This is a genomic window from Neisseria sp. P0017.S009 (genome assembly GCF_051957375.1).
Lineage (GTDB): Bacteria > Pseudomonadota > Gammaproteobacteria > Burkholderiales > Neisseriaceae > Neisseria > Neisseria perflava.
The window spans coordinates 56485-114155 of record NZ_JBQCWL010000002.1 but is presented as its reverse complement, the minus strand read 5'-3'; the positions used below and the strand labels follow the sequence as shown (position 1 = coordinate 114155).

The following is a 57671-nucleotide window of genomic DNA, read 5'->3' as shown; positions in this document are numbered from 1 at the left end:
TCTGAAAACATGAGCCTGCAGTTGACGCTGCTTGCTATTGCTCTGATTTACCTCGTTATCCGCCGTTTCGACTTCAAACAATTGCCGATTCGTTTTAACTTAGGCGTGTTGTTTTGGACGCCTGTGATTTTTATCCTGATGGGTCTGACCGCCGATGCGGTAACTTCGTTAAGCGGCGGCTACAATTACTTCACCACTGAAATCTTCCAATACATCAAACCATTATCCATTTTTGACAAATTCGCCGCCCTTGCGCCGATGGCCATCCTCTACGGCCTTTTAAACGGCTTTTATGAGGAATTCTGTTTCCTCGGCCTCTTGACCTGCGTGGAAGACAAATACAAATGGCAGGCATTGGCCTATTCGACCTTGGTGCGCATCTCCTTCCATACTTATCAAGGCATGCTTTGGGCGACCGTTATCGGCGTTGTTTTCGGCTTGATGTACTACTTCTTCTATAAATACAAAGTCAAAAACCTGCTGCCGTTTTTCCTGATTCACGCCTTGGCAGATATCTTCGGCTCCGGCTTCATCTATTTGATTTGCGCTTAATGGCAATGGTTGACTGAATAAACAAGGCCGTCTGAAACATCATCTTCAGACGGCCTTTTATCATCTATCGGCTTACTTAATCAACGTAATTGCCACATTCGCATCTTCAGTTGCAACGGCCTCAATCACGACATCTCCGCCAAATCGCAGCACCGAGCCTGCGCCAACCGTATGTTTTTCCTTCTGATTCAAGGTTACGTCAAAGCTTCCTTTTCCAACGGCAAAAATCAACGTTTTAAAACCCGGATGATCGTGCGGCTTAATCTGCTCCCCTTTCTTCATGTCTTTCTTAACGACCATGTAATTTTCGCCGCTGAAAATCTTACCGTTTTCTGAAGAAACCTCTCCCAAAGGCGCGGCAGAAACAGCAACGGAAAACAAAGCAGACAGCAATACGGCAGAAATATTGGCAACTTTCATGACAAGCCTTTCTTGAAAATAGGGCTTTCATTCTACAAAAAACCACTATATTGTTCAATAATAATTCTCATTTCTTAATCTAAAGGCCGTCTGAAACCCAACGATATTTTTCAGACGGCCTGATTGATCTGTATAATATTTTCTTATTAATAAAATCGCTTTATATACCCATCAAATGGAAACCGTCAGAAAAGATCCGCTCGGCTCGGCATGGATGGTTATTGCCGCGCTCGGCTTTACCGTCATGAACCTCTCCATCAAAGCCGCCTCAACGCAATTCGGCTTTTCCAGCGGCGAGCTGGTCTTTTGGCGCATGCTGGTCTCCACCCTGTTCTTAGGCATCATGGCCAAAGCGCAAGGCAACACGTTTTCCACGCCGCATTGGAAAACCCATCTCAACCGCAGCGTCATCGGCACGCTTGCCATGATGTGCACGTTTTATTCCGTCATGCACCTGCCGCTGGCAACAGGCGTCACGCTCAACTACACGTCCTCCATCTGGCTGGCCATCTTTTCATTTTTCATTTTAAAAGAAAGAATTACGCTTTATACCCAAGCCATTTTGGTTATGGGCTTTATCGGCGTTATCCTCTTGCTCAACCCATCTTTTCAAGGCGGACAAGAATTTGCCGCGCTGGTCAGTTTGGCAGGTGGCGCCATGTCGGGCTGGGCGTATTTGCAGGTGCGCGAACTCTCTCTTTTGGGCGAGCCGGGCTGGCGCGTGGTGTTTTACCTCTCGCTTACCGGCCTGATTATGGGCGCAGTCTGGAGCACCATCACAGGCTGGCATCCGCTGACCATCTCTTCCCTGCCCTATCTGGCCGGCAACGGCATCTCCGCCATGATTGCACAATTGGCCATGACCCGCGCCTATAAGGTCGGCAAGAAATTTACCGTTGCCTCGCTTTCCTACCTGACCGTCGTTTTCTCCGCCCTATCCGGCGTATTGCTTTTCGGCGATAAAATCACTTGGCAGGAAGCTGTCGGCATGGTTATCATTGTTGCAGGCGGCGTGTTCAGCAGTTTTACTCCGGCCTCAATCAAAAAATTTCTGATGAAGCAATAATTTAACAAGGAGAACACCATGATTTCCATCCGCGAACAATCTTACGGCTTAAACGTAGCGCTGTACAACGAGTTCACTTTGGACGATTTCCGCCAATTGGAAGAAGCCTTGTTGGCCGCGAAACAAAAAGTCCATCTGCCCGACATCCTGTTGGACTTGTCCATGCTGAAAGACTTCACCATCGATATGGCGGTTGAGCAAATCAAATTCCTCAACCAACACGAAACCGACTTCGGCCGCGTTGCCGTCATTACCGACGACATTTGGATCAAACTCGGCGCGCGCCTTTCCAGCCTCTTGACCAACCAACATCCCAAATATTTCAGCGATGCTGCCGAAGCACAGGCTTGGTTGTTGGCAAGCAATTTGAAATAAAGATAAGGCCGTCTAAACGCATTACCTGAGCAAATTCAAAACCGCTTAGGCTCAAAATCAACGGTATCACAATATTTTTCAAAGCATAAAAAAAGGCCGTCTGAAACCTTGCAACCCGCAAAGTTTCAGACGGCCTTTCATCGTTTTTATTCAAAAACTTACATCACATCCAATACATCAATACCCAGCAATTCCAAGCCTTGTTTCAGCGTGTCGCCGGTCAGCTTCGCCAGTTGCAGGCGGCTGTTGCGGGTTGCGCCTTCTGATTTCAAAATCGGGCAGGCTTCGTAGAAGCGGCTGAACAGAGTGGCAATTTGATAGAGGTAGGCGGCGAGGTAGTGCGGATACGCAGTATCTGCCACACTTTGCAGTACGTCTTCAAATTTCAACAGCTCGGCGGCCAGTTGTTTTTCCAAAGGTTCGGTCAAAACGGTTGGCGCGGTTGCATCCCATTCGCCTGCTTTGCGGAACACGCTTTGCACGCGTGTGTAGGCGTATTGCAGGTAGGGGGCGGTGTTGCCTTCAAACGAAAGCATGGCATCCCAGTCGAACACATAATCGCTGGTGCGGTTTTTACTCAAATCGGCATATTTGACTGCGCCGATGCCGACAACTCGGGCAATTTTCTCTGCATCACTTAATGCTGTATCAGTATATTCCTCTGCTCCTCTGACAATCTTGTCAATCTTATCGATAGGAAGATGATACACAACATCGTTTTCCAAAGTAATTTCCAACTTTTTATTTTCTAAGTTGTACTTTAATTTATTTTTTAAATTATCAGAATTAGTTAAAGAAGAAATCTTTTTTAATCCATCTTCTAATTCTGTTGTTAATTGCCATTTTGGATTTTTCTCTTTTACGACTTGTTCGGCTCGATTGATCGCTTCATCAAGTAAATCAACCAGTTTCACGGTGTCGCCACTGCGCGTTTTGAACGGTTTGCCGTCTTTGCCCATCATGGTGCCGAAGCCGATAAACTCGGCTTTTACATCTTCCGGCAGATAGCCTGCTTTGCGGGAAGTTGTAAAGAGTTGCTCAAAGTGCAGGGCTTGGCGGTGGTCGACGACATACAACAGGCGGTCGGCATGAAGCGTACCGACGCGGTAGCGCAAACACGCCAAGTCGGTGGAAGCATAAAGGAAGCCGCCGCCTTGTTTTTGCACGATAAATGCGGCAGGTTCGCCTTCTTTGTTTTTGAACTCGTCCAAAAACACGACTTTCGCGCCGTCGTCTTCGACTGCCAAACCTTTCTGAGCCAAATCATCGACCACGGGCTGCAAATCGTTGTTGTATGTCGATTCGCCCGCCACGTCTTCTGGACGCAGTTTCAGGCCCAACGTGTCATAAACGGCTTGGGCGTGCGAGAGCGAAATATCGACAAACTGTTTCCACAACGCCAAAACGGTTTCATCGCCGCCTTGTAGCTTCACAACGTATTCGCGTGCAGTGTCAGCGAAGGCAGGATCTTCGTCAAAGCGTACTTTGGCGGCACGGTAAAACTGTTCCAAATCAGCCAGCTCAAACGCGGCATTGTCTTTTTGCTGCTCAACCAAATAAGCGACCAACATGCCAAACTGCGTACCCCAGTCGCCGACGTGGTTTTGACGGATAACGGTGTTGCCCATAAATTCCAACACGCGCGAAATGCTGTCGCCGATGATGCTGGAACGCAGGTGGCCGACGTGCATTTCTTTGGCAAGATTAGGCGAAGAATAGTCGATAACGACGGTTTGAGGTTTGTCGGTTTTTGCTACGCCGAAACGCGCGTCGTTTAAGGCCGTCTGAATGTTTTGGGCGAGGAACTCAGGACGCAGGCGCAGGTTGATAAAGCCCGGGCCGGCTACTTCCGCACTTTCAATCACAGCGTTGTCCGCCAATACTTCGGCCACTTTTTGCGCCAACTCGCGCGGATTTTGTTTGGCTTTTTTCGCCGCACCCATCACGCCGTTGATTTGGAAATCGCCGTGTTCGGCATTCTTGGTCGGCTGCAAAACAACGGGGCTGTCGGCAATGCCTGCGGCGGCAAAGGCTGCTTGGGCTTCACGTTCGACGGTTTGGTATAAATTCATGTTGTCGGTCTCTATCAATTCAAATCAGGCGGTATTTTAAAAGAATTTCGGGCTTTAAAACAGGGCAAGCTGCAATACTTTTCCAGCGGCTTGTTATATGATTGCATTCTGATTCAACGATTTTGCTGTAAAGGCCGTCTGAAAGGAAAAGCCATGAACCCGAAAAATACGCTTTGTCTGATTGTCGATATTCAAGAACGCCTGCTGCCCGCCCTTTCCGGCGCGGATGAAATGTTGGAACGCTGCCGCCTGCTGATTCAAGGTTTGACGGCTTTGGACATCCCCTTTGCCGTAACCGAACAATATCCGAAAGGTTTGGGCAGCACCGTATCCGCCGTATCGCTGCTGTTGCCCGAAGGCACGCCGATTGTCGAGAAAACCCAATTTTCGGCGTTTTTGCCCGAAATTCAGGAAATCTTACGCAAAAACGACATTAAAAACGTTATTTTGATGGGTGCTGAAGCGCATATCTGTATGCTTCAGACGGCCTTGGATTTGAAGGCGCAAGGTTACGCCGTATTCCTGCCTTTCGAATGCACCGCCTCGCGCACAACGGCCAACCGCGACAATGGTTTGGCGCAAATGAGCCGTCAAGGCATTATCGTTTCCAATGTCGAAAGTATTTTGTTCCAACTGCTCGGCGATGCCAAACATCCGGCCTTTAAGACTATCTCCAAACTAATTCAATAACAGGCCGTCTGAAATGCAATACACCATCCGTCCTGCCCTGCGCCAAGACTTGCCCGCCATCGTCGATATTTACAACAGCACCGTGGCCACGCGCCAATCCACGGCCGATTTGTCGCCGACCACGGTTGCCGAGCGTGAAATGTGGTTTGCCGCGCACACGGACAAACGCCCGATCTACGCCCTTTACGATGCCGACGGCACCGTATTGGCATGGGGCAGTTTCAGTGACTACCATCCGCGCTACGCCTACCACATCAGCGCGGAAGTCAGCATTTATGTCCGCCACGATATGCGCGGCGCAGGCGTGGGCAAAATCCTGTTGCGGCACATGCTCGAACGCGCACCGTCCTTAGACATCCACAACGTCATCGCGCTTGTGTTCGGCCACAACTATCCGAGCCTGAACCTGTTTCACCGTTTCGGTTTTGAAGAATGGGGGCGGCTGCCACAAGTCTGCGACTTGGAAACCATGTTGGCAGACGTGGTGATTTTGGGCAAAAGGATTGTGGATTGATTACGGCAAAGGCCGTCTGAAAACTGAATTCAGACGGCCTTTTGACGGCAAAACCTTTATTCCGGTTTCTTCGCCAGCATGGTAACGAATTTAAACTGAATCGGATTGCCGAATTCGTCTTTCGCGTGCATCGAACCCAGCTCTTCCTTGTATTCCACCAATTCCCAATCCTTATAGTATTCGCGCAGCTCGCCCTCACTAAACTTGAACGGGAACGGCATCGGGCAAGGGAAATCTTCCGTATCCATCGCAGACACGATCAGGTTGTAGCCGCCGGGGTTGGTGTGTTCCTTTATATTGGCAATCACGTCAGGAACGTAACGCGGCATCAGGAACATAAACACCACGGTCGCCACCATATAATCGAAGTTTTCCTGAATATTGGCGGCGTTGAGGTCGTATTCAAACGCGCGGACATTCAACTCTTCGATACGCGCCAGCTCTTCCACGTTTTGAACCGCATGGGGATTATTATCGACAGCGGTAACGTCAAAACCTTTCAAACCCAGATACAGCGCATTGCGGCCCTGACCGCAGCCCATATCCAAAACCTTGCCGACAGGTACGATGCCTTCGGCAGCACGGACGGCCGAATGTGTCGCGCTCATGCCGTATTTCTTATTGAAATAGTCTGCCGCCTCGCAGTAAAACGACAGTTGGATTTCCGTGTCTTGCGTTTGCGGCGCGATAAAGTGCCATGCTTGCGGATGGATAATCCAATCATCGCTTTCAGGCGTCAGCTCGTGCGTGGACGTAACATTGCCCGCCTCGTCCACTTCATTGAAGTTCAGACGGCCTTGGAGGACATTGAGGCAGCCCCAAGTACCGGCGGCAGTATTGTGTTTGGACAACAAGGCTTCGGGAATCTCGTCCGCCGTCCACACCGGCATCTGCTTGTAACAAAACAATTCTTGCTGTTCGCTCATCATGTTTCCTTTCTATTTTGACGGTTTCAACACAGCTTCTGCCAAGGCTTTTTGAATGGCAATCACGCTCTTGTCGCTTTTAAATTGCAAGGTTTCGGTTGGCACCTCGCCGGAAGAAACCCAAATCTTCAGCTCGGCATCCAAATCAAAATGACCCGAGGTTTCCACCGAAAAGCGCGATACTGAACGGTATGGAATCGAACGGTAAGACACTTTCTTGCCGGTCAACCCCTGCTTGTCCACCAACACCAGCCGATATTCGGTAAACACAATCAAATCGCGCACCAGGCTGAATGCCATTTTTACCTGTTCGCCATCAATCAGGATATTCGCCAAATCGCGTTCCACCGCATCGGCGTCTTTTTGCGAAGCATTGCCCAAAAGGCCGCTGAACAATCCCATATCTGCCTTCTTTCTATACGAGTGATAAAGCGCAGGGTATTTTACACGCGTAAACCGTATTTGCCGATATTTCAGACGGCCTTATGTTATGATAATGATACCGCCTTATTCGACAAAGACATGCCCATGGATAAACCCGTTTACCTCTACACAGACGGCGCATGCAAAGGCAACCCCGGCGCAGGCGGCTGGGGTGTATTTATGCGCTACGGCACACACGAAAAAGAACTGTTCGGCGGCGAAGCCGAAACCACCAACAACCGTATGGAACTGACTGCCGTCATCGAAGGCCTGAAATCCCTAAAACGCCGCTGCCAAGTCGTCATCTGCACCGACTCGCAATACGTCAAAAACGGCATGGAAAGCTGGATACGCGGTTGGAAAAAAAACGGCTGGAAAACCGCCGCCAAAAAACCGGTTAAAAACGACGATTTATGGAAAGAGCTGGATAGTCTGGTTCAACAGCACGATGTCCGCTGGACGTGGGTCAAAGGCCACGCCGGACACCCTGAAAACGAAAAAGCCGACGAGCTCGCCAACCGCGGTGCAGCAAAATTTGCATAACACTTCGTCCATGACTGCACTCAAACATCTCAAACCATTCTTTTGGATTGCTATCATTGCATTGATTTGTGTGACACCAAAAGCACTTATGTTCGCCTATTCGCCCTTTCATGATGTCAATGATTATTTTAACTTTGGATTGTGCGATCACATTGAGAGTGCCGAAGAATGTGACGACTTAATCACGCCTTCCTATTTATTTTGGTGGTTTATACCCAAACCGTGGCTGTTCACATTCATCACGCTGACTGCTATTTACCTCATTCTAAAAATCCTGATGGCAATCATCCGATTCCTATTCAGACTGAGAAAGAAAAACCCATGACCTGCCCCATCTGCACTGCCGACAACGAAGACATTTTACTGCAAACGCCAAACCTGCGCGTGATCGCCGTCCACAACGAAGCCGGCGCACCGGCATTCTGCCGCGTCATTTGGAATGACCATGTTTCCGAGATGACCGACCTTTCACCTGCCGAACGCAACAAAATCATGGAAATGGTGTATCAGGTTGAAGCCGCAATGCGCCAAGTCTTCCGCCCGGCCAAAATCAATTTGGCCAGCCTCGGCAATGTTGTGCCCCATCTGCATTGGCACGTCATCGCCCGTTTTGAAAACGACGCCAACTTCCCCGCGCCGATTTGGGCCGCGCCCGTCCGCGAACACGGCATGACCTTGCCCGAAAACTGGCCGCAACAAATCAAAAACTTAATCGCTTAAACTTTCAGACAGCCTACAAGGTCCGACACGCCCAGTTCAGGCCGTCTGAACATATAACGAAAGGAAAACCTCAATGAACTCCACCACGCGCCGCCATTTCCTGCGTACCTGCTCTGCCGCGGCAGGCGCAGGTTTGTTGCAAGCCTGCGGCACAGGCACGACCACCACGCCGCAAACCAAAACCACTTCTACCACCGCGAAAGCCAAAACCGTGCAACCTAAGCAACCCCATCCGCCACGTTCCGGCGACAACCTCCTGCGCGTTGTTGCGCCGTCAGGCTTCGCCGAAGACCCCAACCGCGTGACCACCGGCCTGACCCGCCTCTACAACGCAGGCTTTACCGTAACCAACCAACAGGCAGGCAGCCGCCGTTACCAACGCTTTGCCGGCAGCGACGCCCAACGCGCTGCCGACTTCCAAGACGTTGCCAGCGGCCGTGTCGAAACGCCCAAAGTCTTGATGGGCCTGCGCGGCGGCTACGGCGCGGCACGCATCCTGCCGCAAATCGACTTTGCCTCACTCGGCGCCAGAATGCGCGAACGCGGCACATTATTCTTCGGTTTCAGCGACGTGTGCGCCGTCCAACTCGCCCTGTTGGCCAAAGGCAATATGATGAGCTTTGCAGGCCCGATGGTGTACAGCGAATTCGGCAAAGCTGACCCCAGCGTCTTTACCATGGATTCGTTCATCCGCGGCACGACCAACAACGTCAACATCGTTGATGTTCCGACCATCCAACGCGCCGATGTCAACGTCGAAGGCACATTGTGGGGCGGCAACCTCAGCGTTCTCGCCTCCCTCGCCGGTACGCCTTACATGCCTGATATTCAAGGCGGCATCCTCTTTATCGAAGACGTCAGCGAGCAACCCTACCGCATCGAGCGCATGCTCAACACGCTTTATCTGTCAGGTGTTTTGCAAAAACAACGCGCCATCATCTTCGGCGATTTCCGCATGGGCACCATCCGCGACGTGTACGACTCCAGCTACGATTTCTCCGCTGTAGTCAACCACATTTCGCGCACCGCCAAGATTCCTGTGTTGACCGGCTTCCCATTCGGCCACATCACCAACAAAACCACTTTCCCTTTGGGCGCGCATACCAAAGTCCGCAGTACCGGCAACGGCGGTTATTCCGTAACCTTCAGCGGCTATCCTACGCTGAACCCGTCCGCGCTGACACTCGACAGCCTGCTGCCGCCTCCTGTTCCGACTTACGACAGCACCATCTACCGCGACAGCATCACTGAAGAAGTGACCGAATAAGGCTTGTTCAAATCAAAAGGCCGTCTGAAACCCAGTTTCAGACGGCCTTTTTATATCTTCATCTTAACCGTAACGTCGTTGGAAATCTTTCATAAAGTCGGCCAACGCGTTCACACCTTCAAGCGGCATCGCATTGTAAATGCTGGCACGCATACCGCCGACGGTTTTATAACCCTTGAGCAGGCACAAGCCCTGCAACTCGGCTTCCAACACAAAACGGCGGTCCAAGTCTTCGCTTGCGGTTTTGAAGACCACGTTCATTTTGGAGCGCGCATCAGGATGAATATCGTTGATGTAAAAACCTCCGCTGCCGTCTATCGTCTCATACAAGGTTTGCGCCTTTATTCGATTGACTGCTTCAATTTTTTTCACACCGCCCTGCGTTTGCAGCCAGCGGAACACCAAACCCGACATATAAATCGCATAAGTGGAAGGCGTGTTGTACATACCGTCGCGGTTGATGTGCGAACGGTAGTTGAACACATCGGGAATATCGTTTGGACAACGCTCCAGCAAATCCTCGCGGATAATGACCACGGTTGCACCGGCAGGACCGATATTTTTTTGCGCGCCGGCATAAATCAAGCCGTAATCGGACACATTAAACTCACGAGACAAAATCTCGCTTGACATATCGCACACCAACGGCGGCAGGCCGTCTGAAAGTTTGGGGACGTTTTGATACTGCAAGCCGTTTACGGTTTCATTAATCGCAAAATGAACAAACGCAGAATTCGGGTTGACATCCCAATCCTCAACCGCAGGCAGGTTTTTATAGGCATATTGCTCGCCGCCATGCGCGGACAAACGGATTTCGGCATTGCTCAAACGGCTCATCTGTTCATAGGCAATACGGCTCCAGTTGCCCGTTACCACCGCGTCGGCAGTCGCAAAACCGTGCGCCAAATTCATGGCCACCATATTAAATTGCGTGGTCGCACCGCCCTGTAAAAACAAGATTTTATAGTTGGACGGAATATTCAAAAGCTGGCGCAAGTCTTGTTCGGCATGATGCAGAATACTCAAAAACATATCCGAACGGTGGCTCATCGCCATCACGGGGAATCCCGTACCGTTGTAGTCGAGCATCTCCTGTTGTGCGGTACGCAATACCGCTTCCGGCAATACGGCAGGACCGGCGGAAAAATTGTAAATCGGATGTGCAGACATGGCGGCCTTCTTTCTTATTCGGTGGGTATGAAGAAATTGTAGAACCGCCTTGCACATTGTGCAAGCACGAAAAATCCGGAAATTCAAGACCGTCTGAAAACAAAGCAATACCAATTCTTTGTTTTCCAAAATAATTTCAAAACTATCATATCAAAACTTGTCAACAATTCCCTTTTCAGACGGCCTCAACCCTACCCTTTACATTTAAGCAATCACTTCAAAAAATCCACGCCAAATCAACACTTTTCTTTTATCTTGAAAACAGTTATAATAGGCCAATTTTTCAAATCACACGAAAAATGGCCGCGCGGCCATTTTTTTGTTTATGTACTTCAGGAGAAGCATGGATATTCAAAGCATTCTTGATAAAACCCTGCCCGGCTTGGGCTACGAGCTGGTCGATTTCGAACTGACCGCACAAGGCGATTTGCGCGTTTTCATCGATAAAGAAGGCGGTATCACCGTCGAAGACTGCGCCACTGTCAGCAACCATCTGAGCCGCGTGTTTATGGTTGAAGACATCGACTACAAACGTTTGGAAATCTCCAGCCCTGGCCTTGACCGTCCGTTGAAAAAAGCCGCCGACTTCGTGCGCTTTGCCGGCCAGAACGCCAAAATCAAAACACGCCTGCCGATTGATGGTCAGAAAAACTTCATCGGCCGCATCGAATCTTGCGAAAACGACATCGTTACCGTCTCTTTCGACGGCAAAACTGCCCAAATCGAATTGAGCAACATCGACAAAGCCCGTTTGCGCCCCGAATTTAAATTTTAAAAACCGATTACTTGGAGATTCTAGAAAATGAGTCGCGAAATGTTACAGCTGGCCGAAGCGCTGGCAAGTGAAAAAAACGTTGAAACGGAAGTCGTATTCAAAGCCCTTGAATTCGCCCTCTCTACTGCTGCCAAGAAAAAAGCCGACCGTGAGCACATGGACGTGCGCGTCGAAATCGACCGCGATACCGGCGAATACCAAACCTTCCGCCGCTGGCTGATTGTTGCCGATGAAGACTACACCTACCCTGACGTAGAAAAAACCATCGAGGAAATCCAAGAAGAAATTCCCGGCACAACCATCCAAATCGGCGAATACTACGAAGAGCAGCTGCCAAACGAAGGCTTCGGCCGCCAAGCAGCTCAAACTGCCAAACAAATCATTCTGCAACGCATCCGCGATGCGGAGCGCGAGCAAAACCTGAACGAGTTCCTCGCTTCTAAAGAAGACATCGTTTCCGGTACGGTAAAACGTGTCGAGCGCCACGGCATCATCGTTGAAGTCGTCGCGGGCAAACTCGACGCACTGATTCCGCGCGAAGAAATGATTCCGCGCGAAAACTTCCGCAGCGGCGACCGCATCCGCGCCCTCTTCCTGCGTGTGGACGAAATCGGCAATACCGGCCGCAAACAAGTCATTTTGAGCCGTACCAGCGGCGACTTCTTGGCCAAACTCTACGCCAACGAAGTACCTGAAATTGCAGACGGCCTGTTGGAAATCCGCGAAGTAGCACGCGACCCCGGCCAACGCGCCAAAGTTGCCGTTAAAGCCAACGACCAACGCATCGACCCGCAAGGTACTTGTATCGGCGTGCGCGGTTCCCGTGTTAACGCCGTGAGCAACGAATTGTCCGGCGAACGCATTGACATCGTATTGTGGTCTCCTGAGACAGCCCAATTCGTGATGAACGCGCTGTCTCCTGCCGAAGTGAGCCGCATCGTGATTGACGAAGACAAACACGCCGTTGACGTGATTGTTGATGAAAACCAACTGGCGCTGGCCATCGGCCGCGGCGGTCAAAACGTCCGCCTGGCTTCCATCCTGACCGGCTGGCAGCTGAACATCATGACCGTTGAAGAAGCCGACGAGCGCAATGCCGCCGAAGACGCCGTTATCCGCAACCTCTTCACCACCCACTTGAACATCGACGACGAAACCGCCGATATCTTGGTGGAAGAAGGCTTTGCCACTTTGGAAGAAGTTGCTTACGTTCCAGCGGCAGAATTGCTCGCCATTGACGGCTTTGACGAAGAAATCGTTGAAACCCTGCGCAACCGCGCACGCGACGCGATCCTGACCATTACCATCGCAGCAGAAGAAAAACTGGGTGAGGTGTCTGAAGACATGCGCAATTTAGACGGCGTAGATTCCGACATGTTGCGCAAACTGGCCGAAGCCGGCGTTACCCAACGCGATGATCTGGCCGAATTGTCTGTTGACGAATTGGTCGAAATTACCGGTGTTGACGAAGAAGAAGCCAAAAAAGTGATTTTGGCTGCACGCGAACACTGGTTTACTGAAGAAAACAACTAAGGGGGTACTGAATGAGTAATACAACCGTAGCGCAATTTGCCGCCGAACTAAACCGCCCCGTCGATGATTTGCTTAAACAATTGAAAGAAGCCGGGGTCAATAAAAACAGCGGTAATGACAGCATAACCACTGACGACAAACAATTGCTGACCGCTTACCTGCAAAAGAAAAACGGCAGCAACAGCGGCACCATCAGCATCCGCCGCAAAAAAACCGAAGTCAGCACCGTTGATGGCGTAAAAGTGGAAACACGCCGCCGCAGCCGTGCCGTTACCATTCCTTCTTCCGAAGAATTGGCAGCGGAAGCCAAAGCCAAAGTAGCAGCGGAAAACCAAAAAGCCGAAGCAGAAAAAGCAGCCGCCCAAGCTGCCGAAGAAAAAGCCAAAGCTGAAGCAGAAGCTGCCGCCAAAGCCGAAGCCCGTGCCAAAGCAGAGGCTGAAGCAGCCAGACTGAAAGCAGCCAAAGCCGCACCAAAAGCAGAAGGTAAACCTGCCGAAGCCCAAAAAGAAGAAGCCAAACCGGTTGAAGCCGTAGAAGCCAAGGCCGAAGCAAAAGTTGAAGCTCAAGCAGACAACAAGCCGTCTGAAAAATCCGTTGAAGCTGAAAAACCAGCCGAAGCCAAAAAACCTGCCAAAGCCAAACAAGACAAAGGTGGCAAAGGCAAAGAAGCGAAAAAGGCAGCCAAACCTGCCGCTCCTGCCGTACCGCAACCTGTCGTCAGCGTGGAAGAACAGGCTCAACGCGATGAAGAGGCTCGTCGTGCCGCCGCCCTGCGTGCGCATCAAGAAGCCTTGTTGAAAGAAAAACAAGAGCGTCAAGCACGCCGTGAAGCCATGAAACAACAGGCCGATCAAGACTCAAAACCTACTAAAGAAGCCAAATCAGGCGAACGCAGCAAACCTGCCGAGAAAGCAAAAGCGGCATCCGGCGAAGGCAAATCCGAACATAACGCGCGCGGTAAAAAAGAAGACCGTCGTGAGCGTGACGAAGAAAACCAAGGCCGTAATGCCAAAGGCAAAGGCGGAAAAGGCGGCCGTGACCGCAACAATGCGCGCAATGGCGACGACGAGCGCGTACGCGGCGGTAAAAAAGGCAAAAAACTCAAACTTGAGCCAAACCAACATGCCTTCCAAGCGCCGACCGAACCTGTCGTACACGAAGTTTTGGTACCTGAAACCATTACCGTTGCTGACTTGGCACACAAAATGGCCGTTAAAGGCGTCGAAGTGGTGAAAGCCCTGATGAAAATGGGCATGATGGTAACCATCAACCAATCTATCGACCAAGACACTGCTCTGATTGTGGTGGAAGAACTCGGCCACATCGGTAAACCTGCAGCCGCCGACGATCCTGAAGCATTCTTGGATGAAGGCGTTGAAGCAGTAGAAGCCGAAGCATTGCCGCGTCCGCCGGTTGTTACCGTGATGGGTCACGTTGACCACGGTAAAACTTCCCTGCTGGACTACATCCGCCGCGCCAAAGTGGTACAAGGCGAAGCAGGCGGCATTACCCAACACATCGGTGCATACCACGTTGAAACCCCACGCGGCGTGATTACCTTCTTGGATACTCCGGGTCACGAAGCGTTTACTGCCATGCGTGCGCGCGGTGCGAAAGCAACCGATATCGTGATTCTTGTGGTTGCAGCCGACGACGGCGTGATGCCGCAAACCATCGAGGCAATTGCCCACGCTAAAGCCGCGGGTGTACCGATGGTGGTTGCCGTCAACAAAATCGATAAAGAAGCCGCCAACCCAGAGCGTATCCGCCAAGAGCTAACTGCACACGAAGTTGTGCCTGACGAATGGGGCGGCGATGTACAGTTTATCGACGTTTCCGCTAAAAAAGGCCTGAACATCGATGCATTGCTCGAAGCCGTCTTGCTCGAAGCTGAAGTTTTGGAACTGACTGCCCCAGTCGATGCACCTGCCAAAGGTATCATTGTTGAGGCACGTTTGGACAAAGGCCGCGGCGCGGTTGCCACATTACTGGTTCAAAGCGGTACGCTGAAAAAAGGCGATATGCTGCTGGCCGGTACTGCATTCGGTAAAATCCGTGCAATGGTTGACGAAAACGGCAAAGCCATCAATGAAGCCGGCCCGTCTATCCCTGTCGAAATCCTCGGCTTGTCCGACGTTCCGAACGCAGGCGAAGATGCAATGGTATTGGCCGACGAGAAAAAAGCGCGCGAAATCGCCCTCTTCCGTCAAGGCAAATATCGCGATGTACGCTTGGCCAAACAACAGGCCGCAAAACTGGAAAACATGTTCAACAACATGGGCGAAAACCAAGCCCAATCCTTGTCTGTCATCATCAAAGCAGACGTACAAGGTTCTTACGAAGCTTTGGCGGGCAGCCTGAAAAAACTGTCCACAGACGAAGTGAAAGTGAACGTGTTGCACAGCGGCGTTGGCGGCATTACCGAATCTGATGTCAACTTGGCCATCGCTTCCGGCGCATTCATCATCGGCTTTAACGTCCGTGCAGATGCTTCCGCACGCAAACTGGCTGAGAATGAAAACGTGGAAATCCGTTACTACAACATCATTTACGATGCCATCGACGACGTGAAAGCCGCCATGAGCGGTATGCTCTCTCCGGAAGAGAAAGAGCAAGTAACCGGCACGGTCGAAATCCGTCAGGTTATCTCCGTTTCCAAAGTCGGCAATATTGCAGGCTGTATGGTTACCGACGGTGTGGTCAAACGCGATTCCCATGTCCGCCTCATCCGCAACAACGTGGTTATCCATACCGGCGAGCTGTCTTCTTTGAAGCGCTACAAAGACGACGTCAAAGAAGTCCGTATGGGCTTCGAGTGTGGTCTGATGCTCAAAGGCTACAACGAGATTATGGAAGGCGACCAACTCGAATGTTTCGACATCGTCGAAGTTGCCCGTACTCTGTAATCAGACAGGCCGTCTGAAAAATCAGAAGCAGGTTTTGCAATGCGAAACCTGCTTCTTTTTTTCAGACGGCCTTTTTACAACCATTCATAGTTTGAAACTATGGAAATTGATGTGTGGTATGTAAGAAACAAAACAGCCGCACAAGGCAAAGCCATTTGGCAAAAGAATAGACGGCAAACTAAGCCTGATAAGGCTCTCTATATATTGTCATATCTTAACGTTTCTGTTGTTTTTCTCAAATTTCGGCACTAGTATATACAGCCTAAACACAATACAAATTAAGCAATACCGGCCATATGCCGGATACGTTTACTTCCTTGTTACTCTCATCAATATCTAAAGAAAATATCATGACAATCGAAAAAGCAATGCGCATCCGCAATGCGCAATTTGAATTACGACATTTAGAGCAATTGCAGCCATCTCCCCTTGCACAAGCAACAACAGGTACTTCGAGAGATGACGTTTATTATGTAACCCGCAGCGACGATAAAATCATTGAAGACCCAAACGGCGGTGATGATACGGTTTACAGCAACGTCAGCTATACCCTCCCCAACTACGTTGAAAACCTTGTTTTGACCGGTACGGCCAACATCTTCGGCGCAGGCAACAACAGCAACAACATCCTCATCGGCAATGAAGGCCGCAACCGCCTCAACAGCGGGCGCGGTGACGACATCGTTTACGGCGGCGGCGGCAGCGATTTCATCAACGGCGGCGAAGGCAACGACCGTCTTTTCGGCGAAACAGGCAATGACACCCTCAACGGTGAAGCAGGCAACGATGTGCTTGAAGGTGGCGAAGGCGACGATACCTACCTTTTCTCTGCCAAAAGCGAGCAAGACACCATCATCGACGACCAAGGCCACAACAGCATCCGCTTCCATACCGACCTGAGCCTTAACGATTTAACCGTCGAAGTCCGAAACAACGAAACCGGTGGTCAAGACTGGCTGATTGCCGTGAAAAACAGCAATGCCGTTTTAACCATCCAAAACCAATACACGCAAAACGGTACAACGCCGGCAGTCTCCCAATTCATCATCGGCACACAAAAACTGGATGTAAACAGCTTTGCCAAATATTTTGATATTTCCCTGACAGAGCATACCGAAAGCGGTAAGACCATCGATGGCAGCGACGACAATGACCACCTGATCGGCACATCCGGCGACGATATTATCGACGGCAAAGCCGGTGCCGACATCATGGAAGGCAGGGACGGCAATGACACTTACTATGTTGATAACGCAAAAGACGTAGTTATCGAACAAGCTGGCGGCGGCGAAGACACCGTATTCAGCAGCATTTCATATACTGCCGCCACCCACGTTGAAAATGTTACCTTGACCGGCTCGGCCAATATTTTTGCCGCCGGCAACAACAGCAATAACATCCTGACCGGCAACGAAGGTCGCAACCGCCTCAACAGCGGACGCGGTGATGATACCGTTTACGGCATGGGCGGCAACGACAACCTCAATGGCGGCGACGGCAACGATTATCTGGATGGCGGCGATGGTAACGATGCCATCAATGGCGATGCTGGCGACGATGTTTTGGTGGGCGGCAACGGCAAAGACATCCTGAAAGGCGGCGCCGGAAACGATACCTATATCTACGGCGACAACGATACCATTATCGACAACCAAGGCATCAATACCCTCAAATTTTCAGACGGCCTGGACAATGCCAAGCTCAACCTGAAGACCATTCATAACGACGACGGCAGCCAAAGCTGGGAAATTACTTCGGAGCAAGGTTCAGCCTTGATTCAAAACCAAATCGGTGCTGATGGCAGCATTTCCATCGACCGTTTCCAGTTCAGCGACCAAACTTACACTGCCGCACAGTTCCAACAAGCCTTCCAAGCGCTGAAAGCCAAAAACATTAACTTTGTCGGCACAAACGGCGACGACACTTTGCATGGCAATGCAGGCAACAATGAAATCGACGGCGGCAACGACGGCCGCGACATCCTCTATGGCCACGACGGCGATGACATCTTGCGCGAACACAGCGAAACCTATTACGGCAACGAACCCGCTTCCGACGATAAACTCTACGGCGGCAACGGTAACGACAAACTCTATGCCCATGTAGGCACCGACTTACTCGACGGCGGCGCAGGCAATGATTATCTGGAAGGCGGAGAACACAACGACACCTATGTTTTCGGAAAAGGTTACGGCCACGACACCATTTTCGACTACAACTTCGGTTTTGATAGCGAGGCAAGCCTACACAGACTCAACGCTAATGTCGTTAAATTTACCGGCGGCATTACCCTTGACGACCTCGAAATTACCGTTGAAAAAGGTTACGACAAAACCGGGATTGCCGACATACCCGACAGCAACCAATTTGTATCCCCCCCCCTGTTGGATGGCGATACTTGGCATATCCGCATTAAAGGCACGGACGATGTTTTAACCATCAAAAACCAAAGCGGTATTTATGGTGCGATTTCCGAGTTTCAGTTTGACGGCAATACCTCATACAGCACAGGCGAGCTGATCAACCACTTCAAACTGTCTATCCCGCACATGATCGGCAACAAAAACATCGTCCAATACACAGGCCAACCCGTTGAAGAACTCAACCGTGATGTGTACAACAACTTCAATCACACCATCCACGCCGATAGCGACAACAGCGATTTAGATTTGTCGCATTACACTTCTGTTGTCGAATACAGGGGCAACCGAAGCGATGAAACCATTACTTTGGGCCGAGGCATCAACATCGTTGATACGGCCGGCGGCAACGATACCATTACCGACCCGGGTGCCGACAACACCGTTATCATGTTTGGCAGAAACAGCGGCAACGACACCTTTAATCCGTATGGTGGCAGCGATACCCAAGTCCTTTTCAAAGAAGGGCTGACGCTGAAAGATTTACAGTTGAAAACCGGCGATGATTGGGTCTTAACCATCAAAGATACAGGCGACACCCTGACCATCCATGACATTGCCAACAATAATGTCGACAGCTTTGTATTCGGAAACGGTAAGAGCTACACCGCCGATGAAATCAGCAAAGCACTGATTACTGAAAATACACAAAACAACGGTATCCTGTAAAACTCAAAGGCCGTCTGAAACCTTAATTCAGACGGCCTTAGTCCTTTGCTGATTTATTTATCGTTCTGCTATATAATTATTCTCATTCGAATTCACAAGAAAGAATAAAAATGGATGCCTTAAATCTCCTCACCACTCGTCGCTCTTCCAAAAAACTGACTGCTCCTGCACCCAATGCCGAGCAACTGGAACAAATGCTGCAAGCGGCAACACAAGTACCTGATCACGGCAATATGCGCCCTTACCGCTTTACTGTAATTCAAAGCGAGGCCGGCTTACAACGTTTCCGCGAGCTTTTGGGCAAGACCGTTACCGAACTCAACTTCGGTGATGATGCCATGAAAAAGGCCGAACGCGTCGGCAACATGGCGCCTATGATTATTGGCGTTACATTTGCGCCAAACCGTGAAGTGGCGAAACCCAAACCTGAATGGGAGCAAATGCTGACTGCAGGCTGCGCCGCCTATGCTTTACAACTGGCTGCTTCTGCTCAAGGCTTCGACAATGTTTGGATTACGGGCATGTGGGTCAACAGCCCATTGTTGCGCGAAGCATTTGAGTGTGCCGACAAAGACAAAATCATCGGCCTGATGATGATTGGTTCGCCGACCGAAGAAGGAAGCGGCCCGAAAAATACCAACTTAGAATGTTTTACAACTTATTGGTAAAGCCTGAAAATACTAAGGCCGTCTGAAAAACCTGATTTAATGGTTTTCAGACGGCCTTTTTATGTCTCTTGTCAAAATATCAAGCAGGATTCATAAACGCTTCAACTTCTTCCAAAGAAATATCCGCCGTCGCGCCATGACGTGAAGCCACCAATGCACCCAGCGCACAAGCAAAAGCAATGGCTTCTTGAGGAGGCGCATTATTGAGCAGCTTGTAAGTCAAACCACCAAGAAAGCTGTCGCCGGAGCCGACAGTATCCACCACTTTGACGCGGAAACCGCAATGACGGTACAACTCGCCGTCCTTATACAAAACCGCGCCATGACTACCCAAAGTCACACACAAGATTTTGACGCCGGTCAGCTCAACGAGGTAGCCGATATTTTGTTCGATACTGTGATAAGGAGAACCGTAAGCCGCAGCCAACTCATACAGCTCATCATCATTGAGTTTGACCATATCGGACTGTTTCATGGTCTCAAGCAAGCGGTCAATATCGTAATGAGGCTTACGCAGATTAACGTCAAAAATTTTGAATTTGGCTTCTTTCAGCAAAACCGCCAAGCTTTTACGCGAAACTTCATCGCGGGTTGCCAAGCTGCCAAAAACGAAAGCATCTGATTCTGCCACACGTTTGATTGCCGCATCATCAACCGCAATCCTGTCCCACGCGCAAGGATAAACAATCTCATAAGACGCACTGCCAGACTTGTCCAAGTGTACTTTCACCAAGCTGGTCGCACATTCGTGACAAACCTGCAAATAATCAGTATTGACGTTTTTACTTTGAATTTGACGTAGCAATTCCTCGCCATCGGCATCATCGCCGCGACGACTGATGATGACAGCATCGATACCCAAAGACTGCAAACGGACAGCAACATTTAGGGGTGCACCACCCAATACCTTTCCGTTTGGAAAATCGTCCCACAGCACTTCGCCGAAACTGGTTACTTTCATTCTTGGCCTTCCTTTTTTGAGGTTGATTGGCAGGGTCTGCACACCCGACAGATTTTTGCAAATCATGTACTTGTAGTAAAACTCCAGCATCGGGGGCAAAAGTATTATGTTTTAAAATATTGGGACTGACAAGCAATTAAGGGAATATCAGACAATAAACTTGATTCATCACAAAATTATATTGTTCCTATTTTTTCTTTTTCTTTCACATTTATCCCCTCCTGTTTCATTAAAACAAAATATTCTGAAATTTAAATACAAAAGGCCGTCTGAAAACTGATTCAATCAATTTTCAGACGGCCTTTATCGCAGCATTGCAGCGATTAAACTACAACTTCTTCTTTTTTCTTCACTTCTTTGGCAATGTTCTCACGACTCAAGCCAAACATCAGCAAGAGCGGGCTGGCAACCAATACGGAAGAGTAAATACCGAACACGATACCGATAGTCAGCGCCATAGAGAAACCGTGCAAGGCTGCACCGCCAAACACCAGCATAGAAACAACCATTGCCTCGGTCGAACCGTGGGTAATGATGGTACGGCTCATGGTTGCAGTAATCGCGTTGTCGATGACTTCCGGCACAGTGTGGCCGCGCATATGCGGCTTGCGGAAGTTTTCGCGAATACGGTCAAATACCACCACAGATTCGTTTACGGAATAACCCAAAACAGCCAAGATACCTGCCAAGACAGTCAATGAGAATTCCCATTGGAAGAAGGCGAAACAGCCGAGAATAATCACGATATCGTGCATATTCGCAATAATCGCGGATACTGCAAAACGCCACTCAAAACGCATGGACAAGTAAATAATAATACCTGCCACCACGAAGCCCAATGCCATCAAACCATTGGTAACCAATTCTTCACCAACCTGAGGGCCGATGAATTCGACTTGGCGCAAGGTAACGTCAGGGTTGTCTTTTTTCAGCAAATCCATCACTTGGTTGGACAGCTGTGCAGACGTTACGCCTTCTTTGTTCGGCAGGCGAATCATAATGTGTTTATTCGTACCCAAGGCCTGAACCTGTACATCACCCATTTTCAGCGTATCGAGGCGTTCGCGCGTTTTATTCACATCCACGCCCTGCTGATATTGGACTTCCATCACCGTACCGCCTGTAAATTCGACGGAGAAATTCAGGCCTTTGGTTACCAAAAAGAACACGGCGGCGATAAACGTAACCAACGAAATAAAAGTCGTCAGTTTGCCGTAGCTCATAAACGGAATATCACGTTTGATTTTAAATAATTCCATGTTTTACTCCTTGCCTTCTGCCATTTCAGCTTTCGGCTTCCATACCGAACCGATGGAAATATTTTGCAATTTGCGGCGACGGCCGTACCACAGGTTGACCAAAGCACGGAACACGACCACGGATGAATACATCGAAGTCAGAATACCGATACAGTGTACAACCGCAAAACCGCGTACCGGGCCGGAACCGAATACCAACAAAGCGATACCGGCAATCAGGGAGGTCAAGTTGGAATCGACAATGGTTGCCCAAGCGTGTTGGAAACCGAGGTTGATGGCCTGCTGTGGTACGACACCGGCACGCAGTTCCTCACGGATACGTTCATTAATCAACACGTTGGAGTCAATCGCCATACCCAAGGTCAAAGCCAAGGCGGCAATACCCGGCAAGGTCAGCGTTGCCTGCATGGCAGACAAAATACCCACCAAAAACAAGATATTGGTACTCAAGGCAATGGTAGAGAAGAAACCCATCAAGCGATAGTAAATCACCATGAATGCAGCAACAGCGGCAAAGCCCCACAAGGTAGAGTGGAAACCTTTTTCAATGTTTTCTTTACCCAAAGACGGGCCGATGGTACGTTCTTCGACAATCTGCATCGGCGCGGCCAGCGAACCGGCGCGCAGCAACAATGAAGTATCGTTGGCTTCGGCTGTCGTCATGCTGCCGGAAATCTCCACGCGGCCACCGGTAATGGCGGCTCGGATGACAGGCGCGGTCACGACTTCGGATTTACCTTGGTCGATCAACACCATAGCCATACGTTTACCCACATTGGCCGAAGTCAATTCGCCAAAAATGCTGCCGCCCGCACTATCCAGGCTCAGGCTCACGGCAGGCGCGCCCATTTGGTCAAAGCTAGGTTGCGCATCGTTGATGTTGTCGCCGGTTAGTTCAACTTGTTTGTTGACCAAGATAGTTTCCGGATGATCGCCACCGCTTGACAGCAATTCGTAACCGGTCGGCACATTGCCGTTCAAAGCTTCTTGCAGTTTGATCGGATCGTCTTCCACCATACGCACTTCCAAAGTCGCAGTACGACCGATAATATCTTTTGCTTTGGCAGTATCTTGCACGCCCGGCAGCTGTACGACAATGCGGTCAAGGCCGGATTGTTGGATAACCGGTTCGGCTACGCCCAATTCGTTCACACGGTTGTGCAACGTATTGATATTTTGTTTAACTGCATCAGAACGTACTTTATTGATTGCCTCTTCAGACAAAGTCAGCACGATATTGTTACCGTCCGGCAGCAGCGTGGCTTCAGGGAACAATTTTTGCAACTGAGGCAAGGCTTTTTGTACATCGGCAGCATCTTGCAAAGGCACGGTCAGACCGTTTTCAGTCTGATGCACCGTGCCGGTACGGATTTTTTCGCGGCGCAATTCGCGGCGGATATCGCCGGAATAACGTTCAAACGTTTTCTGCATCGCGGCTTTCATGTCCACCTGCATGGTGAAATGCACGCCGCCGCGCAAGTCCAGACCCAGGAACATCGGATTGGCTTTGATTTTCGCCATCCACTCAGGGCTGTCTGCCAACAGGTTGAGCGCGGTAATATAGCCCTCGCCCAAAGTATTTTCGATGACGTCGCGCGCTTTCAGTTGCGTTTCGGTATCTTTGAAACGCACTTTCAGCGAGTTGTCGACGATGAACATACCATCAGTCTGAATACCTGCCTGTTTCAGCGCGGCATCCACTTTAGACTGGGTTTGCTCATTGATAACGATGGCTTGTCGGTTGGTCGATACCTGTACGGCAGGCGTTTCACCGAAAAGGTTGGGCAGCGAGTAAACAGCCGCAACCACAATCGTGAACGCAATCAGCAGGTATTTCCATAAAGGATAACGGTTCATGGTAAACCTTTGCTTTATTTATAAAGGCAAACAGCCGCGCTCGGAAAATGAGGCGGCTTTTTGCAAAAAAACGGATTATTCGGCTTTCGCGGCAATCGCGTTGCGCTCAACTTCCACTTCGATTTTCGCACCTTGACCGATGTCGACAGTGTAGAATTGCTCGCCGACTTTGGTCACGCGGCCTTTGAAGCCTGCCGCCAAAACGACTTTATCGCCGACTTTCAAAGCGGCCAACATCGCTTGGTGCGCTTTGAATTTCTTTTGTTGAGGACGCATAATCAGGAAGTAGAACACCACCATGATCAGCACTAAAGGGGCAAATTGAGCCACTGCTTGATTCATAATATATCCGTTCTTTCAAGTTTTAGATTAAGTAAAAAACTGCACACTGCAATCAAATACATTGGTTGGACTGTAAAATTGAGCTATTCTAAAGGTCGTCTGAAAAATTTCCAAGTATTTCCGTATTTATTAACCATATTTAGCAGTCTTTACGACTTGTCCGACACATACTGTTCCATGTTCAAAAAAATCCTTTGGCGCATCAGCACCCGCCTACGCCGTTTGTTTGGCAAAAACGCCCGCACCGTATGGATTTCGCATCCGATATTCCTACAGCACCAGCCGGGGCCTAACCATCCCGACAGGCCCGAACGCATCAGCTCCATTCAAACTGCCTTAAAACAAGAAGGCATTTGGCGTCGCCTGCAAACCACCGAAGCACCGGAAATCAAAGATGCGCAGCTGGCATTGGTCCACTCGCGCAACTATCTGCACGAGTTGGAAGCCGCCCAGCCGCTCCCCGGCAAAATCCACCGCATCGATGACGATACGGTCATCTGCCACGACTCCCTTCAAGCCGCCCGTTTTGCGGCCGGAGCCGTTGTCAAGGCAGTCGATATGGTGATGAATAAAAAAGCCTGGCATGCTTTTTGCGCCATCCGCCCGCCAGGCCACCATGCCCACAGCAACAGCGCCGGCGGATTTTGCCTGATCAACAACACCGCCACCGGCGTGATGCACGCCATTGCCCAATACCGCTTGCAACGCATCGCCGTCATCGATTTCGACGTCCACTTCGGCGATGGAACGGCGGAGATTCTCCAAGACGATCCGCGCGTGATGTTTTTCAACCTGTTTGAAACCGATATCTTTCCCTTCCCTCAGGCGGAACAATACGCCGGCAATAAAAATATGCTGCATACGCCCCTCAAACCAGGCACAGGCAGCCGTATCTTCCGCACGACCATCCGCGAACAATGGCTGCCCAAGCTCACGGCCTTCCGCCCCGAGTTGGTGTTGCTTTCGGCAGGTTTTGACGGGCATAAACAAGACGAAACAGGCCGTCTGAACCTGCATGAAGCCGATTTTGCCTGGCTGACGCACAAAATCGTCCAAGCAACGGCAAGCTGCCAAGGACGTGTTGTTTCCGTGCTGGAAGGCGGCTATACCTTGGAATCCATGTCCAAATCCGCCGCCGCCCACATCCGCGTATTGGCGGGCTTAAGCAAGGCCGATTACGTCATCGCCTACCAAAAGCATCTGAAGCGCGGCAAAAGTAACAATCCTACACCATAACGCATTCAAACTATTGCCCAGGCCGTCTGAAAACAGATTATCCATTTCAGAAGGCCTTTTTTTTCATTTACAAACTTTAATTTGAGCAAAGACAAACCATTTCCATATTATCAGTAGTAAAATAACAAACATAAAACATATCAATAAAAACATTTCACACGCCACACTGCTTCCCTTTCCCCAATTGACCGTCTTTTTCAGACGGCCTCCACTTTAAAAAAGGAGCGTTACAATGAAAGCAGCACGTTTTTATAACAAAGGCGACATCCGCATCGAAGACATTCCCGAGCCAACCGTAGCTCCGGGTACTGTCGGCATCAATGTTGCTTGGTGCGGTATCTGCGGTACAGACCTGCATGAATTCATGGAAGGCCCGATTTTCATTCCGCCTTGCGGCCATCCGCACCCAATCTCCGGCGAGTCTGCGCCAGTCACCATGGGTCACGAGTTCTCCGGCGTGGTTTATGCCGTAGGCGAAGGCGTGGACGACATCAAAGTCGGTCAACACGTTGTTGTCGAACCCTACATCATCCGCGACGACGTACCGACCGGCGAAGGCAGCAACTACCACCTCTCCAAAGACATGAACTTCATCGGCTTGGGCGGCTGCGGTGGCGGCTTGTCTGAAAAAATTGCCGTTAAACGCCGTTGGGTACACCCTATTTCCGACAAAATCCCATTGGACCAAGCTGCTTTGATTGAGCCTCTGTCTGTCGGCCACCATGCTTATGTACGCAGTGGCGCGAAAGAAGGCGACGTCGCATTGGTCGGCGGCGCAGGCCCAATCGGTTTGCTGTTGGCTGCCGTACTGAAAGCCAAAGGCATCAAAGTCATCATCACCGAATTGAGCAAAGCGCGTAAAGACAAAGCACGCGAAGCCGGCGTGGCCGACTACATCCTCGACCCATCCGAAGTCGATGTCGTTGAAGAAGTGAAAAAACTGACCAACGGCGAAGGCGTAGACGTTGCATTCGAATGCACCAGCGTCAACAAAGTGCTGGACACCATGGTCGAAGCATGCCGTCCGACTGCGAAAGTCGTCATCGTATCCATTTGGAGCCACCCCGCTACCATCAACGTCCACAGCGTTGTGATGAAAGAGCTGGACGTGCGCGGCACCATCGCCTACTGCAACGACCACGCCGAAACCATCAAATTGGTTGAAGAAGGCAAAATCAACCTTGAGCCTTTCATCACCCAACGCATCAAACTGGACGAATTGATTTCCGAAGGCTTCGAGCGCTTGATCCACAACAATGAATCCGCAGTAAAAATCATTGTTAATCCTAATCTTTAATCCTAAGGCTTAAAGAATAAACAGGCCGTCTGAAACTTTTCAGACGGCCTGTTTACTTGATAAATTCCCGAATGGCCCAATCCTCTGCCAACCATTCACTTATCAAGAGCAAAATCTCATGAATCCAAAATACGCCCCACTCTTTCAAACATACACCCTCAATAACGGCGTAACCATCAAAAACCGCCTTGCCGTCGCCCCCATGACCCATTTCGGTTCACAAACCGACGGTTTAATCAGCGACCAAGAGCGTACCTTCCTCAGCAACCGCGCAGGCGATATGGGCCTGTTTATCACGGCCGCCACTTTGGTTCAAAAAGACGGCAAAGCCTTTCACGGCCAACCTGAAGCCACAGGCGAACACTGCCTCGACAGCCTGAAAGAAACCGCACAAATCCTGCGACAACAAGGCACAAAAGCGATTTTGCAAATCCATCACGGCGGTTCCAAAGCCATTGATGACCTTTTGGACGGTCTCGACAAAATCAGCGCTTCCGCCAACGAAGCCGAACACGCACGCGAAGCGACCGCAGAAGAAGTCGAAGCACTCATCGCCTCTTATGCGCAAGCCGCCGATTTGGCGCTTCGTGCCGGTTTTGACGGCGTGGAAATCCACGGTGCGAACGGCTATTTAATCCAACAGTTTTACTCTGCCCAAAGCAACCGCCGCAACGACCAATGGGGCGGCAGCTTGGAAAACAGAATGCGCTTCCCGCTGGCCGTTGTCGATGCCGTGGTTGCCGTCCGAGAAAAACACCAGCGCGACGATTTCATTATCGGCTACCGCTTCTCCCCCGAAGAGCCGGGCGAAGACGGCTTAACCATGACCGAAACCGGCGCACTGATTGACGCATTGGTACAAAAACCGCTGCAATATCTGCACGTTTCCCTGTGGGAATTTGATAAAAAAATCCGTCGCGGCGGCGATACCGCCCAAACCCGTATGCAGTTTATCCACGAACGCATCAACGGCAAACTGCCGCTTATCGGCGTGGGCAACCTGTTTACCGCCGACCAAATTTTGGCCGCCTATGAAACCGGCTGGGCAGAATTTATCGCCTTGGGCAAAACCGTGATGATTAATCCGCACATCGCCACGCAAATCCGCGAAGGCCGCGAAGCTGAAATCGAAACGCAACTCGACCCGACACGCGCCGACCATTACGGCCTCCCCGACACCTTGTGGGGATTTGCCTCCAGCGGTACGCAATCATGGCTGCCGCCGGTAAAAGGCGCGGAATGGAAACCGATGGATATTTAATCATCGATTCATAGCACAAGGCCGTCTGAAACTTTTCAGACGGCCTTTGGTTTGGTGCAAACATTGAATTATCAAGCATTTTTTTGTACAATTCCGCATCTTTCAATCTATTGCAGGGCGTGTCGCACACGCCCTTATTTTAGCCTGTTTTCCAACACCCATACCCTTCAGGCCGTCTGAAAAAGCGGCCTGAAACTTTTTGCAAAGAAAACCATGTCCCAAGAAATCCTCGACCAAGTGCGCCGCCGCCGCACGTTTGCCATCATCTCCCACCCTGACGCGGGTAAAACCACGCTGACCGAAAAACTGTTGCTGTTTTCAGGCGCGATTCAGAGCGCGGGTACGGTAAAAGGCAAGAAAACCGGCAAATTCGCCACCTCCGACTGGATGGAAATCGAGAAGCAGCGTGGCATTTCCGTGGCATCAAGCGTGATGCAGTTCGACTACAAAGACCATACCGTCAACCTCTTGGACACGCCGGGACACCAAGATTTCTCCGAAGATACCTACCGCGTATTGACCGCCGTCGACAGCGCCTTGATGGTCATCGACGCGGCAAAAGGCGTGGAAGCGCAAACCATCAAACTCTTGAACGTCTGCCGCCTGCGCAATACGCCGATTGTTACGTTCATGAACAAATACGACCGCGAAGTGCGCGATTCGCTGGAACTCTTGGACGAAGTAGAAAACATCCTGCAAATCCGCTGCGCGCCCGTAACTTGGCCAATCGGCATGGGCAAAAACTTCAAAGGCGTGTACCACATCCTGAACGACGAAATCTATCTCTTTGAAGCGGGCGGTGAACGCCTGCCGCACGAGTTCGACATCATCAAAGGCATCGACAATCCCGAATTGGAACAACGCTTTCCGTTGGAAATCCAACAGTTGCGCGACGAAATCGAATTGGTGCAGGCGGCTTCCAACGAGTTCAATCTCGACGAATTCCTCGCCGGCGAACTCACGCCCGTGTTCTTCGGTTCGGCAATTAACAACTTCGGTATTCAGGAAATCCTCAATTCATTGATTGAATGGGCGCCTGCGCCGAAACCGCGCGATGCGACCGTACGCATGGTCGAGCCAGATGAGCCGAAGTTTTCCGGATTTATCTTTAAAATCCAAGCCAATATGGACCCGAAACACCGCGACCGCATCGCCTTCTTGCGCGTCTGCTCCGGTAAATTCGAGCGCGGCATGAAGATGAAACATCTGCGCATCAACCGCGAAATCGCCGCCTCCAGCGTGGTAACCTTCATGTCGCACGACCGCGAGCTGGTGGAAGAAGCCTACGCCGGCGACATCATCGGCATCCCGAACCACGGCAACATCCAAATCGGCGACAGCTTCTCCGAAGGCGAACAACTGGCATTTACCGGCATTCCCTTCTTCGCACCCGAACTGTTCCGCAGCGTCCGCATCAAAAATCCGCTGAAAATCAAGCAACTGCAAAAAGGTTTGCAGCAACTCGGCGAAGAAGGCGCGGTACAAGTCTTCAAACCGATGAGCGGCGCAGATTTGATTTTGGGCGCGGTCGGCGTGTTGCAGTTTGAAGTCGTTACCTCGCGGCTGGCCAACGAATACGGCGTAGAAGCCGTGTTCGACAGCGCATCCATCTGGTCGGCGCGCTGGGTATCGTGCGAAGACAAGAAAAAGCTGGCGGAATTTGAAAAAGCTAACGCAGGCAATCTGGCGATAGACGCAGGCGGCAACCTCGCCTACCTTGCGCCTAACCGCGTCAACTTAAACCTGACGCAGGAACGCTGGCCGGACATCGTGTTCCACGAAACGCGCGAGCATTCGGTTAAACTGTAAAACGCAAAGGCCGTCTGAAACTTTCAGACGGCCTTTTTTTCATTCGATATCAACCCAATAAATCCCAAGCAAACTTTCCGATGGTCAGGCACAGCAGCAACATAAACCCATAACGCAGCAGCCTGGTTCCGCCGCGCATTGCCAAGCGCGCGCCGACCACGCCGCCGCACAAATTCGCCACCGCCAACGGTATCGCCCATGCCCACACAACATGGCCTTGCGGAATAAAAAACGTCAGCGCAGCAAGATTGGTGGTCGAATTGATGACCTTTGCCGAGGCGTTAGCCGCTAAAAAATCATAGCCGTAAAAGCGGACGAACACAAAAGCCAGCAGGCTGCCCGTTCCCGGCCCGAACACGCCGTCGTAAAACCCGATTAACGCGCCGAAAAATAAGCCCCATAAAGTTTCGCGGCGCGTCAGCTTTTCAGTGCGCACCGTCTGTCCCAAGTCTTTTTTCAAAAAAGTGTACAGACACATGGCAATCATGATGACCAACATCGTCGGTTTCATGTATTGCACGGGGAAATACACCACCGTTTTCGCGCCCAAATATGAAGCGACAAATGCCAACACCGCGGCAGGCAGCAGCATTTTCCACGGCACGGGGATTCGGCGCAGGTATTGCCCCGTCGCAGTCAGCGTGCCGCAGCAGGAAGCAAATTTATTGACACCCATTACCGAGGCCACAGGTGTAGCGTTTGGCAATAGGTTGAATAATCCGGGAATCTGCAATAGCCCGCCTCCGCCAACCGCCGCATCCATCAGCCCTGCGGCAAAGCCGACCAACACCAGATAATAAAAAAACGAATCTGCAAGCATAATGTCCATCTCTAAAAAGCAAAGCGATTTTGCGCGTATTTGCCTGTCCTGACAACCTACAAGGCCGTCTGAAAAACAAGGAACGATATCCTGTTTTCAGACGGCCTTTCTTTTTAAATTCAACCGCTCAAATTGCGGCTTAAAAATTTTTCCATTAAAATGCCGCCCCTTATCTTTCCTACACACAACACATTTTATGGAACATTCCACCCCGACCAAACGCACAGCCCACGACCGAATGGGCATCTTCGCGCATTTCATTTTTGCCAGCCGCTGGCTGCAACTGCCGATTTATATAGGCTTGATTATCGCCCAAGTCATTTATGCCTGTAAGTTCCTCAAATCCTTGTGGCACTTGGTATCCAATTTCAGCATCATGGATGAAAACACCATCATGATCGCCGTATTGAACCTGATTGATGTTGTGATGATTGCCAACCTGCTGACCATGGTCATTGTCGGCGGCTACGAGACCTTCGTCTCCCGCCTTCACGTTGACGAACATCCCGACCAGCCCGAATGGCTCAGCCATGTCAATGCTTCGGTTTTGAAGGTTAAGCTGTCGATGTCCATCATCAGCATTTCCTCCATCCATCTGCTGCAAACCTTCCTCAACGCCGCCAATCTGTCGGAAAAACAAATCATGTGGCAATGTATTACCCACATCTGCTTCCTGATTTCCGCCCTCGCCATGGCTTTAACGGACAAAATCGTGTACAGCACGACGCATAAAGCGCATTGATAATAAAAGGCAATCAAAAGGCCGTCTGAAATATTTCAGACGGCCTTTTGCTATCTGGCAATGTTTACAGCTTATTGCTTACGCTTGTCCCACCAGGCAAACAAATTGCCCAAAACCGTTCCTGACACAGAGTGCCAAACGCAGGCAACGGCGGCGGCAACGGCAGATTCGGCATTACCGGGGAAAAATTTAGCACTCAAACCGGTGGCAAGTCCGGCATTTTGTACGCCGACTTCGATGGCAAGAGTGCGTTTTTTGGCGGTGTTCATGCCGGTCAGTGCGCCGCTGTAATAGCCGAGGATGTAGCCACCGATGTTGTGGGCAGCGATGGCGAGTACCATAACGAAGGCGGATTCAGCAAAGCGGTGGCCGTGAACGGCAGCAACGCCGCCGACGATGCAGGCAAACGCGACAACGGCAACAGCAGGCATAATCGCGCGCACGTCTTCAAACCAGTGTTTTTTATGCAGCAATATATTGGCGGCAGAACCGATAACCACAGGCAACAAGGTAACGAGCAACATAAATTTGAACATACCCCAGCCGTCCATTTCGACGGTTTGTCCGACCAAATAAGTCATCCACAGCGGCGTCATCACAGGCGCAAGGACGGTGGAGACGGTGGTCATACCGACTGAAAAGGCGACATCGCCTTTAGCCAAAAAACTCATGATATTGGACGAAACACCGCCCGGGCAGGTGCCGACCAAAACCAGACCCAGCGTTAATCCAGGCGAGAGGTCAAAGGCTCTGGCAATACCGATAGCGAGCAGGGGCATAATCGTGTATTGGGCGATGGCGCCGATAAAAATATCGAGCGGACGTTGCGCCAGAATTTGATAATCTTCTTTGCCTAAAGTCATGCCCATACCGAGCATGATGATACCGAGTACAACGACTTGAGTATCGCCTTTTACCCATGAAAACGTAGCAGGTTCGATAAAGGCGATAATGGAGGCAAGGACGATAATCAAGGCGGTGAAGCGGGTCATTTGCCGACTGATAGCGGTCAGAAAGTTCATATTTTACTCCTTTGTATGTTTTTATCATGACAATAATTGCCATAATTTAACACATATTAACTCTTGTGCGCAATGACAGTAACGAAACAGGAAATCCATCATCCAATAATGTTTAAAAACAAACCACACTAACTCCACCCAATATCAACACAAAGGCCATCTGAAACCTTTTCAGACGGCCTTGTTTTATCCGTTCATTATCGATTTATTCGATATTTTGAACCTGTTCGCGCATTTGTTCGATTAAGACTTTCAGTTCAACCGACGCTTGCGTGCATTCGGCGGCGATGGCTTTGCTGCCCAAAGTGTTGGCTTCGCGGTTCAACTCCTGCATCAGGAAATCCAAACGTTTGCCTACGCTGCCCTTGCCTTCGGTAACGATACGGCGTACTTCGGCGATATGGGTGCGCAAACGGCTGAATTCCTCATCCACATCGGATTTTTGGATGAATAAAGCAAATTCCTGTTGCAAGCGGTCGTTGTCGATATTGCCGACGGCTTCTGCCAAACGGGTTTTGACTTTATCCATATGCGCTTGCAGAAGGCTGGGGAACAATTCGTTCAAAGCGTCCACAATCTCTTCCATGCCATCCAGGCGTTGCAGCAGGTGCTCACCCAGTTTTTTGCCTTCGCGTTTGCGGGCGGCTGTAAACTCTTTCAAAGCGCCGGTCAATAAATCTTTAACGCCTTTGGCCAAAGCCTCGGCATCTTCGCCCTGGCCTGCCAAAACGCCGGGGAAACGCAAAACGTCTGCCACGCTCAGCTTGCCGAAATTGTGTTCCTTGCGCCATTCTTTGTTCAAATGCGCCAGTTGGGCAACCAAATCCTGATTGACCTCCAAAGTCTGTCCGCCCGAGGAGGCATCCTGCAGCTGGATGCGGCATTCCAATTTACCGCGCGCCACAGCCGCGGCAATCTGCTCGCGCAACGCGCCTTCCAAATAACGCAATTCTTCCGGCATACGGAATTGAACATCCAAATAACGATGGTTGACCGCGCGGATTTCCAAATTAATCCGCTTGCCTCCGCATTCGCCTGCGGCATTGGCAAAGCCGGTCATGCTGTGGATTTGAATAGTTCGTCTTGTAGCCATGGTTTTACTCCGTTTCCAAATACGAGTGAAAGTATGGACACTATAACACACCCGACCGACGATTTTCAGACGGCCTTTGGTGCCAAATTCCTCTATAATTCAAGGCAACCTATTTTTTATTCCCCCCAAAGGTTCATCATGAGTAACTACACCCGCACCGGCCGCGCCGCCGACAGCCTGCGCGACATCAAAATTACCCCCAATTTCCTCCCCCATGCCGATGGCTCCTGCCTTATTGAGTGCGGCAACACCAAAGTGATTTGCACTGCCTCCATCGACGAAAATGTCCCACCGTTCCTGCGCGGTAAAGAACAAGGCTGGGTAACGGCCGAATACGGTATGTTGCCGGCTTCCACCGCCTCCCGTATGCGCCGCGAGGCCGCCGCGGGCAAACAATCCGGACGCACACAAGAAATCCAACGCTTGATTGGCCGCTCTCTACGCGCCGTCGTCGATATGGAAAAACTCGGCGAACGCCAAATCCTGATTGACTGCGACGTCATCCAAGCCGACGGCGGCACGCGTACCGCCTCCATTACCGGTGCCTACGTTGCCCTGCAAATCGCCGTAGACAAACTCCTTTCAAACGGCCTTATCAGCGAAAACCCCATCCGTGAAGCCGTTGCCGCCGTTTCCGCCGGCGTGGTGGGCGGTGTACCGCTTTTGGACTTGGACTATCCAGAAGATTCAGGCTGCGACAGCGACGTTAACATCATCATGACCGCATCCGGCAAAATCATCGAAATCCAAGGCACAGCCGAAGGCGCACCCTTCAGCATCGAAGAATTAGGCAAACTCATTGCCCTCGCGCATAAAGGCATTGCTGAATTGGTTCAACACCAGCAGGCCGCTCTTTTGGCCCGATAATCAGCAAGGCCGTCTGAAAACTTTCAGACGGCCTTTTTTAACCAAACCCCTTTATGCGTATTTACTCAAAAAAGCGCGTTCTATCCTTGAATTCCATGTAAAAAATAGTAATAATAACCCTTTTTCCAGCAAACCAAGCTGCCCGACAACCCCCACAAGAAAGCACGAAACATGGCGTTAATCGTACATAAATACGGCGGCACATCAGTAGGCTCGCCCGAACGCATCAAAAACGTAGCCAAACGTGTCGCCAAAGCCCGCGCCGAAGGACACGACATCGTAGTCGTCGTATCCGCCATGAGCGGCGAAACCAACCGACTGGTCGCACTGGCGCACGAAATGCAAGAGCATCCCGATCCGCGCGAACTCGACGTCGTTCTCGCTACCGGCGAACAAGTGACCATCGGCCTGCTGGCCATGGCCCTGAAAGACATCGGCGTTGACGCCAAGAGCTACACCGGCTGGCAAGTCGCCCTCCAAACCGACACTTCCCACACCAAAGCCCGCATCGAAAACATCGACGACGAAAGAATGCGTGCCGATTTGGCTGCCGGTAAAGTCGTTATCGTAGCCGGTTTCCAAGGCATCAGCAGCGAAGGCAATATCTCAACCCTCGGCCGTGGCGGTTCGGATACCTCCGCCGTTGCCATCGCCGCAGCCCTCAAAGCCGACGAATGCCAAATTTATACCGACGTAGACGGCGTTTACACCACCGACCCGCGCGTCGTACCCGAAGCACGCCGCATGGACACGATCACATTCGAAGAAATGATCGAATTGGCCAGCCTCGGCTCAAAAGTTTTACAAATCCGCTCCGTAGAATTCGCCGGAAAATACAAAGTGCGCCTGCGCGTACTCAGCAGCCTGCAAGATGGCGGCAACGGCACCCTGATTACCTTTGAAGAGGACGACAACATGGAAAGAGCAGCCGTAACCGGTATCGCATTCGACAAAAACCAAGCACGCATCAACGTACGCGGCGTACCTGACAAACCCGGCGTTGCCTACCAAATCCTCGGCGCAGTTGCCGATGCCAACATCGAAGTCGACATGATCATCCAAAATGTTGGCAGCGAAGGCACAACAGACTTCTCCTTCACCGTTCCACGCGGAGACTACAAACAAACCATCGAACTCCTGCAACAACGCCAAGACAGCATCGGCGCCGCCTACATCGACGGCGACGACACCGTATGCAAAGTCTCCGCAGTCGGCTTGGGCATGCGTTCACACGTCGGCGTAGCCGCCAAAATCTTCCGCACCCTCGCAGAAGAAGGCATCAACATCCAAATGATTTCAACTTCCGAAATCAAAGTATCCGTCCTGATTGACGAAAAATACATGGAACTGGCTACCCGCGTTCTGCACAAAGCATTCGACTTAGGCAACTAATTCCAACCAGTCAAAAAGGCCTTCTGAAACTTTATTGTTTCAGAAGGCCTTTTTTATTTCCATTACATAAATCAACAACATCTTAATAAAAAAAATCAACTTTAGCTCAAAACAGTGTAGCCTGGCTTATTATTACCCTTGTTAATTTCATTATATATTCAATATTTTACAACCATCCACCTTCGCCGTTTAATTCCAAAAACATACCACTTAACCTAATTTGAGAAAAATAAACAAATCTGTGATAAAATAGGACAAAAGTACAAACAATTATCTACGCTCATCAATAAAAACAAATTTCCCCCAATTTTCTCCTAACTTAAGAAGGAATCCTAATATGAACGTATTAAACAAATTCGGTATGCTGATCTTGACCGCTTCCCTGCTGGCAGCCTGCGGCGACTCCGGTAATAAAGGCAGCAGCGACAAACCGGCAGAACAAGTTGCTCAAAGCGAATCTAGCTCTGCCAACAAATACGAAAAAGCTCTGAGCGAATTCCCGGAAGCAGATCCTAAACTGGCCGAACCTATCGTCATTTCCGATAAAAAATCTCCAGACGGTCTTGCCGAATTGCAAAAATTCATTCACTTCACCACCGGTGAAGAAGCTCAAAAAATTACTCAGCTAGGCCTAGAATTGCAAAACTTGGCTAACCAAAATAAAGAAAAAGAAGCTTTGGAGCAGATGAACAAACTGACTGCCGCACTGGAACAATTCCATCAGAGCGCAGCTGCCCTCGACATCAAAGATCCTGAAATCAAAGCAGTTCTGGATCGTGCATTACAAGTCAGCAGTGCTGCCAACAACATGATGATTTATGCAGGCAAACATGCTTCTGAGCTGACTATCAACGGCAAAGATAAAGATTCGCTCAAATTTGCCAATGATTTCCAAGAAAAATCTCAAAAATTGCAAGAAACCCTACGTGCAGCCAATCAAGAAGTACAAAAAGCTGCCGAAGCTTTAGGCAAAAAATACTCCCAATAAGCCTATTGTTTCCGATAAATATCGGTGGTATCGGCAACATCGATACCACCTTTCCAAACCCTAAGTCAGGTTGAACACAATGAATAATCTAAACCCTTCACTCCCCTGCCCACACTGCCATGCCCCGATCCAAGGCGGATTGGTTAAAGGTTTGGCCGCAGTCAAAGAATGTCCTTCCTGCCATAAAAAAGTCAAATTCAAAAAACCGCCTGTTGGCGAATATTTCAAAGCTTTGCTGAAACCTTTCGCTATTTTTGTAGTAGTTGTCTGCATCGTAGCGGCAATACTGATCAGCCTGTTTGGTACATTCCCCCAATATATCAGTATGGCATTAGTTATCGGCTTTTTCGTCTACTACATTATCCCGATTCAAAACAAACTTTCATCTTTTGAAAAAGACGAATAAACATATACTTTGCCCATCCAACCCACTTTTCCGGATGGGCAATACTTTATACGGCCCAATAAAAAATAATGAAATCGTCCCCATTTTTTTGTCCGCATTGCTCCAATCCGATTCGAGGTAGTGCATTCAAAGGACTGAAAAGCATTAAAGAATGCCCGACCTGCCACAAAAAAGTCCGCTATAAGCAGCCAACTGCAAAAGAAATCCGCCAAGCGACATGGAAAAAGAGCATTATTTTCCTTGCCCTGCTGACCTTATACCTTGCCTTTCTGATTGCACTATTTCGCGCAGATATTCCTTTTACGTATCTCATCCTTCTTATCATGCTCTATTTGGTTGCAGTCTTCCAGCCTGCCATTATCAAGCATTCTTCATTTGAGAAAGACGAATAGCCTGCTTTCAGACGGCCATCGCCTTCGATAACAAGGTTTGGCCAATACCGATTTTAATCCTTATCCCCGATATCCCCTCCAAGGCTTTTATTACATGAAACGTCCAGTCCCTGTTACCATCGCCACCGTTCTCTATTTCATCATAACTGCCCTTACTTGCTTTACTACGGTTGCTCTTGCGATTTATTCGGGCGATTTACTGATAGAGGTTGCAGCCTTGGCATTCCCTTTCCTGCCTTGGTGGCTGTCTATGCCCCTATACTTCATCCTCCTTTCCTTACCGGTATTTATTGCTGTCGGCCTGCTTTCAGGCAACCGTTCTGCCCGTTGGCTGGCTATTGTGCTAGCGGCCTCTTCGCTAATCATGGTGTATAGCGATATGGCGAGCTATAGTTCTCAACAAATCATTATTCAATCCATTCTCCACCCTGTTTTGCTGCTCCTCATCTTCAATCCGGTATCCAACCGCTATTTCGCCAATGCGGCCTCAAAAACCGAATCCTAAACCATCGGATTTTGACTTCAAAAAAACTTAAGGCCGTCTGAAACCCTTGCCCTTACGCAAATCTTTTTCAGACGGCCTAAAATAGAATGGCCTTTTCAGACTGTCTTTTCCTAAGGCAGCCCTTCATACAAGCAATAATGCGTTTCCCTTAGCAGCTTTAAATACCAAACTGTAAGCAAACAAACCCATGAAATCAGTTTTTCCTATTTTCTTTATCCTGCTCAACTTATTCTTCATCCTCTATTTGCGACGCAAGCTATCTATATGGATTCGTTTGGCACTTTACTTGTCTATCGGTGGACTGTTTTATTTATGGATGTCCAACAAATCTGCCCTAACCTCCCTATTTGCACACACCCTGTCATTACAGCCATTCGACGTATTTCATGAGACAATCGGTTTTTCATTATCGGTTACAGTCTTCCTCAATCTGTTTGACTTGCTTGCCGTACCTTCGATTGTCCGTTTCCCCAACTTAATCCTCAAAAATCCCCAACACCACCATCAGTCTGTTCAATGGTATCTTGCCAATACTTCCCTTTTTGAACGCTTTTTCCACTATTTCTACTCTTTCTGCTGTTGCCTCATGTTTTATGGTATATGGCACGAAGCCTTCCGATAATCAATCTAAAAAACAAAGGGACATCATCAAAATGTCCCTTTGTTTATATTCAGACGGCCTTGAATATCTCCAACACTCAATCCTTCCCTCCTCTCGAAAAATGCTCAATCTCAAATCCGCTCTGACGATAAGCTCGAAAACGGTCTCGGGCTTCGGCCAAATCTTCTAAGCTGTTGCCCACAATTTCAAGGATACGGTTTGGAATGGCCGGGGCTTGGCTCCAGAAATCAGCAGACAGGTTCAAAACCGTGCAATCTTGCGAAATATTCGGCAATGCGTTTCCAAACGCAAGCAATACCGGCGTTTCAGACGGCATGGGGTCGGTAGGCAGCCAGACTTCATGCGGAATAAAGCTTTCGGGAATTTGCTGCCAAAAATCAACGTCTAGTTGCTGCACTGCCGCGGCAGAATCCGACCACACCAAAATCTGCCCGCCATCGCGTATGGCGCGCGCAATCAGGCGGCAGGCAAAGGCGGCCGGGCGGGCGACGTGTGTATAAAAAGTGGCTTTAGGCATGGCGTATTCTTTCGTTTAGGCAATGGATTGGCCGGTTTCAGACGGCCTTTTTGGTTTTCAACAATCTCAAGGCATTGCCCAACACCAGCAGCGAGCTGAAACTCATGCCGAGCGCGGCGATCCACGGGGTAACGTAACCAAACACGGCCAGCGGAACGGCAACCAGATTGTATGCGCTAGCCCAAGTCAGGTTTTGGCGGATAATTTGATGGGTGCGGCGTGCCTGTTCCATCATCACGGGCAAAACGTTCAAATCATCATTGAGCAAAACCACATCCGCACCGTCTCGCGCCACATCGGCACTCGTGGCCACGGCGGCCGACACGTCGGCTTGGGCAAGGACGGGGGCATCGTTGATCCCGTCGCCGATCATCATGACTTTACGCCCTTGTTTTTGCAGATTTTCCACATAAGCAAGTTTGTCTTCAGGCGTGGCTTCGGCACGATAGGCATCCAATCCCAGCTCTTGCGCGACTTGGGCTACGGCAGCTTGACGGTCACCGCTTAAAAGGTGCAGACGGATGCCGTGTTGTTTCAGGTTTTGCAACATTTCAGCGGCGCTGTCTTTGATTTGGTCTTCCAGCAAAAAGGCCGTCTGAAAACCGCTTTGATTGCCCAAGAAAATAATGCCGCCTGTGTGGTCGATATGGGCAAATGTTTCAGGCAGATTACCGGCGATTTCCGAAACAAACGCCGCTTTGCCCAAAGCCCAAACTTGGGTTTTGCCATCCAATTCGATTTGTGCGCTGACACCGTGTCCGATACGGTTGACCCGTTGCTGCACTTTCACATCAAGCGCGGATACAGGTCCGTCTAAAAGCGTATGGTTCAAAATGGCACGGGCGATGGGGTGTTCGGATTGCTGTTCCAATGCTTGGGCAACGGCAAGGGCTTGGACTTCGTTCAGACGGCCTGCTGACAACATACGGCTGACGGAAAGCTGCCCTTTGGTCAGCGTACCTGTTTTATCGAACACGACGTCGTCAATTTGAGCAAGCGTTTCCAGGCTTTGTTTGCCGCTGATGAGAATCCCGTCTTTGGCAAGCGCACCGGTAGAAGCAGCCAGCGCAGTCGGAGTCGCAAGCGACAAGGCACATGGGCAGGTAATGACCAGCAAGGCAACGGTAATCCACAAGGCGGTGTGCGCATCTGCATACCAAGCCCAGCCGATAAAAACAGGAATCGCAAGCAAAAGTTCGCCAAACACAAAACTGGACGCGTATTTTTCGGCCAACTCGGCGGCACGCGGTTTTTGCGCCAGCGCACGGTCGAGCAGTTTGACGATATGGGACAGGCGCGTGTTGCCACCGGTATGGTCGGTGCGGATGATTAAAGGGCTGCTGGTGTTAAGCGTGCCGGCGGTTACTTTTTCAGACGGCCTTTTGACAATCGGCAAACTTTCGCCGGTCAACATGGCTTCGTTAACTTCGCTTTCGCCGGACAAAACCGTACCGTCCACCGGAATGACTTCGCCAGGCTTCACAACAATCGTATCGCCGATATTGAGGCGGACGACTGCGGCTTCCTCGATGACTTCGCTTTCCGGATAAGACGGCAAACGGTGGCAGAATGCCGGAACCAGTTTGACCAACCGCTCCGCCGCATCGCCTGCTTTGCGTCGGGCAATCTGTTCCATAAAACGCCCGCCCAATAGGAAAAACAGCAACATGGCGATGGATTCAAAATACATGCCCTGCCCTGCGTTGGTGGCCAAACTGTAAATACCCGCAATAAAGGTCATCACAATGGCAATGGCAATCGGCGTATCCATGCCGACACGGCGGTTTTTCCAGTCGCGCCACGCGCCGCGGTAAAACGGCAACGCGCTATAAAACACAACGGGCAACACCATCAAAAAGCCGCCCCAATGCAGGATTTCCAAATAAAGCGGCTCGATGTCGCCGCCGTAAAAATAAGTCGGCAGGGCAAACATCATCGTCTGCATCATACCCAGACCGGCCACGGCCAATCTGACGATAAACTGTTTGCGTTCCTTCTGCGCCTGCACTTCGATTTTTTGCGCATCATAAGGCGCAGCGGTATAACCGGTTTGGCGGATTTTCAGCAAAATGTCCGACAATTCGATGTGGGCGCTGTCCCACACCACGCGGCAGCGGTGGGTGCTGTAATTCAAATCCACGCGCACTACGCCCTTCATGCGCAACAACTGCTGCTCAATCAGCCACACGCACGCGGCGCAGGTAATGCCGCCCAGCATCAACACCGCCTCGCGTTCATCCCCTGCGCCGACCTCGACAAAATCCGCCTGCACTTCGGGCAAATCGTATAGCTTTAATTGCGACAACACTTCCGGTGGCGGCAATTCGGATTTTTCCGCGTCTGCGGTACGCTGTTTGTAATAATTGCCCAAACCTGCATCGATGATACTCTGCGCCACTGCTTGACAACCGGCACAGCAGGTTTCGTGTTCTTCGTCTTCAAAACGAACCGTCAGATGCAGATGCTCCGGGACTTCAAGTCCGCAATGGAAACAGTTTTTTTGGGGATGTGTGGAAGATGTCATCATGTGTTCGATTTATTTTTCAGACGGCCTGAAACAACCGTCCCAGGGTGTTACATTTTAGCAAAAAGCGTTTTTCTGCTTCATTTCATTTACTTTTGAATCAATAGACTGTCGGACTTTGTAAAAAATATGGAAAACAAAGTATTGACCGTTCATCAAACGATGAACGGTAACATATAAATACCGTTTATCTTTAAAAACTTCCGATTATTTTAATGTAAAAATGGAACTTTTTTAAAAATTCCGATACATTCTTTGTTGACCTCAGCCCACTTAAGCAGCATACTTTAGGCATTCCGCGAAGACGGAAATCAAAAAACACACATTTACTTATAAAACTAACTTATTGGGAAACCTCACCATGATTGATCGCCTTATGCCTATCTTTGCCGTTATCGGCATTTTGTCCAGCACCGTATACCTGAGCCTCGCCGCTTGGATGCTTTACGAAAGCGTGTTTAAAAAGAAAAGCCCTCTGTCGGCATAATCCTCAGATTTAAAATTTTACGGTAAGGCCGTCTGAACATTCAGACGGCCTTGTTTCATTCCATACCATCAAGCACTTTTCTGTACGGTCAATTCAATCATCGCTTCACGCAAACCGTCCAAGCCCAAACTTTCGGCAACGGAAACATTCACGCCGACGGCATGCCCGGAATTGTCGCGCAAAATGCCTGCTTCACGCATACCCGGCGGCAGCAAATCGATTTTGTTGTACACCACCAACTGCGGAATTTCATGCGCGCCGATTTCTTCCAAGACTTCGTTGACATCGTCCATCTGCCGTTCAAAATCAGGATTGGACGCATCAACGACGTGCAGTAGCACATCCGCCATCGCCGTCTCTTCCAAGGTGGCGGAAAACGCCGACACCAGCTTGTGCGGCAAATCGCGGACGAAGCCGACGGTATCGGTCAAAATCACGCTCGCCTCATGCGACAGGAAAAGCCGGCGCGCAGTGGTATCCAAAGTAGCGAACAACTGGTCTTTCGCCAATACGTCTGCTTTGGTCAAGCGGTTGAACAGGCTGGATTTTCCGGCATTGGTATAGCCGACGATGGCAAAGGTTTTCAGACGGCCGCTCATGCGCGATTTACGGCGCGTAGCGCGTTGTTTGCGGACATCGGCAAGCTGTTTTTTCAATGCCGTGATTTTTTGTCCGATTAAACGGCGGTCGGTTTCCAACTGGGTTTCGCCCGGCCCTTTCAAGCCGATACCGCCCTTCTGACTTTGCAAATGTCCATAACCGCGCACCAGCCGTCCGCTCAAGTGGTTCAGCTGGGCCAGTTCCACCTGCAACTTACCTTCCTGCGACTGGGCGCGTTTGGCAAAAATCGCCAAAATCAAACCCACTCTGTCGAGTACGCGGCATTGAAGCTCTTTTTCCAGATTACGCTCTTGTGTCGGCGTGAGTTCGTGGTTGAACACAACCAACCCGACATCATGCTGCTTGACCGCTGCCGCCAATTCTTCCACCTTGCCCGTACCAACAAACAAAGCCGGATGCGGTTTGTCGCGACGCGAAGTTTCGATAGAAACCAAATCGCCGCCGGCCGCGCCCACCAATTCTGCCGCTTCGGTCAAGGCCGTCTGAAAGCCGCGCTCGCGCGTTTCGTTTGCGCCGGAATAGTCCGCCGTCAGCATCACGCCGACCAAGAGGACGCGTTCGGGCTTTTCCAAAGATTTATCGACGGAAAACAGATTGCGCTTGCTCAAAAAATTTCCTTTCAGACGGCCTTATGGCCGGGGCAAAGTCCTGATTAACGGTTTTTCAAAATATCGGCAAAATATTCGGTTACTTCTGCCAAACGTCCGCCCTGCGCAGCATAAGGCTGCATGACGGCCACCAGCTGCTCCAACACTTCGCGCGTTTCGGTTTGCGCGTGTTCGCGGTAGAGCCACATATTTTGCATGGTCACCGTGGTCAATGCCTCGCGTACATTCAGCAAGAGCAAGTGGCGGCAAGACTCATAGCCTTGGCGCAAATCGCCGGCCGCATAGGCGGTAACCGACAATTCATAGTCGATGTCCAACTGATAAACATTGTTTTGGACAAAAAGAATATCGTCGTTCGGGAATGGGATACGTTTCGCCATCAGGCCGATTGCATGGGAAATGCGGTATTTCCCTTCCTGACGCAGCATGGTTTGAGCAAGGTAGAGACACTCGGCACGGCGCGGGTTGTAATCGTAGCCTGCCAGCCAAGTTGCCAAAGCTTCATCGCGTTTGCCCATTAATTTGTAGCACTCGCCCAACTGTTGGTAAGAAACCGTTACTTCTTCGACCCAACCGCCCAACTCGATGCGTTTTTTAAACCATTCGCTCGCGCGCTCGGGCATATCGGAGTCCCAATAAGAGCGCGCCGCATAAAAGGCGTAACGCGGTTTCAGGTCTTCATCTTCAGGGCTGTAAAACGCTTTTTCCAACGAAACGGCGTCAAGCAGGTATTTGTTCGCCATATTGCTGCGTGCGCCGAAACGGCCGCTGAGAACCGTATAGTCACCATGAAGCGTGGCTTCGCTGGTATCTTGTTTGTCGGTTTCGATAAACTCGTGCAACACGCCGCGCCAGTAGAATGTACCGTCATTGCGCAACAACAGCGGACGGTAATAAATCACGCTGCCCGTAGCATTTCTCATGCGGAGGCGGTAGCGGTCGGCGGTCAGTTCGGGTAATTCCAATTTGCCTTCAAAGCGGTCGTCCGCATCAAAAATCAACACGTAATCGGTTTTACCTTTTGCGTGTTTCAAAGCCTGATTGCGGTTGTATGCAAAATTTTGCCAACCATCATGATGAATCTCGCCCGCGATGCCCTTTGCATCGAAAAAGCGGCGGATCACGCCGACGGTATCATCGGTCGAGCCGGTATCGCTGATGACATAGTAGTCAAGTTTGATGTGGTCGGTGATGTTGGCCAGTGTTTCTTCGATGATTGCCGCTTCGTTTTTGACAATCATATTCAAGCAGATGGTTTGGGACATTTTCAATAGCCGTATTGGTTTGGAAAGGTATTATTTTACTTTAGCATTTTGTTTTTTGCACACAAAATACTCAGGCCGTCTGAAGATTGCCTTTCAGACGGCCTGAAGTTGATTTTGCCTTATCTTTTTTCCTGACGGCGTATCAGATACACCGCCAACAGTGCAAACAAAACCGTCGGCAATGCGCCTGCCAAAAACGGCGGCACGCCGTACAACTGGCTGGTAAAGCCGAAGAGCCGTCCGGCAAAGTGGAACAGCAAACCGAGGCAGATACCGCCGAAAAGTTTCAAGCCCATATTGCCGTGGCGCGTGGTTTGCGGCGTAAAGGCGAAGGCAACAAGCGCCATCACCCATGCGGCAACGGGATACACCAGCTTGCGCCACCATGCGATGGCATAGACTTGGGTATTTTGGTTGTTTTTTTCCAGATGGTCGATGTAGGTGGTCAATTCGCCGACAGACATTTGGTCGGGCTTGACGAGCAATACGTCCATCAGGTTGCGTTTGACGGAAATCGGCCAGTTTTCTTCGGCGGCGGTAGAAACCTCGACTTTATCTTCGCCCAATATGCTGCGGCGGATGTTTTTCAGCTGCCAGCTGCCGTCGGGATTCAAAACCGCTGATTCGGCTTCTGCCGCTTGGGTCAGTTCGTTTTTATCGTTGCGCTGCCAAATTTTGATGCCCAGCAGGGTATGGTCGGGCAGCATTTCGCGCACGTTGATGATGCTGTTTTTTTCTTTGAGCCAAAGGCCGGTATTGCCGGTACTGATTTTGCCGTTGATGGCGGCGGCTTTGATGTTTTCGGCTTTTTGACTCAGCGTGGGTGCAACCCATTCGCCAAGCGCGACGGTGGCAATGGCGAAAATCAAACCGAACTGCGACAGAATCAACAGCAGCTTTTTGGTGCTCATGCCGCTGGCTTTGATGACGGTCAGCTCGCTGCCGGAAGCCAGTTGGCTGAGGGAAATCAGGCCGCCGATCAAAACGGCAAGCGGCATCAGTTCATAGGCGCGCGCAGGCATCTGCATTAAAACATACTGCCCCAATTTTGCGCCGTTATAGCTGCCTTTTCCAAGATCGCCGACTTCGTTGATGATTTCAAAAAAGCTGTACAAAGCGAGGAAGGCAAGAAGGGCGTAAACCGCCATAACCGCCATTTGACGGATGATGTAACGTGAAATCAGGTTCATTTTCCGCCTTTCAATGTCAGACTTTTGGCAACCGCCTGCCAGAAGGGTTGGCTAGGCATACTGCGCACGCGCAGCAGGACGACGGCAATCACAAACATGATGATGTGCATGGGCAGCAGTCCGAGCCAGAAATGGATTTTGCCGTCTTCCACGGCATTGCGCAGAAAGGTCAGCCCGTTTTGGTAAACCAAAAACAAGCCGATGGCAATCAGGATATTGTAGGTATGGCCGCTGCGCGGATTGAAATAGGAAAGCGGCACGGCAAGCAGGCACAGCAACAAAACGCTGACGGTCAAGGAAATACGCCACATCAATTCCGCCTGGTGTTGGGGGTTGCTGCTGCCAATCAGTTGGGCGGTCGGGATGGTACGGCGGTGTGAAACAGGGTCGATGAGTTTGGGCGTGGTGCTGATAATCAGGCTGAGGTGTTGGAAAGAAACGCGGTTGTAATCGGCTTTGCCAGGCGTACCGCTGTAACGGTAGCCGTCGCGCAATTCAAGCGTACGTTTGTTGTCGGTCAGCGAAAAATTGCCCTCTTTGGCAAAAACGATGTTGTCGTTGCCATTTTTATCCTGCTCGCGCAGGAACAGGTTTTTCATGATGCCGGATTCGGTATCGAAGGTTTCGACAAAATAAACCCTGCCGTTGCGCTTGCCCAAGCTATTAAACTCGCCGGCTTCCACCAAAGATAATTCCTGCTTCTGCTTCAAAATTTCGGCATATTCGCGGCTACGCAACTCTGCCCACGGCATTACCCAAAGCTGCATGACGGCAATCAAAATGGCAAACGGCACGGCAAACTGCATGACCGGGCGTATCCATTGTTTCAATGCCAATCCGCAAGAGAGCCAAACCGACATTTCGCTGTCGCGCCAGTAGCGGGTCAATACAGTCAACGTACTGATAAATGCGGTCAACACCAGCAAAAGCGGTGTCATGCCGATTACCCAGAAGCCGACTAAGGCCAGCACGGCATCGATGGCGACACGCCCGTCGGCTGCGCGGCCAAGCAGGTTGATGGCCTGCGTGGACACCAATACCGCCAAGAGGACGACAAAGATGCCGACGGCGGTAAAGGAAAGTTCTTTAATAAAGTTTCTTTGGTAAATCATAAGATTGAGCGTGGTATACGGTTTATGGGAAACCTATATTTATTAATAAGGCTTCAGACGGCATGACACAAATGGAGTACAATGATTTTCATCTGTTCGGACGGTTGGTCAACAGGCCGTCTGAACAACCGACAACCGTTCCAATCAGGAGAATAAACGTGAAATTTAGCACAAAAGCCGAAACTTTGCAGGCTCAACAGGCAGGTGCGCAATTATTTGTCTGCGCCGAAGCATCGCAACTGAGCAACCCGACTGCCCTCGCCCTCTTCGCTTCCCTTGAAGAAGGTCAAAATTTCGCCGACACCAAAATCCCGACGGACAACGGTTTGCAAGCCATTGCCGTCTCCCGCCTCGAAAAAACCGACCGCGCCGTATTGAACAAAACCGCAGCCGAAGCCGCCAAATGGGCGCAAAATCAAGAAACGGTCAATGTGGACGTTTATGCCTTTGAAGAAGCGCAAGCCGCCGCTGTTGCCGAAGCGTTTGCGATTGCGTTCGGCAATGCCGCCTACCGTTTCGACCGCTATAAAAAAGAAGCCAAACCGACCAAATTTGCAGAAGCCGTGTTCCACAGCGTACACGAAGCCGCCGTCAAAGAAGCCCTGCGCGTTGCCGAAGCGCAAGTTTACGGACAAAGCCTCTGCCGCGACTTGGGCAATGCCGCACCAAACGAATGTACGCCTGAATTCCTCGCGCGTACTGCCAAAGCCGAAGCCGAAAAACTGGGCGCACACGCTAAAATCATTGAAAAAGACTACATCAAAGAAAACATGGGTTCGTTCTGGTCTGTCGCCAAAGGCAGTGTCGAAGATCCATATTTGGTCGAACTGAGCTATTTCGGTGCGGCCGACAAAGAAGCCGCGCCTGTGGTATTGGTCGGCAAAGGCATTACCTTCGACACCGGCGGCATTTCCCTCAAACCCGGCCTGAACATGGACGAAATGAAGTTCGACATGTGTGGCGCGGCAACCGTCATCAGTACCTTCTGCGCCGCCGTCAAACTGCAACTGCCGATCAACCTGATTGCCGTCGTCGCCACCTGTGAAAACATGCCTTCCGGCGCAGCCAACAAACCGGGCGACGTCGTGAAAAGCATGAAAGGCTTGACCATCGAGGTATTGAACACCGATGCCGAAGGCCGTCTGATTTTGTGCGACGCATTGACTTACGCCGAACAATTCAAACCTAAAGCCGTCATCGACGTCGCCACTCTGACCGGCGCGTGCATCATCGCCCTGGGTCATGACGTCAGCGGCGTGATGGGCAACAATCAAGATTTGGTCGACAGCCTGCTGGCCGCTTCCCGCAACGTGGACGACAAAGCATGGCAACTGCCGCTCTTTGAAACCTACAAAGACCAACTCAAATCCAACTTCGCCGACATTCCCAACATCGGCACGCCGGGTGCAGGCACGATTACCGCTGCCACCTTCCTGTCTTACTTCACCGAAGATTACCCGTGGGCGCACCTCGACATCGCAGGTACCGCATGGAAATCCGGCGGTGAAAAAGGCGCGACCGGCCGCCCTGTTCCATTATTGTTGAACTATCTGCGCAACGTGAAATAAATCTTGAGGGAAGCCTGCGGGGTTAATCGTTTCAACCCCGCAGGCCGTCTGAAAACGGAATCCGCATTATCTGACTCAACCTGACAAACGGAGAACCGCCATGAAACCACTATTTGCCGCATTATCTGTCGCCCTTCTGCTCGGCACATCTCTAAACGCTCAAGCTGCCGAACAAACCACCCCCACCGACCGCAGCATCCAAGTGTACAAAAAAGCCGACTTAGCCGAATGGAACCGCGAAAACGCAGCCGGAGGCCAAGGCCCCTTGCTCGGCAGCTTTGCCTTCACGCGCCATCAAACCGCCGACCAAGACGCATTCAAAGAAATCGGCTGGCTCACATTGCCGCCGGGCGCTTCCATCGGTCAGCACAAACATACCGACAATGAAGACGTATACATCATCGTATCCGGCAAAGGCCTGTTTACCGACAGCGAAGGCAAACAAACCGAAGTCGGCGCAGGAGACATTACCATCGCCCGCCCAGGCCAGTCCCATGCGTTGAAAAATATCGGCAAAAAGCCGTTGGTATTCTTGGATTTGATCGCCGAAACCGCAGGTGCTAAAGCCGCCGAAACCAAGTAATGCTTTCAATGAAAGCAAATAATCTGCCATGACTTTCTGCCTTGCCCAAACCAGGCAGTAGAGAGATTGTTCCGTTTTCATTTAAACCTAGATACAAGCTAAAGGCCGTCTGAAAACCACGCTTCGTTTTCAGACGGCCTTTTTTTCTCAAAAATCTTATCATATAAACAATGAAATGTTATATAATAACAGCCTTTCGAAATATGATGAGAAACTAAAATGACACAAACCACACTCAAACCCATTGTTTTATCTATTCTTTTAATCAGCACCCCCATCCTCTCCCAAGCGCATGAAACCGATCAGTCGGTTGACTTGGACGAGGTTACCGTCGTCGGCAAAAGCCGTCCGCGCGCCACTTCGGGGCTGCTGCATACTTCGACCGCCTCCGACAAAATCATCTCCGGCGATACCTTACGCCAAAAAGCCGTCAACTTAGGCGATGCTTTAGACGGCGTACCGGGCATTCATGCCTCGCAATACGGCGGCGGCGCATCTGCTCCCGTTATTCGCGGTCAAACAGGCAGACGGATTAAAGTATTGAACCATCACGGCGAAACGGGCGACATGGCGGATTTCTCTCCCGACCATGCCTTGATGGTGGACAGCGCCTTGTCGCAACAGGTCGAAATCCTGCGCGGCCCAGTTACGCTCTTGTACAGCTCGGGCAATGTAGCCGGTTTGGTCGATGTTGCCGATGGCAAAATCCCCGAAAAAATGCCTGAAAACGGAGTATCGGGCGAAGCCGGATTACGTTTGAGCAGCGGCAATCTGGAAAAACTCACGTCCGGCGGCATCAACGTCGGATTGGACAAAAACTTCGTGCTGCATACCGAAGGGCTGTACCGCAAATCGGGCGATTACGCCGTACCGCGCTATCAAAAAGAAGAAGGCCGTCTGAAACGACTGCCCGATAGCCATGCCGATTCAAAAACCGGCAGCATCGGTCTGTCTTGGGTTGGCGATAAAGGGTTCCTCGGCGTGGCGTACAGCGACCGTCGCGACCGCTACGGCCTGCCTGCCCACAGCCATCTCTACGACGACTGCCACGCCGACATCATCTGGCAGAAAAGTTTGATTAACAAACGCTATTTGCAGCTTTATCCGCACCTATTGACCGAAGAAGATGTTGATTACGATAATCCGGGCTTGAGCTGCGGCTTTCACGACGACGATAATGCACACACCCATGCCCACAACGGCAAACCGTGGATAGACCTGCGCAACAAACGCTACGAACTCCGCGCCGAATGGAAGCAGCCATTCCCCGGTTTTGAAGCCCTGCGCGTACACCTAAACCACAATGACTACCACCACGACGAAAAAGCAGGCGATGCAGTAGAAAACTTCTTCAACAACAAAACACACAACGCCCGTATCGAGTTGCGCCACCAACCCATAGGCCGTCTGAAAGGCAGCTGGGGCGTGCAATATTTGGGACAAAAATCCAGCGCGCTTTCCGCCATTCCCGAAACCGTCCAACAACCGATGTTGATTGACAACAATGTGCGCCATTACAGCTTTTTCGGTGTAGAACAGGCAAACTGGGACAATTTCACGCTAGAAGGTGGCGTACGCGTGGAAAAACAAAAAGCTTCCATCCAGTACGACAAAGCATTGATTGATCGGGAAAACTACTACAACCAGCCCCTGCCCGACCTCGGCGCGCACCGCCAAACCGCCCGCTCGTTCGCACTTTCGGGAAACTGGTATTTCACGCCACAACACAAACTCAGCCTGACCACCTCCCATCAGGAACGCCTGCCGTCAACGCAAGAGCTGTACGCACACGGCAAACACGTCGCCACCAACACCTTTGAAGTCGGCAACAAACACCTCAACAAAGAGCGTTCCAACAACATCGAAATCGCGCTGGGCTACGAAGGCGACCGCTGGCAATACAATCTGGCGCTCTACCGCAACCGCTTCGGCAACTACATTTACGCCCAAACCTTAAACGACGGACGCGGCCCCAAATCCATCGAAGACGACAGCGAAATGAAACTCGTGCGCTACAACCAATCCGGCGCCGACTTCTACGGCGCGGAAGGCGAAATCTACTTCAAACCGACACCGCGCTACCGCATCGGCGTTTCCGGCGACTATGTACGAGGCCGTCTGAAAAACCTGCCTTCCCTACCCGGCAGGGAAGATGCTTACGGTAACCGTCCTTTCATCGCACAGGACGACCAAAACGCCCCTCGCGTTCCGGCTGCGCGCCTCGGCTTCCACCTGAAAGCCTCGCTGACCGACCGTATCGATGCCAATTTGGACTACTACCGCGTGTTCAATCAAAACAAACTCGCCCGCTACGAAACACGCACACCCGGACACCATATGCTCAACCTCGGCGCAAACTACCGCCGCAATACGCGCTATGGCGAGTGGAATTGGTACGTCAAAGCCGACAACCTGCTCAACCAATCCGTTTACGCCCACAGCAGCTTCCTCTCTGATACGCCGCAAATGGGCCGCAGCTTTACCGGTGGCGTAAATGTGAAGTTTTAAAATCGGATAGGCAAACAAAAAAGGTTTTCAGACGGCCGTCTGAAAACCTTTTTTCTTGTTTTAACCAATCATTTAAAACTGACTATTAATCTTTCAACACATCTTGCACAGCCGCTTGAATTTTAGCCGCTGCTGCTTCGATTTGCTGCTGTTCGGTAGATTGGCTTGCCACTGTTTCAGCCGGAGTCGCTTGTGGAGCTGGCGCAGCTTGTTGAGCTGCGGCTTTAGGCTCAGATTCAGTTTGCGGCGCAGTCAGCGGCAAACGCGCCAATACAGTGCTGACGCCGGTAACTTTATCACCAATCGCCACTTGCGCCTGCGCATCGACAGGCAGATACATATCCACGCGCGAGCCAAAGCGGATAAAGCCATAACGTTCGCCGCGAGACAGTTTCGCACCTGCTTGGGTGTAGCACAAAATACGGCGCGCCACCAAACCGGCCACTTGAACAAAAGTAATTTCACGACCAGAAGCCGTAGTCGCCAACACCGCATTACGTTCATTTTCCGTGCTGGCTTTGTCCAAATCCGCATTCACGAATTTGCCTTTGTTATAGACCACTTTCGTTACCGTACAATCAGCAGGCGATTTTTGCGAATGCACGTTGAACACGTTCATAAAAATACTGATTTTCAAAGCATCGACATCACGATACGGATCGCGTGCGCGCTCGACCACCACGATACGGCCGTCAACCGGACTCAACACTGCTTCAGGATTTTGCGGAATCTCACGCGCAGGGTCGCGGAAAAACTGCAAAGCAAATACGGTAAACACCCAAAACGGCAAAGACCACCAGCCGCAACACATCGACACCAGCAGGCTCAAAGCCAAACCGCCGCCGATAATCGGCCAGCCCTCACGGGCGATAATCGGGTGGGGATACAAACGGTTCATCACTTATCCTTCATTTAATAATTTCAAAATTGCCGCCATTATATCTGAAACTCCAAACATTGAGGCCGTCTGAAATGTTCAGACGGCCGGTGTCTTTTGTAAAAAATACTCAATATAGATAAAGTTTCAGTTTCGGCAACACAATAACGCAGCGTCCTCAACAAGCGGCTCACACGCTCCAACAACTCGCTGCAAATATCATTTAGACCAAATCTCCGCCCTCGATTATCTCGACAAGCCCAGTATGACCGCCAACACTAGCCAGATCCAATGCCGACGGCGTGATGTAGAGAACAAAGAGCGTTGAGACAGCAAACGCGTTTGGCTCAACTGATACGCCACATCGGCCAACATTACCAAGCGATTAGTCTGCCGAGCATTACCTTCTTCCGCTTTACGCAGTTTCAAATTTTCCGCTTCAATCCGCAGCCGCACCAGCTTAGCTTCTAAAAGCAGCAGCTCGCGCGCTTCTTCATACTCCTGTTGCTTCATCGTCCGCATCCTTATCTATCTCACCGCGCAAATACGCAATATCCGATCGAATATCCTGCAAGGTCTCAGCCACACGGCTGCCCTGCTCCCGATAATCTGCCGATACCGTTTAAAATGATACAGTATAATCAACAGCTTCATAAAAAATACCTAAAAATATCCTCAAAGCCACCAGATTTGACAACGCTATCTCAATATTATCTCTTTTCAGGAAAATATAAGGCTTAAACAAAAGAAGATGTAACTGTCCTAAAAAGTTAAAAATTTAAGAGTCTTTTTCCAATAATAAATAACAACTCGAGATCTTCTGCTACCATAATACTCAACGGAGGGAACTAGCAATGAATAATACTAAATTAGTGATTCCAAATTGTAATGAGTTTATATCTATTTATGGATTTGATTGCGAAATAGACGATGTTATTCAGACTGTTAAGTTTGTTAACGGTGATGAACGAGTTACTTTGAGCTTTGATCTGACAGTAAATTCTGTCCGACTCTTGTTTTACAGAAAAGATTATATTGTCATTGATCTTTATCTAGAAAATCTGTCGGAGCTATATTTGGATGAAAATGGTAATTACCTATCATTTAAATTTTCTAACAGTCTTCATATCCTGATAAAACTCTATCCCCAAATTAATATTACTGGAACTACCCTGCTATAGATAACCAGAACAAATCTTTCTTTACTGATTATTTGAGGACAACCCCTTATCATTAGAGAGCAAATGCCTAATCAAGGTTTCAAGAGTATCTTAAAAGCTACGAAAATATTTTTATGTCTATCTATGACGGCATTTGCAATAGAATTGACATGTTCTAATATTCTTAGAAAACTCCTATGCACCTGTTGCTTCATCGTCCGCATCCTTGTCTATCTCACCGCGCAAATACGCAATATCCGATCGAATATCCTGCAAGGTCTCAGCCACACGGCTGCCCTGCTCCCGATAATCTGCCGATACTTTGCGGAACAATACGGCAATAATCAGCAGGCTCAAGAAGAAAATGCCGAAAAACACCCATAACGCCGCCACATCCGACAGCACGCGGTTCAAGCCGAACAGCAAACCGACCAAGCCCACCATCAACAGCGCGCCGGACAACACCAGCCAAATCGCCAAACGAAACACATTTTCCGCCTGACGCGTCAAATCCAAGCTCAATACCTGCAAACGCAGCAGCAGCAAATCCGCGCCCTGATTCAACAAAGCCTTGCCATGTTCAAAACGCTGGCGAATTCCCATCTCGATTATCCTTTTTTCCAGGAAAAATAAGGCTAAGGCCGTCTGCACGGCGCAATGAAATCCATGATTTCATGTACACGCCTGTTCAGACGGCCTTAACATATTCACATTAACGGCGGTTCAACAACACACCGACAACCAAACCGGCCAATGCGGCAAAACCCATCGCATAATATGGTTTCTCATGCACCACTTCATCAGCGTGTTTGGCACCGCGTTTCAAACGCTCGCCCGCATCAGCTTCAAATTCGGCAAAACGCTCTTTGCCTTCTTTCAAACGCTCCTGAGCCGCTTCTTCAAACTGCTCGTATTTTTCACGCGCACGCTCGGCATGATGGCGCAGACGTTCGCCGGCCTCTTCTTCAAAACGGCTCAAACGCTCTTTGGCCACAGCCAATTTTTCTTCCAATTTGGCTCGGGCTTTGCTACCCTCTTCCGAACCGGCTTCAACACCATTGCGGTATAATTCTTCCACATCATCCATTACTTCTCGGATGTCTTTCAGCAAAGCCTCGCGACGTGCCTCAAAATCGTGTTTTTTCATGGTTTTCTCCTTGATATAGGTTGATATGGTTACAGACTGTTTATCTGTTAATAAATTATAACCGTTTATTCTAAAATAAACGTTAATTTAAATAAAATTAAGTGCTTATTATGAAAACAAGCAAATGAAATTTAAAAAAAGGCCGTCTGAAAACTTCAGACGGCCTTTTCAATTCAGCTTAAAGACTTAAGTCTTATGCCAAACCTTTTGCTTTCAACACTTCCAGCATGGTAGTGCCCAACTCGGCAGGGCTGCGGGTGTAAGCGATACCGGCTTTTTCGAAAGCGGCGAATTTTTCTTCGGCAGTACCTTTACCACCGGAGATAATCGCACCGGCGTGGCCCATACGTTTGCCTTTAGGAGCGGTAACACCAGCGATGTAACCTACAACAGGTTTGGTTACGTTGGATTGGATGTATTCGGCTGCTTCTTCTTCCGCAGTACCGCCGATTTCACCGATCATGATGATGGCGTCGGTATCTGGGTCTTCTTGGAAGAGTTTCAGTGCGTCGATTTGGTTCATACCAGGAATCGGGTCGCCGCCGATACCAATACAGGTTGATTGACCCAAGCCCAGTTTGGTGGTTTGTGCTACAGCTTCGTAAGTCAATGTACCGGAACGGGAAATAATACCGATGCGGCCCGGAGTGTGGATGTGGCCCGGCATAATACCGATTTTGCACTCACCCGGAGTAATCACACCAGGGCAGTTAGGGCCGACCAAGCGGGTACCGTTGCCGTTGGTTTCCAAGTAACGTTTGGCTTTGAGCATGTCCAAAGTAGGCACGCCTTCGGTAATCACAACGACCAAGCCTACGCCTGAATCAACGGCTTCAACGATAGAGTCCAATACAAACGGAGCTGGAACGTAAATTACAGATGCGTCTGCGCCGGTTTCTTTAACGGCTTCTTTCATGGTGTTAAACACGGGCAGGTTCAGGTGGGTTTGACCGCCTTTGCCCGGGGTAACGCCGCCGACAACTTTAGTGCCGTAAGCCAGAGCTTGTTCGGAGTGGAAAGTACCGTTTTTACCGGTGAAACCTTGAACCAATACTTTGGTGTCTTTATTAATCAATACGCTCATTCTTTTCTCCTTAGGCGTTTACGGCTGCAACAATTTTTTCGGCTGCGTCATTCAGGCCGTCTGCAGAAGTCAGTTTCAGACCTGATTCGTTCAGGATTTTCGCGCCGAGTTCGGCATTGTTACCTTCCAAACGAACAACGACAGGAACGTTGACGTTGATTTCTTTAACGGCTGCCACGATGGCTTCCGCAATCATGTCGCAACGTACGATACCGCCGAAGATGTTGATCAATACGCCTTTAACGGATTTGTCTTCCAGAATCAGTTTGAACGCTTCAACCACGCGGTCTTTGGTTGCACCGCCGCCAACGTCCAAGAAGTTGGCAGGTTGGCCGCCTTTGAGTTTGATGATGTCCATAGTGGCCATCGCCAAACCGGCACCGTTAACCATACAGCCGATGTTACCTTCCAGGGCAACATAGTTCAGGTCGAATTCAGAAGCTTTCAGCTCACGTTCGTTTTCTTGAGATTTGTCGCGCAATTCAGCGATTTTTGGCAGGCGGTAGAGCGCGTTGCTGTCGATACCGATTTTGCCATCTACGCAAGCCAGCGCGCCATTTTCGCGAACTGCCAATGGGTTTACTTCAAACAGGGCGAAGTCGTTTTCGATAAACGCTTTGTACGCGCCGGTCATCAGTTTGACGAACTCGTTGATTTGTTTGTCTTTCAAGCCCAGTTGGAACGCAACTTCGCGAGCTTGGCAAGGTTGCAGGCCAACCAGCGGATCAACGGTTACTTTGAAGATTTTTTCTGGAGTTTCGGCAGCAACTTTTTCGATTTCCACGCCACCTTCGGTAGAAGCCATGAATGTAACGCGGCGGGTAGAACGGTCAACCACTGCGCCCAAGTACAGCTCGGTTTGAACCGGATACATGTCTTCGCAAACCAAAACGCTGTTGACAGGTTGGCCGTTGGCATCGGTTTGGTAAGTTACCAAGTTGGTGCCAATCAGGCTTTCAGCCACTTCTTTAGCTTCTTCGCGGCTTTTAACGACTTTTACGCCACCCGCTTTACCGCGGCCGCCGGCGTGTACTTGTGCTTTGACAACAGCGAATTTACCGCCCAATTTGTCGTAAGCTGCAGCGGCTTCTTCGCCGTTGTGTGCCAAAATACCGCCTTGTACGGGCAAACCGTAGCTAGCCAGCAGTTCTTTAGCCTGATACTCGTGTAAATTCATGGATTTCTCCTTAAGGTGAGTGGGTTTTAGGAATCGCCCTGCGGCCAATCCCATATTTTCAGACGGCCCTACTATTTACTGAAAGGCAACCACATCCGCGCCAGCAGATACATGGTTGCGCCTCCTCCTCCGAGAATAAAAAAGACAATGCCTTTTTTACGCGAATTCGGGCAGAGCAGATAAACGGCAAGGCTGAAACTGATAAACAACAATGCCACGCGCCAAACCAATTCTTTATCTTTGAAACGGTTGAGCGTATAAGTTTCGGTCATCATCACATACATCTGCCACAATGCGGCCATACACATGCTGATGATGCCCATCGGTATAAAGAAAATACCGACTATTTCTTTGTTCATAATGAATGTAAATGCTGTTTGTTTGTCTGACGGAATTATAAATCAGAAAACGAAGCTCTCGGAACATTCAATTTGTCGGAGGTCTTAAGGCCGTCTGAAAAATTTCAGACGGCCTTAATGTCTATCAACCGTGCAAAGCGCGTTTGTCGGCCGCCAATGCAGCTTCGTGAACCACTTCGGACAAGGTTGGGTGGGCATGGATGATGCGGGCGATGTCTTCGCTGCTGGCGAAGAATTCGAGCGCAGTCACGCCTTCGGTAACCAATTCGCTGACAACCGGACCAATCATGTGTACGCCTAAGAT

General features: G+C 50.2%; 57 protein-coding genes (2 of these 57 only partly in view). 31 read left to right on the top strand and 26 right to left on the bottom strand.

Features of this window, described 5'->3' with window-relative positions; translation table 11 throughout:
* Window positions 1-552 carry the 3' portion of a CPBP family glutamic-type intramembrane protease gene (locus tag ACTHTG_RS02825; protein WP_004519330.1) on the top strand. 201 nt of this gene lie to the left of the window's left edge, so only the last 552 of its 753 coding nucleotides appear in the window; its start codon lies beyond the left edge, outside the window; it ends in the stop codon at window positions 550-552.
* A gap of 72 nt (window positions 553-624) precedes the next feature.
* Here ACTHTG_RS02825 and ACTHTG_RS02820 read toward each other — a convergent pair whose 3' ends face one another.
* Window positions 625-972, bottom strand: a complete 348-nt coding sequence (locus ACTHTG_RS02820; protein WP_004519329.1) for a hypothetical protein — start codon at window positions 970-972, stop codon at window positions 625-627.
* A gap of 175 nt (window positions 973-1147) precedes the next feature.
* Here ACTHTG_RS02820 and ACTHTG_RS02815 point away from each other — a divergent pair, with 175 nt between their 5' ends.
* Both ACTHTG_RS02815 and ACTHTG_RS02810 read left to right on the top strand, forming a co-directional pair.
* Entirely contained in the window at window positions 1148-2038 is an 891-nt protein-coding gene (locus tag ACTHTG_RS02815) for a DMT family transporter (RefSeq protein WP_004519328.1), read from the top strand.
* 18 nt (window positions 2039-2056) lie between these two features.
* The gene (locus ACTHTG_RS02810) at window positions 2057-2413 is read left to right on the top strand and encodes an STAS/SEC14 domain-containing protein (RefSeq protein WP_003678720.1); all 357 of its coding nucleotides are present in this window, start codon (window positions 2057-2059) and stop codon (window positions 2411-2413) included.
* Between the two features lie 158 nt (window positions 2414-2571).
* Here ACTHTG_RS02810 and argS read toward each other — a convergent pair whose 3' ends face one another.
* The gene (gene argS / locus ACTHTG_RS02805) at window positions 2572-4485 is read right to left on the bottom strand and encodes an arginine--tRNA ligase (protein ID WP_004519327.1); all 1914 of its coding nucleotides are present in this window, start codon (window positions 4483-4485) and stop codon (window positions 2572-2574) included.
* 153 nt (window positions 4486-4638) lie between these two features.
* Between argS and ACTHTG_RS02800 the strand changes: the two genes are divergently transcribed.
* Window positions 4639-5175 (top strand): isochorismatase family protein, encoded by a 537-nt coding sequence (locus tag ACTHTG_RS02800; protein WP_004519326.1) that lies wholly within the window; start codon window positions 4639-4641, stop codon window positions 5173-5175.
* A gap of 13 nt (window positions 5176-5188) precedes the next feature.
* A complete protein-coding gene (locus ACTHTG_RS02795; RefSeq protein WP_004519325.1) occupies window positions 5189-5689 on the top strand; it encodes a GNAT family N-acetyltransferase in 501 nt (166 codons plus the stop codon).
* Window positions 5690-5745: 56 nt separating this feature from the next.
* On the opposite strand, the gene tehB is transcribed toward ACTHTG_RS02795, so the two are convergent.
* Both tehB and ACTHTG_RS02785 read right to left on the bottom strand, forming a co-directional pair.
* Complete coding sequence (gene tehB, locus ACTHTG_RS02790; protein ID WP_039861960.1) at window positions 5746-6615, bottom strand: SAM-dependent methyltransferase TehB; 870 nt, start codon at window positions 6613-6615, stop codon at window positions 5746-5748.
* 12 nt (window positions 6616-6627) lie between these two features.
* Window positions 6628-7017 (bottom strand): PH domain-containing protein, encoded by a 390-nt coding sequence (locus tag ACTHTG_RS02785; protein ID WP_004519323.1) that lies wholly within the window; start codon window positions 7015-7017, stop codon window positions 6628-6630.
* 126 nt (window positions 7018-7143) lie between these two features.
* Here ACTHTG_RS02785 and rnhA point away from each other — a divergent pair, with 126 nt between their 5' ends.
* From rnhA to ACTHTG_RS02765, 4 genes are all read left to right on the top strand, one after another.
* Complete coding sequence (gene rnhA, locus ACTHTG_RS02780; RefSeq protein WP_308538379.1) at window positions 7144-7581, top strand: ribonuclease HI; 438 nt, start codon at window positions 7144-7146, stop codon at window positions 7579-7581.
* A 10-nt stretch (window positions 7582-7591) separates the two neighbouring features.
* Window positions 7592-7906 carry a hypothetical protein gene (locus ACTHTG_RS02775; RefSeq protein WP_308538380.1) on the top strand — a complete coding sequence of 105 codons (315 nt, stop codon included), beginning with the start codon at window positions 7592-7594 and terminating at the stop codon, window positions 7904-7906.
* Window positions 7903-8301: an HIT family protein gene (locus ACTHTG_RS02770; protein ID WP_308538381.1), complete on the top strand. Its 399-nt coding sequence runs from the start codon at window positions 7903-7905 to the stop codon at window positions 8299-8301. The genes ACTHTG_RS02775 and ACTHTG_RS02770 overlap by 4 nt, the downstream gene beginning before the upstream one ends.
* A gap of 73 nt (window positions 8302-8374) precedes the next feature.
* Entirely contained in the window at window positions 8375-9568 is a 1194-nt protein-coding gene (locus ACTHTG_RS02765; RefSeq protein ID WP_308538382.1) for an LD-carboxypeptidase, read from the top strand.
* A 63-nt stretch (window positions 9569-9631) separates the two neighbouring features.
* On the opposite strand, the gene serC is transcribed toward ACTHTG_RS02765, so the two are convergent.
* Window positions 9632-10738: a phosphoserine transaminase gene (gene serC, locus ACTHTG_RS02760; RefSeq protein ID WP_039861958.1), complete on the bottom strand. Its 1107-nt coding sequence runs from the start codon at window positions 10736-10738 to the stop codon at window positions 9632-9634.
* 343 nt (window positions 10739-11081) lie between these two features.
* Here serC and rimP point away from each other — a divergent pair, with 343 nt between their 5' ends.
* The 5 genes from rimP to ACTHTG_RS02735 all read left to right on the top strand — a co-directional run bounded on the left by rimP (window position 11082) and on the right by ACTHTG_RS02735 (window position 19709).
* Window positions 11082-11513, top strand: a complete 432-nt coding sequence (gene rimP / locus ACTHTG_RS02755) for a ribosome maturation factor RimP (RefSeq protein ID WP_003685973.1) — start codon at window positions 11082-11084, stop codon at window positions 11511-11513.
* A 27-nt stretch (window positions 11514-11540) separates the two neighbouring features.
* Complete coding sequence (gene nusA, locus ACTHTG_RS02750; protein ID WP_004519317.1) at window positions 11541-13046, top strand: transcription termination factor NusA; 1506 nt, start codon at window positions 11541-11543, stop codon at window positions 13044-13046.
* An 11-nt stretch (window positions 13047-13057) separates the two neighbouring features.
* Window positions 13058-15952 carry a translation initiation factor IF-2 gene (gene infB / locus ACTHTG_RS02745; RefSeq protein WP_004519316.1) on the top strand — a complete coding sequence of 965 codons (2895 nt, stop codon included), beginning with the start codon at window positions 13058-13060 and terminating at the stop codon, window positions 15950-15952.
* Between the two features lie 350 nt (window positions 15953-16302).
* Window positions 16303-19041 (top strand): calcium-binding protein, encoded by a 2739-nt coding sequence (locus ACTHTG_RS02740; protein WP_308538383.1) that lies wholly within the window; start codon window positions 16303-16305, stop codon window positions 19039-19041.
* A 110-nt stretch (window positions 19042-19151) separates the two neighbouring features.
* A complete protein-coding gene (locus ACTHTG_RS02735; protein ID WP_049330902.1) occupies window positions 19152-19709 on the top strand; it encodes a nitroreductase family protein in 558 nt (185 codons plus the stop codon).
* A gap of 79 nt (window positions 19710-19788) precedes the next feature.
* Here the strand turns inward: ACTHTG_RS02735 and ACTHTG_RS02730 are convergent, their stop codons facing one another.
* The 4 genes from ACTHTG_RS02730 to yajC all read right to left on the bottom strand — a co-directional run bounded on the left by ACTHTG_RS02730 (window position 19789) and on the right by yajC (window position 24128).
* The gene (locus tag ACTHTG_RS02730; protein WP_049330901.1) at window positions 19789-20670 is read right to left on the bottom strand and encodes a carbohydrate kinase family protein; all 882 of its coding nucleotides are present in this window, start codon (window positions 20668-20670) and stop codon (window positions 19789-19791) included.
* A 323-nt stretch (window positions 20671-20993) separates the two neighbouring features.
* Entirely contained in the window at window positions 20994-21929 is a 936-nt protein-coding gene (secF, locus tag ACTHTG_RS02725; RefSeq protein ID WP_003686183.1) for a protein translocase subunit SecF, read from the bottom strand.
* A gap of 3 nt (window positions 21930-21932) precedes the next feature.
* On the bottom strand, window positions 21933-23786 hold the full coding sequence (gene secD / locus ACTHTG_RS02720) for a protein translocase subunit SecD (RefSeq protein ID WP_004519309.1): 1854 nt from the start codon (window positions 23784-23786) through the stop codon (window positions 21933-21935).
* 75 nt (window positions 23787-23861) lie between these two features.
* A complete protein-coding gene (gene yajC, locus ACTHTG_RS02715; RefSeq protein WP_003675720.1) occupies window positions 23862-24128 on the bottom strand; it encodes a preprotein translocase subunit YajC in 267 nt (88 codons plus the stop codon).
* A 177-nt stretch (window positions 24129-24305) separates the two neighbouring features.
* Here yajC and ACTHTG_RS02710 point away from each other — a divergent pair, with 177 nt between their 5' ends.
* The 4 genes from ACTHTG_RS02710 to ACTHTG_RS02695 all read left to right on the top strand — a co-directional run bounded on the left by ACTHTG_RS02710 (window position 24306) and on the right by ACTHTG_RS02695 (window position 29731).
* The gene (locus tag ACTHTG_RS02710; RefSeq protein WP_049335378.1) at window positions 24306-25364 is read left to right on the top strand and encodes a histone deacetylase family protein; all 1059 of its coding nucleotides are present in this window, start codon (window positions 24306-24308) and stop codon (window positions 25362-25364) included.
* Between the two features lie 232 nt (window positions 25365-25596).
* Window positions 25597-26661, top strand: a complete 1065-nt coding sequence (locus tag ACTHTG_RS02705) for a 2,3-butanediol dehydrogenase (protein WP_003745670.1) — start codon at window positions 25597-25599, stop codon at window positions 26659-26661.
* A gap of 118 nt (window positions 26662-26779) precedes the next feature.
* Entirely contained in the window at window positions 26780-27922 is a 1143-nt protein-coding gene (locus tag ACTHTG_RS02700; RefSeq protein WP_049335376.1) for an NADH-dependent flavin oxidoreductase, read from the top strand.
* Window positions 27923-28135: 213 nt separating this feature from the next.
* Window positions 28136-29731, top strand: a complete 1596-nt coding sequence (locus ACTHTG_RS02695) for a peptide chain release factor 3 (protein ID WP_070588308.1) — start codon at window positions 28136-28138, stop codon at window positions 29729-29731.
* A gap of 49 nt (window positions 29732-29780) precedes the next feature.
* Here the strand turns inward: ACTHTG_RS02695 and ACTHTG_RS02690 are convergent, their stop codons facing one another.
* A complete protein-coding gene (locus tag ACTHTG_RS02690; RefSeq protein WP_039862025.1) occupies window positions 29781-30551 on the bottom strand; it encodes a sulfite exporter TauE/SafE family protein in 771 nt (256 codons plus the stop codon).
* 196 nt (window positions 30552-30747) lie between these two features.
* Here ACTHTG_RS02690 and ACTHTG_RS02685 point away from each other — a divergent pair, with 196 nt between their 5' ends.
* Window positions 30748-31293: a TIGR00645 family protein gene (locus ACTHTG_RS02685; RefSeq protein WP_004519303.1), complete on the top strand. Its 546-nt coding sequence runs from the start codon at window positions 30748-30750 to the stop codon at window positions 31291-31293.
* A 71-nt stretch (window positions 31294-31364) separates the two neighbouring features.
* On the opposite strand, the gene ACTHTG_RS02680 is transcribed toward ACTHTG_RS02685, so the two are convergent.
* Both ACTHTG_RS02680 and ACTHTG_RS02675 read right to left on the bottom strand, forming a co-directional pair.
* Window positions 31365-32315 (bottom strand): bile acid:sodium symporter family protein, encoded by a 951-nt coding sequence (locus ACTHTG_RS02680; RefSeq protein WP_004519302.1) that lies wholly within the window; start codon window positions 32313-32315, stop codon window positions 31365-31367.
* A gap of 205 nt (window positions 32316-32520) precedes the next feature.
* Window positions 32521-33408, bottom strand: coding sequence for a YicC/YloC family endoribonuclease (locus ACTHTG_RS02675; RefSeq protein WP_440360534.1), 888 nt, complete (start codon window positions 33406-33408; stop codon window positions 32521-32523).
* 138 nt (window positions 33409-33546) lie between these two features.
* On the opposite strand from ACTHTG_RS02675, the gene rph reads away from it, so the two are divergent.
* The 7 genes from rph (at window position 33547) to ACTHTG_RS02640 (ending at window position 38580) form a co-directional block, all read left to right on the top strand.
* Complete coding sequence (gene rph, locus ACTHTG_RS02670; protein WP_039861956.1) at window positions 33547-34275, top strand: ribonuclease PH; 729 nt, start codon at window positions 33547-33549, stop codon at window positions 34273-34275.
* Between the two features lie 171 nt (window positions 34276-34446).
* Window positions 34447-35667: an aspartate kinase gene (locus tag ACTHTG_RS02665; protein WP_004519299.1), complete on the top strand. Its 1221-nt coding sequence runs from the start codon at window positions 34447-34449 to the stop codon at window positions 35665-35667.
* Between the two features lie 337 nt (window positions 35668-36004).
* Window positions 36005-36655, top strand: coding sequence for a hypothetical protein (locus tag ACTHTG_RS02660; protein WP_004519298.1), 651 nt, complete (start codon window positions 36005-36007; stop codon window positions 36653-36655).
* Between the two features lie 79 nt (window positions 36656-36734).
* Complete coding sequence (locus ACTHTG_RS02655) at window positions 36735-37061, top strand: purine permease (RefSeq protein ID WP_224783368.1); 327 nt, start codon at window positions 36735-36737, stop codon at window positions 37059-37061.
* Window positions 37062-37129: 68 nt separating this feature from the next.
* Entirely contained in the window at window positions 37130-37453 is a 324-nt protein-coding gene (locus ACTHTG_RS02650) for a dimethyl sulfoxide reductase (RefSeq protein WP_440360535.1), read from the top strand.
* A gap of 94 nt (window positions 37454-37547) precedes the next feature.
* Window positions 37548-37958, top strand: a complete 411-nt coding sequence (locus ACTHTG_RS02645; protein ID WP_004519295.1) for a hypothetical protein — start codon at window positions 37548-37550, stop codon at window positions 37956-37958.
* Window positions 37959-38145: 187 nt separating this feature from the next.
* Window positions 38146-38580, top strand: a complete 435-nt coding sequence (locus ACTHTG_RS02640) for a hypothetical protein (RefSeq protein ID WP_141744533.1) — start codon at window positions 38146-38148, stop codon at window positions 38578-38580.
* 76 nt (window positions 38581-38656) lie between these two features.
* Here ACTHTG_RS02640 and ACTHTG_RS02635 read toward each other — a convergent pair whose 3' ends face one another.
* Both ACTHTG_RS02635 and ACTHTG_RS02630 read right to left on the bottom strand, forming a co-directional pair.
* Entirely contained in the window at window positions 38657-39097 is a 441-nt protein-coding gene (locus tag ACTHTG_RS02635) for a DNA polymerase III subunit chi (protein WP_004519293.1), read from the bottom strand.
* Between the two features lie 37 nt (window positions 39098-39134).
* Window positions 39135-41621 carry a heavy metal translocating P-type ATPase gene (locus ACTHTG_RS02630; protein ID WP_049335597.1) on the bottom strand — a complete coding sequence of 829 codons (2487 nt, stop codon included), beginning with the start codon at window positions 41619-41621 and terminating at the stop codon, window positions 39135-39137.
* 361 nt (window positions 41622-41982) lie between these two features.
* Here ACTHTG_RS02630 and ACTHTG_RS02625 point away from each other — a divergent pair, with 361 nt between their 5' ends.
* The gene (locus ACTHTG_RS02625) at window positions 41983-42108 is read left to right on the top strand and encodes a hypothetical protein (RefSeq protein ID WP_003678791.1); all 126 of its coding nucleotides are present in this window, start codon (window positions 41983-41985) and stop codon (window positions 42106-42108) included.
* Window positions 42109-42176: 68 nt separating this feature from the next.
* On the opposite strand, the gene hflX is transcribed toward ACTHTG_RS02625, so the two are convergent.
* From hflX to lptF, 4 genes are all read right to left on the bottom strand, one after another.
* Window positions 42177-43337: a GTPase HflX gene (gene hflX / locus ACTHTG_RS02620; protein ID WP_004519289.1), complete on the bottom strand. Its 1161-nt coding sequence runs from the start codon at window positions 43335-43337 to the stop codon at window positions 42177-42179.
* Between the two features lie 44 nt (window positions 43338-43381).
* Complete coding sequence (locus tag ACTHTG_RS02615) at window positions 43382-44602, bottom strand: glycosyltransferase (protein WP_232502740.1); 1221 nt, start codon at window positions 44600-44602, stop codon at window positions 43382-43384.
* A 119-nt stretch (window positions 44603-44721) separates the two neighbouring features.
* Window positions 44722-45792, bottom strand: a complete 1071-nt coding sequence (gene lptG, locus ACTHTG_RS02610; protein ID WP_003745632.1) for an LPS export ABC transporter permease LptG — start codon at window positions 45790-45792, stop codon at window positions 44722-44724.
* On the bottom strand, window positions 45789-46904 hold the full coding sequence (gene lptF, locus ACTHTG_RS02605) for an LPS export ABC transporter permease LptF (protein WP_004519285.1): 1116 nt from the start codon (window positions 46902-46904) through the stop codon (window positions 45789-45791). Before lptF ends, lptG begins: the two co-directional genes overlap by 4 nt.
* Window positions 46905-47062: 158 nt before the next feature.
* On the opposite strand from lptF, the gene ACTHTG_RS02600 reads away from it, so the two are divergent.
* The 3 genes from ACTHTG_RS02600 to znuD all read left to right on the top strand — a co-directional run bounded on the left by ACTHTG_RS02600 (window position 47063) and on the right by znuD (window position 51563).
* Entirely contained in the window at window positions 47063-48472 is a 1410-nt protein-coding gene (locus ACTHTG_RS02600; RefSeq protein ID WP_039861954.1) for a leucyl aminopeptidase, read from the top strand.
* Window positions 48473-48572: 100 nt separating this feature from the next.
* On the top strand, window positions 48573-49055 hold the full coding sequence (locus tag ACTHTG_RS02595; protein ID WP_070588299.1) for a cupin domain-containing protein: 483 nt from the start codon (window positions 48573-48575) through the stop codon (window positions 49053-49055).
* A 219-nt stretch (window positions 49056-49274) separates the two neighbouring features.
* The gene (gene znuD / locus ACTHTG_RS02590; RefSeq protein WP_004519280.1) at window positions 49275-51563 is read left to right on the top strand and encodes a TonB-dependent zinc receptor ZnuD; all 2289 of its coding nucleotides are present in this window, start codon (window positions 49275-49277) and stop codon (window positions 51561-51563) included.
* Window positions 51564-51648: 85 nt separating this feature from the next.
* Here the strand turns inward: znuD and ACTHTG_RS02585 are convergent, their stop codons facing one another.
* Window positions 51649-52461 carry a phosphatidylserine decarboxylase gene (locus ACTHTG_RS02585; protein WP_004519279.1) on the bottom strand — a complete coding sequence of 271 codons (813 nt, stop codon included), beginning with the start codon at window positions 52459-52461 and terminating at the stop codon, window positions 51649-51651.
* A gap of 225 nt (window positions 52462-52686) precedes the next feature.
* Window positions 52687-52953 carry a hypothetical protein gene (locus ACTHTG_RS02580; RefSeq protein ID WP_039861953.1) on the bottom strand — a complete coding sequence of 89 codons (267 nt, stop codon included), beginning with the start codon at window positions 52951-52953 and terminating at the stop codon, window positions 52687-52689.
* A 341-nt stretch (window positions 52954-53294) separates the two neighbouring features.
* Here ACTHTG_RS02580 and ACTHTG_RS02575 point away from each other — a divergent pair, with 341 nt between their 5' ends.
* Window positions 53295-53621 (top strand): hypothetical protein, encoded by a 327-nt coding sequence (locus ACTHTG_RS02575; RefSeq protein ID WP_004519276.1) that lies wholly within the window; start codon window positions 53295-53297, stop codon window positions 53619-53621.
* Window positions 53622-53795: 174 nt separating this feature from the next.
* On the opposite strand, the gene ACTHTG_RS02570 is transcribed toward ACTHTG_RS02575, so the two are convergent.
* The 6 genes from ACTHTG_RS02570 to lpdA all read right to left on the bottom strand — a co-directional run.
* Complete coding sequence (locus ACTHTG_RS02570) at window positions 53796-54203, bottom strand: phage holin family protein (RefSeq protein WP_039861951.1); 408 nt, start codon at window positions 54201-54203, stop codon at window positions 53796-53798.
* A 109-nt stretch (window positions 54204-54312) separates the two neighbouring features.
* A complete protein-coding gene (locus ACTHTG_RS02565; protein WP_004519274.1) occupies window positions 54313-54747 on the bottom strand; it encodes a DUF883 family protein in 435 nt (144 codons plus the stop codon).
* Between the two features lie 193 nt (window positions 54748-54940).
* Window positions 54941-55831, bottom strand: coding sequence for a succinate--CoA ligase subunit alpha (gene sucD / locus ACTHTG_RS02560; RefSeq protein WP_002221113.1), 891 nt, complete (start codon window positions 55829-55831; stop codon window positions 54941-54943).
* 10 nt (window positions 55832-55841) lie between these two features.
* Entirely contained in the window at window positions 55842-57008 is a 1167-nt protein-coding gene (gene sucC, locus ACTHTG_RS02555; RefSeq protein WP_003675098.1) for an ADP-forming succinate--CoA ligase subunit beta, read from the bottom strand.
* A 71-nt stretch (window positions 57009-57079) separates the two neighbouring features.
* Entirely contained in the window at window positions 57080-57367 is a 288-nt protein-coding gene (locus ACTHTG_RS02550) for a hypothetical protein (protein WP_004519272.1), read from the bottom strand.
* Window positions 57368-57491: 124 nt separating this feature from the next.
* Window positions 57492-57671: the 3' portion of a dihydrolipoyl dehydrogenase gene (lpdA, locus tag ACTHTG_RS02545; RefSeq protein WP_002217382.1), read on the bottom strand. It continues 1254 nt past the right edge of the window; the window shows 180 of its 1434 coding nt (coding positions 1255-1434); the start codon falls outside the window, past its right edge — the gene reads right to left on this strand; its stop codon occupies window positions 57492-57494.

Bases quoted from the DNA above. Each gene is read 5' to 3' on its own strand.
- ACTHTG_RS02650 (WP_440360535.1), top strand. From the start codon at position 37,130: ATGAAATCGTCCCCATTTTTTTGTCCGCATTGCTCCAATCCGATTCGA.
- ACTHTG_RS02815 (WP_004519328.1), top strand. From the start codon at position 1,148: ATGGAAACCGTCAGAAAAGATCCGCTCGGCTCGGCATGGATGGTTATT.
- ACTHTG_RS02565 (WP_004519274.1), bottom strand. From the start codon at position 54,747: ATGAAAAAACACGATTTTGAGGCACGTCGCGAGGCTTTGCTGAAAGAC.
- ACTHTG_RS02810 (WP_003678720.1), top strand. From the start codon at position 2,057: ATGATTTCCATCCGCGAACAATCTTACGGCTTAAACGTAGCGCTGTAC.
- secD (WP_004519309.1), bottom strand. From the start codon at position 23,786: ATGAACCGTTATCCTTTATGGAAATACCTGCTGATTGCGTTCACGATT.
- rimP (WP_003685973.1), top strand. From the start codon at position 11,082: ATGGATATTCAAAGCATTCTTGATAAAACCCTGCCCGGCTTGGGCTAC.
- ACTHTG_RS02735 (WP_049330902.1), top strand. From the start codon at position 19,152: ATGGATGCCTTAAATCTCCTCACCACTCGTCGCTCTTCCAAAAAACTG.
- ACTHTG_RS02740 (WP_308538383.1), top strand. From the start codon at position 16,303: ATGACAATCGAAAAAGCAATGCGCATCCGCAATGCGCAATTTGAATTA.
- ACTHTG_RS02615 (WP_232502740.1), bottom strand. From the start codon at position 44,602: ATGTCCCAAACCATCTGCTTGAATATGATTGTCAAAAACGAAGCGGCA.
- ACTHTG_RS02785 (WP_004519323.1), bottom strand. From the start codon at position 7,017: ATGGGATTGTTCAGCGGCCTTTTGGGCAATGCTTCGCAAAAAGACGCC.
- ACTHTG_RS02585 (WP_004519279.1), bottom strand. From the start codon at position 52,461: ATGAACCGTTTGTATCCCCACCCGATTATCGCCCGTGAGGGCTGGCCG.
- ACTHTG_RS02635 (WP_004519293.1), bottom strand. From the start codon at position 39,097: ATGCCTAAAGCCACTTTTTATACACACGTCGCCCGCCCGGCCGCCTTT.
- ACTHTG_RS02690 (WP_039862025.1), bottom strand. From the start codon at position 30,551: ATGCTTGCAGATTCGTTTTTTTATTATCTGGTGTTGGTCGGCTTTGCC.
- secF (WP_003686183.1), bottom strand. From the start codon at position 21,929: ATGGAATTATTTAAAATCAAACGTGATATTCCGTTTATGAGCTACGGC.
- znuD (WP_004519280.1), top strand. From the start codon at position 49,275: ATGACACAAACCACACTCAAACCCATTGTTTTATCTATTCTTTTAATC.
- ACTHTG_RS02730 (WP_049330901.1), bottom strand. From the start codon at position 20,670: ATGAAAGTAACCAGTTTCGGCGAAGTGCTGTGGGACGATTTTCCAAAC.
- ACTHTG_RS02550 (WP_004519272.1), bottom strand. From the start codon at position 57,367: ATGAACAAAGAAATAGTCGGTATTTTCTTTATACCGATGGGCATCATC.
- ACTHTG_RS02645 (WP_004519295.1), top strand. From the start codon at position 37,548: ATGAAACGTCCAGTCCCTGTTACCATCGCCACCGTTCTCTATTTCATC.
- argS (WP_004519327.1), bottom strand. From the start codon at position 4,485: ATGAATTTATACCAAACCGTCGAACGTGAAGCCCAAGCAGCCTTTGCC.
- ACTHTG_RS02575 (WP_004519276.1), top strand. From the start codon at position 53,295: ATGAATAATACTAAATTAGTGATTCCAAATTGTAATGAGTTTATATCT.
- ACTHTG_RS02680 (WP_004519302.1), bottom strand. From the start codon at position 32,315: ATGAACTTTCTGACCGCTATCAGTCGGCAAATGACCCGCTTCACCGCC.
- ACTHTG_RS02675 (WP_440360534.1), bottom strand. From the start codon at position 33,408: ATGGCTACAAGACGAACTATTCAAATCCACAGCATGACCGGCTTTGCC.
- ACTHTG_RS02710 (WP_049335378.1), top strand. From the start codon at position 24,306: ATGTTCAAAAAAATCCTTTGGCGCATCAGCACCCGCCTACGCCGTTTG.
- ACTHTG_RS02700 (WP_049335376.1), top strand. From the start codon at position 26,780: ATGAATCCAAAATACGCCCCACTCTTTCAAACATACACCCTCAATAAC.
- ACTHTG_RS02820 (WP_004519329.1), bottom strand. From the start codon at position 972: ATGAAAGTTGCCAATATTTCTGCCGTATTGCTGTCTGCTTTGTTTTCC.
- ACTHTG_RS02655 (WP_224783368.1), top strand. From the start codon at position 36,735: ATGAATAATCTAAACCCTTCACTCCCCTGCCCACACTGCCATGCCCCG.
- rph (WP_039861956.1), top strand. From the start codon at position 33,547: ATGAGTAACTACACCCGCACCGGCCGCGCCGCCGACAGCCTGCGCGAC.
- ACTHTG_RS02765 (WP_308538382.1), top strand. From the start codon at position 8,375: ATGAACTCCACCACGCGCCGCCATTTCCTGCGTACCTGCTCTGCCGCG.
- ACTHTG_RS02705 (WP_003745670.1), top strand. From the start codon at position 25,597: ATGAAAGCAGCACGTTTTTATAACAAAGGCGACATCCGCATCGAAGAC.
- ACTHTG_RS02640 (WP_141744533.1), top strand. From the start codon at position 38,146: ATGAAATCAGTTTTTCCTATTTTCTTTATCCTGCTCAACTTATTCTTC.
- nusA (WP_004519317.1), top strand. From the start codon at position 11,541: ATGAGTCGCGAAATGTTACAGCTGGCCGAAGCGCTGGCAAGTGAAAAA.
- ACTHTG_RS02695 (WP_070588308.1), top strand. From the start codon at position 28,136: ATGTCCCAAGAAATCCTCGACCAAGTGCGCCGCCGCCGCACGTTTGCC.
- lptF (WP_004519285.1), bottom strand. From the start codon at position 46,904: ATGATTTACCAAAGAAACTTTATTAAAGAACTTTCCTTTACCGCCGTC.
- ACTHTG_RS02795 (WP_004519325.1), top strand. From the start codon at position 5,189: ATGCAATACACCATCCGTCCTGCCCTGCGCCAAGACTTGCCCGCCATC.
- ACTHTG_RS02570 (WP_039861951.1), bottom strand. From the start codon at position 54,203: ATGGGAATTCGCCAGCGTTTTGAACATGGCAAGGCTTTGTTGAATCAG.
- ACTHTG_RS02660 (WP_004519298.1), top strand. From the start codon at position 36,005: ATGAACGTATTAAACAAATTCGGTATGCTGATCTTGACCGCTTCCCTG.
- ACTHTG_RS02580 (WP_039861953.1), bottom strand. From the start codon at position 52,953: ATGAAGCAACAGGAGTATGAAGAAGCGCGCGAGCTGCTGCTTTTAGAA.
- ACTHTG_RS02630 (WP_049335597.1), bottom strand. From the start codon at position 41,621: ATGACATCTTCCACACATCCCCAAAAAAACTGTTTCCATTGCGGACTT.
- ACTHTG_RS02775 (WP_308538380.1), top strand. From the start codon at position 7,592: ATGACTGCACTCAAACATCTCAAACCATTCTTTTGGATTGCTATCATT.
- tehB (WP_039861960.1), bottom strand. From the start codon at position 6,615: ATGAGCGAACAGCAAGAATTGTTTTGTTACAAGCAGATGCCGGTGTGG.
- ACTHTG_RS02770 (WP_308538381.1), top strand. From the start codon at position 7,903: ATGACCTGCCCCATCTGCACTGCCGACAACGAAGACATTTTACTGCAA.
- ACTHTG_RS02665 (WP_004519299.1), top strand. From the start codon at position 34,447: ATGGCGTTAATCGTACATAAATACGGCGGCACATCAGTAGGCTCGCCC.
- ACTHTG_RS02595 (WP_070588299.1), top strand. From the start codon at position 48,573: ATGAAACCACTATTTGCCGCATTATCTGTCGCCCTTCTGCTCGGCACA.
- sucD (WP_002221113.1), bottom strand. From the start codon at position 55,831: ATGAGCGTATTGATTAATAAAGACACCAAAGTATTGGTTCAAGGTTTC.
- infB (WP_004519316.1), top strand. From the start codon at position 13,058: ATGAGTAATACAACCGTAGCGCAATTTGCCGCCGAACTAAACCGCCCC.
- ACTHTG_RS02800 (WP_004519326.1), top strand. From the start codon at position 4,639: ATGAACCCGAAAAATACGCTTTGTCTGATTGTCGATATTCAAGAACGC.
- lptG (WP_003745632.1), bottom strand. From the start codon at position 45,792: ATGAACCTGATTTCACGTTACATCATCCGTCAAATGGCGGTTATGGCG.
- rnhA (WP_308538379.1), top strand. From the start codon at position 7,144: ATGGATAAACCCGTTTACCTCTACACAGACGGCGCATGCAAAGGCAAC.
- yajC (WP_003675720.1), bottom strand. From the start codon at position 24,128: ATGAATCAAGCAGTGGCTCAATTTGCCCCTTTAGTGCTGATCATGGTG.
- serC (WP_039861958.1), bottom strand. From the start codon at position 10,738: ATGTCTGCACATCCGATTTACAATTTTTCCGCCGGTCCTGCCGTATTG.
- ACTHTG_RS02685 (WP_004519303.1), top strand. From the start codon at position 30,748: ATGGAACATTCCACCCCGACCAAACGCACAGCCCACGACCGAATGGGC.
- sucC (WP_003675098.1), bottom strand. From the start codon at position 57,008: ATGAATTTACACGAGTATCAGGCTAAAGAACTGCTGGCTAGCTACGGT.
- ACTHTG_RS02625 (WP_003678791.1), top strand. From the start codon at position 41,983: ATGATTGATCGCCTTATGCCTATCTTTGCCGTTATCGGCATTTTGTCC.